Here is a 57,671-nt window from a genome sequence, read left to right on the forward strand (position 1 = left end):
AACGTCAACCGTTAATTACGCTTTCGTTGAAGAAAGTGATTTTTTCGCAATAAGGCGCGGGATTCGACGCATTACAGGCGGGATCCGTAGCACCAGGAGCAGCGCACCTATAGAAGCATAGATAGCCCATTCCTTGAGGTCCGCCCGCACAATCCACAACATGTGAAGCAAGCCAAGTCCCAGAATCACGTACACCAGACGGTGCAGCTTCTTCCAACGGCTGCCCAACCGACGCTGACTGTAACGATTCGACGTCACCGCCAATACCAACAGCGACAGGAAACCCAACGCGCCCACGATAATGTAAGGCCGTTTGCGCAACTCAACGCCGAGCTGCGACCAATCCAACCCCAGCACAAACACACAATAAGCAGCCAGATGCAGCACGACATAAGCAAAGCACCACAACCCAAGCTGCCGACGCACCGCTATCCACCCTGCCCAACCACTAAGCTTCTGCAGCGGGGTCATTGCCAGGGTGATCAACAGCAGTATCAGCGTGCCGAGGCCCAGCCGATCAACCAGCACTTTGCCCGGATCCGGCCCCAGGACAGAACTCCAAGCTTCATATAGCCAGAACAACGGCCATACCGCCGCCACTATAAAGACGCCAATACGCCAAATCGGGTAACGCATCAGTAGTTCTTCCGCAGGTCGAGATCGGTATAGAGAGACGCCACCTCATCCGAGTAACCATTGAACATCTGCGTCTCGCGCACATTGGGGCTGAAGAGGCCACTCGGTAGACGACGCTCCCGCGCTTGGGTCCAACGCGGGTGATCGACCGTAGGGTTCACATTTGCATAAAAACCATATTCGTCCGCTGCAATGCTCTGCCAGGTGGTTTTCGGCTGCTCGCTGACAAGGCTGATGCGAACAATAGACTTCACACTCTTGAAGCCATATTTCCATGGCACGACCAAACGCAGCGGCGCGCCATTCTGGTTAGGCAGTTCGCGCCCGTACATTCCCACAGCCAGGATCGCCAAAGGATTCATCGCCTCATCCAGACGCAAGCCCTCTATATAAGGCCAATCGATCAAGCCAAAACTCGACCGCTGGCCCGGCATGCTCTTGGGATCTTGCAGCGTTTCAAAACGAATGTATTTGGCCTTGGAAGTCGGCTCAACCTGCTTGAGCAACGCCGAGATAGGAAAACCGATCCATGGAATAACCATTGACCATGCCTCAACACAGCGCAGACGGTAGATACGCTCTTCCAACTGATACGGATTCATGAAGTCTTCCAGAGCATATCGACCTGGTTTCGCGACTTCGCCATCAATCACCACGCTCCAGGGCTCGGTCTTGAGTGAGCCCGCATTGGTTGCTGGGTCGCCCTTACCTGTACCGAACTCGTAGAAGTTGTTGTAGTGGGTCGCATCCTTGAACGGGGTGATTGCCTCGTCCTTTACCGTGACAGCCTGCCATTTCGTGCCCGGCAGTTTCTCGGCAAACCAGCTCGGTGCCCTGCCCGCTTCGACATCGGCATAACGCGAGGCTTCGTCCGCACTCGCCCAACGCGGCAAGCTGCTGGCAGCAACGCCGGCAAGCGCACCACCGAGCAAGCTACGGCGAGAGAGATAGAAGGATTCAGGTGTGACATCCGATTCGTGGCAATCGGACGCTTTGGGCAATTTGATTAACATGGCAACTCCGCAGCATTGGAGGACTGATGCACCAATAGACTGCGGAGTATGGGGGAAATTACATTAAGGCAATGTTTTGTCGCGGCGCAGATGCAGTAAGTACTGAACCGGCCCCGAAGCGGCGTAAACCAGGAACGCCAGCAACAGAATACGCGGCGGGTCGCTGAACACCACGGCGAACACCAGCACCACTGCCAGAATCGCCACGAAAGGTACGCGCCCCTTCAGGTCCAGCTCCTTGAAGCTGTTGTACTTGATGTTGCTGACCATCAGCATGCCGGCCGCAGCCACCATCAAGGCCACCAGGAACGACATCTTCGAACCCTGGATGCCGTAATCGCTGAACGCCCAGACGATGCCCGCTACCACACCCGCAGCAGCCGGGCTGGCCAAACCGATGAAGTAACGCTTGTCGGCAGTTCCCACCTGGGTATTGAAGCGCGCCAGACGCAAAGCAGCACCCGCGACATAGATGAAGGCAACCATCCAACCGACCTTGCCCATGTCACCCAGCGCCCAGGCAAATGCCAGCAACGCGGGCGCAACACCAAACGCGACCATATCCGACAACGAGTCGTACTCGGCACCGAAGGCACTTTGCGTATTGGTCATGCGCGCAACACGACCATCCAGGCCGTCGAGCACCATGGCAACAAAGATGGCGATGGCAGCAAAGCCGAAATACTTGCTGGCACTCGCCGCATCACCTGCCGCCAGCGCGCTTTGGGCGCTCATGGAGTTGATGATGGAGTAGAACCCGGCAAACAGGTTCGCCGTGGTGAACAGGTTGGGCAAAAGATAGATGCCACGATGCCGGACCTTGCGGCCTTCAGCGTCATGCCCTTCTTCGACATGTTCATCGATCGGCAGCAGGCTTTCGGCGTCAGGAGCCTGGTTTGGCTCTTCGGGACGTTCGCTCATGGACTTTACCTTGCAACGGTGTGAAAAAATTCGACAGATACTTGCGGCGCGTGTTCGCCCGCAAACGATGCAGCTTTATACCAGAACCCGCCCCCCAAACGAAAAAACGCGGCCTAAGCCGCGTTTTCCCTTGATACGTACGACTTAGTTCTTGGCTTTGTCGACGATCTTGTTGGCACCGATCCACGGCATCATGGAGCGCAGTTGCTCGCCGATGACTTCGATACCGTGAGCGGCGTTGTTACGACGCTTGGCGGTCATCGAAGGGTAGCCGGTAGCGCCTTCGCTGATGAACATTTTGGCGTATTCGCCATCCTGAATACGTTTCAGGGCGTTGCGCATGGCCTGACGGGACTCGGCGTTAATCACTTCCGGGCCAGTCACGTACTCGCCGTACTCGGCGTTGTTGGAGATCGAGTAGTTCATGTTGGCGATACCGCCTTCGTACATGAGGTCAACGATCAGTTTCAGTTCGTGCAAGCATTCGAAGTAGGCCATTTCCGGCGCGTAGCCAGCTTCAACCAGGGTTTCGAAACCGGCTTTTACCAGTTCAACGGTACCGCCGCACAGAACGGCTTGTTCGCCGAACAGGTCGGTTTCAGTCTCGTCCTTGAAGGTGGTTTCGATGATGCCGGTACGACCGCCACCGACGCCAGCAGCGTAGGACAGTGCCACGTTCTTGGCGTTGCCCGATGCGTCCTGGTAGATCGCGATCAGGTCAGGGATACCGCCGCCTTTGACGAACTCGGAACGCACGGTGTGACCTGGCGCTTTCGGCGCGATCATGATCACGTCCAGGTCAGCGCGTGGCACTACCTGGTTGTAGTGAATCGCGAAACCGTGGGAGAAGGCCAGGGTAGCGCCCTTCTTGATGTTCGGCTCGATTTCGTTCTTGTACAGCGAGGATTGGAACTCGTCCGGGGTCAGGATCATGACCAGGTCAGCAGCAGCAACGGCAGAAGCAACGTCAGTCACTTTCAGGCCGTGGGCCTCAGCCTTGGCAACAGTGGCCGAGCCTTTGCGCAGGCCTACAGTCACGTCAACGCCGGAGTCTTTGAGGTTGCAAGCTTGCGCGTGACCCTGGGAGCCGTAGCCGATGATGGCGACTTTCTTGCCCTGGATGATCGACAGGTCACAATCTTTATCGTAATAAACTTTCATGAGGTTCCTCTATATATCCAGGCCGTAAGGCCATTCGCTAATTTGGGTTAGATGCTGAGTACTTTGTCGCCACGGGCAATCCCGGTGACACCACTGCGTACTGTTTCCAGAATCGAGGCCGTCCCGATCGACTGGATGAAGCTGTCCAGCTTGTCGCTTGTCCCGGTCAGTTGAACGGTATAAACGCTGGCGCTCACATCGACGATCTGCCCACGATAAATGTCGGTGGTGCGTTTGATCTCGGCACGTTGGGCACCCGTGGCCTTCACTTTAACCAGCATCAGCTCGCGCTCAATGTGGGCACTTTCCGACAGGTCGACCAGCTTGACCACTTCGATCAGCTTGTTGAGGTTCTTGGTGATCTGTTCGATCACCTCATCGTGGCCCACAGTGGTCAACGTCAGGCGCGACAGGGTCGGGTCTTCGGTCGGGGCCACGGTCAGGCTTTCGATGTTGTAGTTACGTTGCGAAAACAGGCCGACAACACGAGACAGAGCGCCGGGTTCGTTCTCCAGAAGCAGGGAGATAATGTGCCGCATGATTAAGTACGCTCCGTCTTGTTCAGCCACATGTCGCGCATCGAGCCGTCTTTGATCTGCATCGGGTAGACGTGCTCACTGGTATCCACCTTGATATCGATGAACACCAGGCGGTCTTTCATGGCGAACGCCTCTTCCATTTTCGGCTTCAGATCTTTCAAATCGGTGATGCGAATGCCGACGTGGCCATAGGCTTCAACCAGTTTGACGAAATCCGGCAGCGATTCCATGTAGGAATGGGAGTGACGGCTGTTGTAGCTCATGTCCTGCCATTGACGAACCATGCCCAGCACGCCGTTGTTCAAGCAGACGATCTTCACCGGAAGGCCGTACTGCAGGCACGTCGACAGTTCCTGGATGTTCATCTGGATGCTGCCCTCACCGGTGACGCACGCGACGTCGGTGTCCGGGAAGCTCAGTTTCACGCCCATGGCCGCAGGGAAACCAAAGCCCATCGTGCCCAGGCCACCGGAGTTGATCCAGCGGTTAGGCTTGTCGAACTTGTAGTACTGCGCGGCGAACATCTGGTGCTGGCCCACGTCGGAGGTCACAAAGGCATCGCCCTTGGTCACTTCGCACAGGGTCTCGATCACGGTTTGTGGCTTGATGATGCTGCCGTCGCCCTTGTCGTAAGGGAAAAGGCCGCGGTCACCGCGCCACTCGTCGATCTGCTTCCACCAACTGGCAACGGATTCCTTGTTCGGCGCCTCGCCAATGTCCTTCAGCGCAGCGACCATTTCGGTCAATACGCTTTCCACTGGACCTACGATAGGCACGTCGGCCTTGATGGTCTTGGAGATGGACGCCGGGTCGATGTCGATGTGGATGATCTTGGCATTCGGGCAGAATTTGCTCGCGCCGTTGATCACTCGGTCATCAAAACGTGCACCCACCGCCAGGATCACGTCAGCGTGGTGCATGGCCAGGTTGGCGGTGTAGCTACCGTGCATGCCGAGCATGCCGACGAACTGACGGTCTGTGCCCGGGAATGCGCCGAGCCCCATCAAGGTGTTGGTCACCGGCAGGTTGAGCAGCTTGGCCAGTTCGGTCAAGGGTGCAGAACCGCCGCCCAAAATGACGCCACCACCCGAGTACAACACAGGACGCTTGGCCGCCAGGAGCATTTCTGCCGCCTTGCGGATTTGTCCCGAGTGCCCGCGGACGGCCGGGCTGTAGGAACGCAGCTTGGCTTTCTTCGGGAAGATGTATTCGAACTTTTCGGCCGGGTTGGTCATGTCTTTCGGGATATCGACCACGACAGGGCCCGGACGACCGGACTGCGCGAGGTAGAAGGCCTTTTTCATGACTTCCGGGATTTCCGACGGATGCTTGATCATGAAGCTGTGTTTCACGATCGGCCGGGAAATACCGATCATGTCGGTTTCCTGGAATGCATCGGTCCCTACCATGGTGCTGGGCACCTGGCCGGAAATGATCACCATCGGGATGGAGTCCATATACGCAGTCGCGATGCCGGTAATGGCATTGGTGGCGCCTGGGCCGGACGTTACCAGTACCACGCCGGCTTTACCGGTGGCACGGGCGTAACCGTCAGCCATATGGGTCGCGGCTTGTTCGTGGCGAACCAGGATGTGGGTAACAGCCGGTTCCTTGAACAGTGCGTCGTAGACATGCAGCAGAGCACCACCTGGGTACCCGTAGATATAGTCGACGCCTTCGTCACGCAAAAAGCGGACGAGCATCTCACCACCAGATAAAAGCTCCACGTTGTTCACCTCTAAAACGCCAGAATACCGTCCGTTGAAAACCGACGGGTCTTAATAGGTTTACTTCTCAACAGAGCATGAGCGACGGTGGTCGCCGACTACGTCAGCACTGACTGAGCAAGTATTGGGATCGTCCCAAGTGTTGCGGGCTTTTCCCACCCAGCGCGAGGTAACGCGTTGCGGGTGTAACAGGTCGGCGCGGATGTGCGCCTCATGATCTGCTGAGCGGGCCTGCTTCTGGCAGTCCCGATACAGCGGACTTTGGATTCTTCTGTTTCAGGCCCTTCAAGTCAAGCAATAATTGCGCTTTTTTCCAACTAAGCGCATGAGAACGCAGGAGAAAGGGCTTTGAGGAGGGATAAAACTCGCCTGAATGTCGTCAAGCGGTAGAAATGTGCGCCACACTGCCGGAAAAACCGGCAGTCAGGCAATTAACGAGCGTCGACGATCAATTGGTCGAACTTTTTCAGCGCATTACGCAAACCACGGCTCTCTAGCGGGCGATCGACGTAGACCATTTCGGCCATCTCCAGAATGCCCGAGGCGTTGGGCAAAGGCAGATCTTGTTCAAGAATCTGCTTCATGCGCACCAGGAAGATCCACTGCAGCCACTGGTGAAAGTCCAGGGTGTCCACGGAAAAGGGCTCGACACTGCTGAGCGCCTCGGCGCTGGGGGACACATCGTCCCACCAGCCCTGCACCCGCAACTCTCGCTCTATGAGCAACAGCTGTTCGGCGATAGCGGGAAACCGTGCATCCATCAGAGGCTGACCTTGGCTTTTTGACGCGCTTGGGCAGCGCCAGCGGCATCGCCTTGTGCGGCACGCGCGTCGCCGATCAACGCCCACAGGCTAGCTTGCAGGTCGGGACGCCCGTTGGCGAGCGACAAGCCGCGACGGGCGAACTGCTCCGCCTGCGGCGCATCACCCTGGGCCATGCGTACCTGGGCCAAGCGATACAGCACTTGCGGCTCACGCGGCGCAACGCGCTGGGCACGCTCAAGACTCGACGATGCGCCGTTCAAATCACCGCCCGCCTGCTGTTGCTGGGCAGTGGTCAACAAAGCCAGCACCGGGCCATCCAGTTGCTCGTCAGCCGACAGGCCACCGCTGCTGGACGACGATGGAATGCCACTCGGCGTCGACGGCATGTTGTAGGTGCCCTGATTGATCGGGGCGGTCTGGATCGGCGTGGTATCGATCGGGCCGGAGTTGCTAGGCCCAGGGGTCCATGGCTCGGCGCTGATTGGGGCCGACGTCGCAGCACCACCGCCAGGCACCATCACCACCACGCCCGAATCCTGCGGCATGGCTTGCGGCTTGGCCTGGGCAGGACGATTGGTGACGGTCTGGCGGAACCCGCCATTGGCCGAGATCCGGTCGTTATTGGAGACGGCCGTGCTCGAGTCCACCACGGGAATGGAGCCGCGCTGCACGCTGGAGCAACCGCCGAGCAAAGCCAGAGCTGTAATAGCTGGAAACAACCACTTGTTCACTTGAAACCCTCTTTGCTTAATTCATCCAGCCCTTGACCCAATCCATCACCGATTCCGCATCAGCAGGGGCATTGCCACCACATGCGGCGCCGGGTGGCGGTTCGCTGCCGCGAATATACGGCATCTGTACCGCGCCCGGACAGTTGGCATCGGAGCCCTGTCCCGTGTGCGGATCAATCCAGGCCTGCACGATGTTATCCGGCTGCGGCATATTCAACGGCAGCGGGTCGGCCTTGCGCATGAAACTGGTCCAGACCTGCAGCGCACCGGTAGCACCGGTGAATGGCGTCTTGCCGTTATCGTCACGCCCCAGCCACACCACCGCCAGCACGTCCTGACCAAAACCGGCAAACCAGCTGTCACGCGAATCGTTACTGGTGCCCGTCTTGCCCGCCAAGGTCAGGTTCGCCGGCAGCACGCTGTACACCGAGCGCCCCGTACCTTCACGCATCACACGCTGCATGGCGTTCTGGATCAGGTAAATGGAGCCTGCGTCGAAACGCTGCTGGATTTGGAACGGGTAGCGCTTGAGCGGCTCGCCCTCGGCGGTCAGAACACTGCGGATTCCGCGCATCGGGGTATTGAAACCACCGTTGGCGAGGGTCTGGTACATGGTCGCGACTTCCATCGGGGTCATCGCCCCCGCGCCCAGCAGAATCGATGGAAACGCCGGGAACTCACGGGTAACGCCCAGCCGCGCGATGGTCTTGAGGACATTTGGTACGCCGACTTCAAGGCCGAGTCGCGAAGTGGATATGTTGTAGGAGTGCGCAATCCCCTGATACAGGAATACAGTACCGTGGGAGCGGCGGTCGAAATTCTGCGGCGTCCACACCTGACCATCTGCACCTTTGACCGACAGCGGATCATCCGACAACCAACTGGTAAGCGTGTATTTGCTCGGCTTTTCCAAAGCCGTCAGATAGACCGCTGGCTTGACCAGCGAACCGATCGGCCGCACCGCATCCAGCGCACGGTTGAAGCCGGCAAAGCTAGCCTGGCGACTGCCGATCATGGCCTGGACTTCACCGGTTTCCGGGTTGGTCACGACCATGGCCGCTTCGACTTCATCGGAACCTTTACGGCCCGTCAGACGCTTGAAGGTGTCGTTGACCGACGCTTCGGCCTTCATCTGCAGGATCGGATCGAAACTGGTAAAGATCCGCAGGCCTTCTTCGGTCAAGTCTTCGTCGCGATAGTCTTCACGCAGTTGGCGTTTGACCAGATCGATAAAGCCTGGGAAGGAGCTGTCTGCCAGTTTGCCGCGGGTGGTTACACCCAGTGGCATTTTCTTGGCCGCGGCGACTTGTTCAGCCGTGGCAACACCCTGTTGCTCAAGCACGTCGAGCACCAGATTGCGTCGCTCCAGCGCACGTTCAGGATTGCGGCGCGGGTTGTAGTAGGAAGGCCCTTTGACCATGCCCACCAGTAACGCGACCTGGTGCAACTTCAATTCGGACAGCGGCTGACCAAAGAAGAACTGGCTGGCCAAACCGAAACCGTGCACGGCGCGCTGGCCATCCTGACCGACGAAAACCTCGTTGAGGTACGCCTCAAGGATTTCCTGCTTGCTGTAGTGCAGCTCCAGCAGCATCGCCATCATCGCTTCGGTAAGTTTGCGGGTCAGGCTGCGCTCGTTGGTCAGGTAAAAGTTCTTGACCAATTGTTGCGTCAGCGTACTGCCGCCCTGAGTCATCTTGCCGCCGGAGGTGTTCACCCAGACTGCGCGGGCAATCGACTTCGGCGACACACCCCAGTGACTGTAGAAATCGCGATCTTCAACGGCAACCAAGGTTTCCAGCAGATACGGTGGCACCTGATCAAGTTTGATCAGGATGCGGTCTTCAAGGTTTTTCGGATAAATGCCGCCGATCATCAGCGGTTCCAGGCGAACCACCGGCAACTTTGAACCATTGAGCGACGACAGTTCAGCTACATAATCGCCAGAGAAGCGCACGCGCACCGGCTGGGCTTTCTCCAGGCCTTCGTAGAACTGGAAGCCACGGGTATTCAGGTCGACAGTGTTACCACTGACGGCTGCGGCACCCGGACCGTTGCTCACGGGTTCGCGGCGGTAGCCCAAGGCGTCGAGTTCGGTAAGGAAGTCATCCTTGCTCAACTTCTGGCCGGTGAACAACTCCAACGGGCGCGCGTACACCTTGGCCGGAATGGTCCAGCGCTTGCCAGAGAACTTCTCCTGAACCACGGCGTCGAGGTACACCGCAAAGCCGGCGAGCACGACGAGGCCTACAAGGCCGAGCTTGAGCGCCCAGCCCAGCCAAGGGCGCAGGCCGCGGGAAGGAGGTTTTTTACGGGAACGGGGAGATCGGGTTCGAGTCATGGCGGCGGATTATACGCACTTTATCGATGATCAACATGAGCCGGACAGCGGTTTGCATGACCGCTTGTAGCGGCCATAATGCCCGCCATGTTTTCCCCCAGACTCTGAAGGATCGCCCGTGAGCCAGTCCCTGATCGCTGCCCTGCAAAATCCGGCTTTATACCCTCACCCGGTTGAAGCGTTCCAAGTCATCGAGACCCATATTTCCTGGGTCGTCCTGACCGGCCCGTATGCCTATAAGCTGAAGAAGCCGATGAACTTCGGCTTTCTCGACTTCACCGATCTGGAAAAGCGCGGCCACTTCTGCCGGGAAGAATTGCGCCTCAACCAGCGCCTGACTGAAGATTTGTATCTTGAAGTGTTGCCGATCACCGGAAGTGCCGAAGCGCCGCAGTTGGGCGGCGACGGCCCGGTCGTCGAATACGCGCTGAAAATGCGCCAGTTCCCGCAGAGCCAGCTGCTCAGCACCTTGCAAGCCAACGGCGAACTGACAAGCGCGCACATCGATGAGATGGCCAAGCAAATCGCGCACTTCCACCTCACTGCGCCAAAAGTCCCGCAGGAACACCCGGCCGGCACCCCGGATGAGGTCATGGCACCGGTTCGCCAGAACTTCGACCAGATCCGTCCGTTCCTCAGCGACAAGGCTGACCTGGCTCAGTTGGATGCTCTGCAGGCCTGGGCCGAAAGCAGCTTCGAGCGCCTCAAGCCGTTGTTCTCCCAGCGCAAAAAGGACGGTTTCACCCGCGAATGCCACGGTGATATTCACCTGGGCAACGCCACTTTGATCGACGGCCACGTGGTGATCTTCGACTGCATCGAGTTCAACGAGCCGTTCCGCTTCACCGATGTGTATGCCGATACCGGTTTCCTGGCGATGGACCTTGAAGACCGGGGCCTCAAGTCCCTGGCTCGCCGTTTTATCAGCCAGTACCTGGAACTGACCGGCGACTATCAAGGCCTGGAAGTACTGAACTTCTATAAAGCCTATCGCGCTCTGGTCCGCGCCAAGATCGCGCTGTTCAGCATGCCGAGCGAAGCCAGCCCGGTGCAACGCGCCACGACCCTGCGCCAATACCGCAACTACGCCAACCTGGCGGAAAGCTACAGCACCATTCCGTCGCGCTTCCTGGCCATTACCCACGGTGTGTCGGCCGTAGGCAAAAGCCACGTGTCCATGCGATTGGTTGAAGCCCTGGGCGCCGTGCGCCTGCGTTCAGACGTGGAGCGCAAGCGCCTGTTCGGCGAGCAGCAGGTGGAAAACACGCCACACGCTGGCATCTATGCGGCCGACGCCAGTGTGGCAACTTACGCACGCTTGAATGAAATTGCCGATACCGTGCTACGCGCCGGTTACCCGGTGGTGCTGGATGCGACGTTCCTTAAACGCGAACAACGCGATGCAGCGGCCAAAGTAGCTGAGGCCACAGGCGCGCCCTTCCTGATCCTGGATTGCAATGCGCCGCAAGCCGTTATCGCCAGTTGGTTGGCGCAACGTCAGGCGGACAAAAATGATCCTTCCGACGCGACACTGACGGTTATCGAAGAACAGCAAGCCACTCGCGACCCGCTGAATGCCGAGGAGTTGCTCCTCAGCAAACGTGTTGAGACCAATGAAAGTGGCACCCTCGATGCGCTGGTGGCGCATATTCGTCAGCGCCTGCCTGGCCTGTAAGAAAAATTTCTTGGTCGTGTCGTCTACTTAGGGGGCACGACCAAGCAATAGTGGCACTATAATGGCGTCATAAATCCAACAGGAGTCGCCGTCATGAGTCACCCCAAGCTTCTTGATACGCCGCTTTACTCGCTCCTGCATAAAGACGATATCCGTGGCTTCAACCAGGAACGCCCTAAAGACGGGGTCATCGACATGCGCGGCGGCGACTTCCGCGGGCTGGATTTGCGTGAGCTGAACACCGCTGGCGTGGACTTCACCGATGCCTATTTTCGCTCTGCCGACCTGCGTGGCCTGGACCTGCGCGATTGCCCACTGGAAGGCGCCAGCCTGGCCCATGCACAGATATCCGGCACCTACTTCCCGCCAGAGCTGACCGCCGATGAGATCCTCATGTCGGTTAATTTCGGCACTCGCCTACGCTACCGCACCCGCTGAAACCCTCTGCTTAAGCCCCGGCTCGCTCAGCCTGGCCGGGGACTTCCTGCCTGCCTGACCTCGCCATTCTTATGGGCTTTAGGCCGTTTCCGACTAAAGAACTACGCTTTTCCTACTGAGCGCTACACTCCTTTGCAGGCTTGCCTGGTCTCGATACCCACCGCACCATTCGGCCGTCGCAAGGAGGCTTGATGAACGATGAGCTGCAACACCTGAAAAACCTCGGCAAGACGTCCGCACAGTGGCTGCATGCGGTGGGCATCCACAGTGCGTCGGACTTGCGCCGCCTGGGAGCGGTCGATGCGTACCGGGCCGTACGTACGCGTGGCTTTCGCGCCTCCAAAGTCCTGTTGTATGCCATCGAAGGGGCGTTGATGGATGTGCACTGGAATGACATTCCTGCCGAGCGCAAGGAAGCCTTGAACCGTCAATTGGACGCCCTATCGGCACGCCAGAAGAATTAGCTCGTCGACTAACCCCAACATTTACAGGCATTGCGAACAAGCGTTTGAGAAAACGCAGAGAACATGCAAAAACAATGGTTGACTCTCAAATGAGAATCGTTATGATTATCACAACTGATCGCGAGATCAGCCGATAACTGAAAGACCATTGGTTCGGACTCTCAGATTATCTCCTCATCAGGCTAATCACGGTTATTTGACCCGGCTCTTGCCGGGTCTTTTTTTGCCTATAAAAAAGCCGATTTCAGCGCGCAATGATCAGTGGATGCCCACGCTCCGGATGGGGCTGCACTAGCACATCCAAACCAAACACAGCCTTCAACGGTTCAGGCTGCATCACCTGTACCGGCGTATCCAATGCGTGTGGCCGTCCCGCCTCCAGCAGCAGAATGCGATCGCAGTAACGCGCCGCCAGGTTCAAATCGTGAAGGATCACCAACACCGCCGCGCCCCGATCAGCAAAGGTGCGAATAGCCTGTAAGGTGGTGTGTTGATGCAAAGGATCCAGCATCGACGTTGGCTCATCCAACAGCAACGTCTGCCCGGCCTCGCCCGGCCATAACTGCGCCAGCACCCGTGCCAGATGCACCCGCTGGCGCTCGCCACCGGACAGCGCCAGGTAGCTGCGGCCGCTCAAGTGGCCAACATCTGCTGCCTGCAACGCCGCCTCAATGATCTCATCATCGCGGGCTCGCCCGGTCTGATGAGGCAGGCGACCCATGCCGACCACCTCTTCGACACGGAAAGCAAAGTCCAGCGTCGAGCTTTGCGGCAATACCGCCAGGCGCTGTGCCCGCTGCGCACCACTCCACTCACTCAACGGGCGCTGATCCAGCCACACGTTGCCTTGGTCGGGGTGCAGCTCACCGCACAATCCACCGAGCAGCGTACTTTTGCCCGCACCGTTGGGGCCCAACACGCCGAGCACTTCGCCCGGTAACAAGTCGAGGGTGACATCCGCCAATACAGTTTTGCGACCGCGACGGATCTGCAGGTCTTCCACACGCAGCATCAGGCACGCCCCCGCAACAACAGGTAAAGAAAAAACGGCGCGCCGATAAATGCGGTGACGATACCGATCGGCAACTCAGCCGGTGCCAGCGCGAGCCGTGCGACCAGATCGGCAAACAACAATAGGCTTGCACCTGCCAGAACCGATGCCGGCAACAACACTCGATGGTCCGGCCCCGCCAGCAAACGCACCAGATGCGGCACCACCAACCCTACAAAACCGATCATGCCCGCGGCAGCCACCGCAGCCCCGACGCCCAGCGCCGTGCAGAAAACCAACTCGCGCTTGAGCCCTTCTACATCGATGCCGAGATGATTGGCCTCCGACTCACCCAGCAGCAAGGCATTCAACGCCTTGGCCCGGCGCGGCAGCCATAGCGCCACGCCCGCGCTCACCAGCAAAAGCGGCCATAACCGTGAATAGCTGGCGCCGTTGAGGCTGCCCAGGTTCCAAAACGTCAGGGTGCGCAAAGTGGCGTCGTCCGCCAGGTAGGTAAACAGGCCCACCGCCGAACTGGCGAGCGCTGTCAGGGCAATGCCGGCGAGCAACATGGTTGCGACGTTGGTCTGCCCGTTGCGCCGCCCCAATCGATAAACCAGCGCGGTGACGCCCAGGCCGCCAAGGAATGCGCAGAGTGACAAAAGATAAGGCCCGAACGCATCGGGCAGCCCACCCAAAAACGAACCGCCGACGATCGCCACCGCAGCTCCAAGCGCAGCACCGCTGGAAACCCCGACTAACCCCGGATCAGCAAGGGGATTGCGAAACAACCCCTGCATCGCCACCCCCGACAAGGCCAACACACCACCGACAGCCAAGCCCAGCAACGTGCGCGGCAAACGGATCTGCCCCAGGATCAGCTCAGCCTGCTCCAGCCCTTGGGCCTCGATTGGCAACCCCATCAAGCGCAGCGCGGCTTTGAGCGTATCCAGCAACGGTAAGCTGACAGGCCCCAGCGCCAACGAAAGCCAGATCGCCAAGACACACAACAACGCCAGCCCAACAAACAGCGTCTTGGGTTTTACCAGAGTGGTCATGGGGCTGGCTTGGCCTGGGAGGGGTAAAACCCGGCAGATAGGTCTGCGAGGCTTTGCGGTATACGCGGCCCCAGCCCGCCGACCAGCAAGGTCGGATCCACTTCAAACACTCGTCCGCTTTTGGCCGCCGGCGTGGACGCCAGGATCGGATTTTCCTTGAACAGCGCCGCACGCGCCGCATCTCCGGTCAGGGCACGATCCGCAAACACAAGCACATCCGGGCTCAACCCCGCCAATGACTCCACCGAAAACGGTTTGTAGCCCGTATGCGTCGCCAGATTGCGTCCTCCCGCCTGCTGCAACATCCAGTCAGCCGCTGTGTCTTTGCCCGCGATCAGCGGCTTGCCACCTGCATGACCCAGCAACAGCAAAACGCCGGGGGCCTTTTGGGTGGACTGAGCCTTGGCGACCCAGCGCTTCTGCTGATCGATCGCCTGCTCATATCCGGTAAACAGTGCGTTGGCCCTGGCCTCAGCGCCCAGCAACTTGCCCAAGTGCTGGAGGTTACCCTTCAACGTCGGCAAGTCAGGCTGCGCCGAGAACATCTCCACCTGCACACCCGCGCTGCGGATCTGCGCCAGTATGGGCGGCGGGCCCATTTCTTCAGTACCCACCAGCACCTGCGGGCGCAAACTCAAGATGCCCTCAGCCGACAACTGCCGCTGGTAACCAATGCTCGGCAACGCCTTGAGGGACTCAGGGTGCTGGCTGGTGGTATCCACGCCCACTAACTTCGACTCACCACCCAAGGCCGTCACCCATTCCGACAGCGCCCCACCGGCACTCACCCAACGTTGAGGCAGTTCAGAGGCTTGGGCCCCAGGGTTGACCAGCAGTCCGACAACAAGCGCAATAGCGCTGGCACTCAGGCGCATAACAGGGTTTCCTTCCAAGGGCAGGGCCGCTCAAACGCTCATCAATGTGACAGATAACCGCTGCCCCGCATCGTATTGAGCGCCCGGTCGGCCAACGGGCGAAGCCGGCATTTGATAATTGTTTGCATTTGAACGTCAAGGCACTTAAGGATTGAAATGAAGTTTCTCTGCTCCTCCGATACCCTCGCGCCAGACAGCAGCCTCGGTTTTGAAATCGATGGTTGCAAATTGTTGGCCGTGCGCCGGGACGGCATTGCCTACTTCTATATCAACCGCTGCCCCCATCGTGGGGTTCTACTGGAATGGCAGCCCGACCGGTTCCTCGACGACAGCGCCAGCCTGATCCAGTGCGCCACCCACGGCGCGCTGTTCCTGATCGAGAACGGCGAGTGCATCGCAGGCCCTTGCGCCGGGCAAAGCCTGACCGCCCTGCCCGGCCGCGAAGACGCCCAGGGGTTGTGGGTGCAACTCTAGTCGAGCAGCACGTCCAGACGCCGGTCCACGCAGATCTCCTCGGATGTCACGCGCACGCCATACGCCAGCACTTCCACCCCGGCCGTCTTGGCTTCGCGCAGGGCAGCAGCGTAGGCCGCGTCGATCTCCACGGCCGGGCGCACAGCATCAATCCCCGAGAGGTTGACGCAATACAACTGCACCGCTCGCACACCGTCACGCGCCAGATGGGCCAGTTCGCGCAAATGCTTGGCGCCACGCTGGGTCACTGCATCCGGGAAAGCGGCAACCGAAGTGCCGTCAAAACCCAGGGTTACACTTTTGACTTCGATGTAGGCCGCGCCGTCGGGATAGTCCAGGCGGAAGTCGATGCGGCTTTTCTCCTGACCGTAAGGCACTTCACGCTTCAAGGCGGTAAAGCCGTTCAGCTCGGTGATGACACCCGCACGTAACGCTTCCTCGACCAACTGATTGGCACGCGCCGTGTTTACACACGCCAAGCGACCCTGGGGCGTCTCGGCGATTTCCCAGGTGCCCGGCAACTTGCGCTTGGGGTCATTGGAGCGACTGAACCAGACCTGCCCACCTTCGACCATGCAATTGAGCATCGAGCCGGTGTTGGGGCAATGAATGGTCAACAACTCGCCGGTAACGGTTTCGATATCGGTGAGAAAACGCTTGTAGCGACGAATCAGCCGCGCTTCTTCTAGGGGAGGATGAAAGCGCATCAGCCTTGCCAGCTCCGCAAGCCACGAGCGATCCGTTCCACCGCCTCCTGTAGCCGATCGAGGTTTTGCGTGTAGGCAAAACGCACATGGTGGCCGGCTTGGTAGCGGCCAAAATCCAGGCCTGGCGTAAACGCCACATGTTCGGTGTCGAGGAAGTGGCGGCAGAATGCGAAGGCATCACCGCCGAACGCGCTGATATCGGCATATAAATAGAACGCGCCCTCCGGCTCGACCGCGATGCCAAACCCAAGCTCGCGCAAGGCGGGCAGCAGGAAGTCGCGACGACGGCCGAACTCAGCGCGGCGCTCTTCCAGAATGCTAAGGGTTTGCGGGGTGAAACAGGCCAATGCCGCATGCTGGGCCATGCTCGGCGCACTGATGTAGAGATTTTGCGCGAGCTTCTCCAATTCACCCACCGCCGCCGGTGGTGCTACCAGCCAACCCAGGCGCCAACCGGTCATGCCGAAATACTTCGAAAAACTATTCAGGACGAACGCGTCGTCGTCGACTTCCAGCACGCTGGCCGCATCGGTGCCATAGGTGAGGCCATGGTAAATCTCGTCCACCACCAAATGACCGTTGCGCGCCTTGATCGCGCCGGAAAGCTCGGCCAATTCGTTACGTGTGAGGATCGTGCCGGTCGGGTTGGCCGGGGATGCCACCAATGCGCCCACACTGTCCTGATCCCAGTGTTTGGCCACCAGATCAGCGGTCAACTGATAGCGCACTTCAGGACCGACCGGCACCAGCTGCGCCGCGCCCTCCACCAATCGCAGGAAGTGGCGATTGCAGGGGTAGCCAGGGTCGGCGAGCAGCCAATGCTTGCCCGGGTCCACCAGCAAACTGCTGGCGAGCAACAATGCGCCAGAGCCACCGGGCGTGATCAGGATGCGCTCGGGGTCCACGTTCAGCCCATAGCGCTGCTGGTAGAAACCGCTGATGGCCTCGCGCAACTCAGGCAAGCCACGGGCGGCGGTATAGCGCGTCTTGCCGTTGGCCAACGCTGCCTGGCCGGCCTGGATGATCGGCTCGGCGGTGGTGAAGTCCGGCTCGCCGATTTCCAAGTGGATCACGTCATGGCCGGCGGCTTGCAGCTCATTGGCCCGCGCCAGCAATGCCATGACATGAAAAGGTTCGATGGCGCGACTGCGCGCACTGTAGGGCTGAGCCATTAGCCTTCCTTAACGGTGAGGACAAATTCTGGATTCTACCGAACCCGCGCGGGAAAACATGTTCTATTGCCTGCCCGGCGGCATGTGCCGGCCGGGCAAGCGCCTGCAAAACGACTAAAATCAACATTCGAGGCAATGCATACCCAGCAATGGCGGGCTGTCGCAGTTTGCAAGCGATTTGCCATAGGCCTCGACAACCGGGAGTGGCGCACCCCGAATCTATCTGGTAAGTTCGCCCGCTTGCAGCCGCAGGGCCGGCAGGTGTCGGTGACGTTGCAATCCTGCGCAATGGATTAGAAGAGTGAGAGGCGGTCTATTCATGTCCACCCAAGCAAAGCAACAGCAGCAGAGCCTCAGTGGCTTCACACCTTACGTCGAAGCGAAGGGTGAGGAGTACATGGGCAAGCCCATGCGCCAGCACTTCACCAAGATCCTGCAAAAGTGGAAGCAGGACTTGATGCAAGAGGTCGACCGCACCGTTGACCACATGAAGGACGAAGCCGCCAACTTCCCGGACCCGGCCGACCGTGCCAGCCAGGAAGAAGAGTTCGCCCTTGAACTGCGCGCCCGTGATCGCGAACGCAAGCTGATCAAGAAGATCGACAAGACGCTGCAACTGATCGAAGACGAAGAATACGGCTGGTGCGAATCCTGCGGCGTCGAGATTGGTATTCGTCGCCTGGAAGCCCGCCCAACCGCGGACCTCTGCGTAGACTGCAAGACCTTGGCTGAAATCAAGGAAAAACAGGTCGGCAAGTAATCCAGCCGAGCTGAACGAATGGGGCGTGCGAACGCCCCATTTTTGTTGCTGGCGTTTACCGAATTTCCAGTAGTATCCGGCCCATGACAGCCTCTACCTATATCGGGCGCTTTGCCCCCACGCCCAGCGGCCACTTGCATTTCGGCTCCCTGGTCGCCGCCCTCGCCTCCTACCTTGACGCCCGCGCCAACCATGGCCGCTGGCTGATGCGCATGGAAGACCTCGACCCACCCCGTGAAGAGCCCGGCGCCCAAGCGGCGATCCTGCACGCCCTGGAAAGCTACGGCTTTGAATGGGACGGTGAATTGGTCCGACAAAGCGGGCGGCATGAAGCCTACGCCAAAGTGCTTAATGACCTGTTCAACCACGGCCTAGCCTACGCCTGCACCTGCTCGCGCAAACAGCTTGAACCCTACAATGGCATCTACCCGGGCCTATGCCGCAATGCTGGCCACGACCAGCAAGACGCCGCCATCCGTTTGCGCGTTCCCGAGCTTGAGTACCACTTTACCGACCGCGTCCAAGGCGAATTCCGACAACACCTGGGCCGCGATGTAGGCGATTTCGTCATCCGTCGCCGCGACGGCCTCTACGCCTATCAACTGGCCGTCGTGCTCGACGATGCGTGGCAAGGTGTGACCGATATCGTGCGCGGTGCCGACCTGCTGGACTCGACGCCACGCCAACTCTACCTGCAAGAACTGCTCGGCCTGCGCCAACCGCGCTACCTGCACGTGCCGCTGATCATCCAGCCGGACGGCAATAAACTGGGCAAATCCTACCGTTCCCCGCCGTTGACACCCGACCAGGCCACGCCTTTGCTATTGAGAGCCCTGCGCGCCCTCGGCCAGCAACCCGATGACGAACTGTTGCACGCCAGCCCGCGGGAACTGCTGGATTGGGGGATTACGCACTGGGATGCCACGCAGATCCCGCGCACACTCACGCTGGCCGAAGCGCAATTGAGCTGAAGGCGCTTGCAGCTTGCCAAGCATCCGTTACCATCGCCGCACGTTTTTAGACAGAGGCCAACATGTACATCTATCGATTGGTCCTGCTGCTGGTCGTCGGGATCTACCTGTTCTCCCCCGCCATCATGGATTGGTGGATCGACGCCACGGGCGCCTGGTATCGCCCTTATCTGCTGTGGCTGATCCTGATCGTCGTGACTTTCATCCTGCAGAGCCAAAAAGATGCCGATGAGCTTTAGCCTCACCCAGATGCTGCTGATCAGCGCCGCCTACCTGGCCGCGTTGTTCGGAGTCGCCTGGATCAGTGAGCGCGGAATGATTCCGCGGGCGATCATTCGCCATCCGTTGACCTACACCTTGTCCCTCGGCGTATATGCCAGTGCCTGGGCGTTCTATGGCACCGTGGGCCTGGCCTATCAGTACGGTTATGGCTTTTTGTCCAGCTACCTCGGGGTGTCCGGCGCATTTCTGCTGGCGCCGGTGCTGCTGTACCCGATCCTGAAGATCACCCGCACCTACCAATTGTCTTCCCTGGCCGACCTGTTTGCCTTCCGCTTTCGCAGCACCTGGGCCGGCGCGCTGACCACTATTTTCATGCTGATCGGCGTGTTGCCGTTGCTGGCCCTGCAAATTCAGGCCGTGGCCGACTCCATCAGCATCCTGACCCGCGAGCCAGTGCAACATCGCGTAGCGCTGGCCTTCTGTGCGCTGATCACGCTGTTCACGATTTTCTTCGGTTCGCGCCATATCGCCACCCGCGAAAAACATGAAGGGCTGGTGTTTGCGATTGCCTTTGAGTCGGTGATCAAGCTGATCGCCATCGGCGGCGTCGGCCTGTATGCGCTCTACGGCGTGTTTGACGGCCCGCAGCAGTTGGAACTGTGGCTACTGCAAAACCAGACCGCCCTTGCCGCCCTGCACACGCCTTTGCAGGAAGGCCCGTGGCGCACGCTGCTGCTGGTGTTTTTCGCCTCAGCGATCGTGATGCCGCACATGTACCACATGACTTTTACCGAGAACCTCAACCCGCGCTCGCTGGTCAGTGCCAGTTGGGGCTTGCCGTTGTTCCTGCTGTTGATGAGCCTGGCGGTGCCGCTGATCCTGTGGGCCGGCTTGAAACTGGGCGCCACCACCAACCCTGAATACTTCACCCTCGGCATTGGCATTGCTGCCAACAGCCCGGCCTTGGCGCTGCTGGCTTACGTCGGTGGGTTGTCAGCGGCCAGCGGGCTGATCATCGTCACGACCCTGGCACTGTCGGGAATGGCGCTCAACCACCTGGTGCTGCCGCTGTACCAGCCGCCAGCCGAAGGCAATATCTACCGCTGGCTGAAATGGACACGCCGCGCGCTGATCGTCGCGATCATCATGGCCGGCTACGGGTTCTACCTGTTGCTGGGCACGGGGCAGGACCTGGCCAACCTGGGCATCGTTGCGTTTGTCGCCACCTTGCAGTTCCTCCCAGGCGTGCTGTCGGTACTGTACTGGCCGACCGCCAATCGCCGTGGTTTCATCGCCGGTTTGCTGGCCGGAATCCTGGTGTGGATCGTGACTATGCTGTTGCCGCTGGTCGGTAATCTGCAGGGTTTCTACATCCCGTTGCTGAACATGATCTACGTGCTGGATGACACCAGTTGGCACATGGCTGCGATTGCCTCCCTGGCCGCCAACGTCCTGATGTTCACCCTGATCTCCCTGTTCACCAACGCCAGCCCGGAAGAAACCAGCGCCGCCGAAGCCTGCGCGGTGGATAACGTGCGCCGTCCGCAACGCCGCGAACTGCATGCGGCCTCGCCCCAGGAGTTCGCCACGCAACTGGCCAAGCCCCTGGGCGCCAAGGCGGCGCAGAAGGAAGTTGAACAGGCGCTGCGTGATCTGTATCTGCCATTCGATGAGCGGCGCCCCTACGCCCTGCGCCGTCTGCGCGACCGCATTGAAGCCAACCTGTCCGGGCTGATGGGGCCGAGCGTGTCCCAGGACATGGTGGAAACCTTCCTGCCCTACAAGGCTGGCGGGGAAAACTACGTCACCGAAGACATCCATTTCATCGAGAGCCGGCTGGAGGATTACCACTCACGCCTCACCGGTCTCGCCGCCGAACTCGATGCCTTGCGCCGCTACCACCGCCAGACTTTGCAGGAATTGCCCATGGGCGTGTGCTCCCTGGCCAAGGACCAGGAGATCCTGATGTGGAACAAGGCCATGGAAGAACTCACCGGTATCGCAGCGCAGCGGGTGGTCGGTTCACGCCTCAATACCCTGGGCGACCCGTGGAAAGAATTGCTGCAAGGCTTCATCAACCTGCCCGACGAACATTTGCACAAGCAGCACCTGGCCCTCGACGGCCAGACCCGTTGGCTCAACCTGCACAAAGCCGCCATCGACGAACCCCTGGCGCCCGGTAACAGCGGCCTGGTGTTGCTGGTAGAAGACCTGACCGAAACCCAGATGCTCGAAGACAAGCTGGTGCACTCCGAGCGGTTGGCCAGCATTGGCCGACTGGCGGCGGGCGTGGCCCATGAAATCGGCAACCCGATCACCGGTATCGCCTGCCTTGCGCAGAATCTGCGGGAAGAGCGCGAGGAAGACGGCGAAATCACCGAGATCAGCGGGCAGATTCTCGAACAGACCAAGCGCGTTTCTCGCATCGTGCAGTCGCTGATGAGCTTCGCCCACGCCGGCGCCCATCAGAATCAGGATGAAGCGGTATGCCTGGCCGAAGTGGCGCAGGATGCCATTGGGCTGCTGGCCTTGAACCGGCGCAATTTCGAAGTACAGTTCTTCAATTTGTGCGATCCCGACCACTGGGTGGATGGCGACTCACAACGCCTGGCCCAAGTGCTGATCAACCTGTTGTCCAACGCCCGTGACGCCACCCCGGCCGGCGGTGCGGTACGCGTCAAGACCGAGGCTTTCGAACATACGGTCGATCTGATCGTCGAAGATGAAGGTAGCGGTATTCCACAGAACATCATGGACAGATTGTTCGAACCCTTCTTCACCACCAAGGACCCAGGTGAAGGTACCGGTCTGGGCCTTGCACTGGTCTATTCCATCGTTGAAGAGCATTATGGACAAATCACCATCGACAGCCCGGCTGACACCGAAAGCCAACGCGGCACCCGTATTCGGGTGACCTTGCCGCGTCATGTCGAAGCGACGTCCGCTGTGAACTGAGACCGTCGAGAGAATTGAATCAATGCCGCACATTTTGATCGTCGAAGACGAAACCATTATCCGCTCTGCCTTGCGTCGCCTGCTTGAACGTAATCAGTACCAGGTCAGCGAAGCCGGCTCGGTGCAGGAAGCCCAGGAGCGGTTCAGCATTCCCACGTTCGACCTGATTGTCAGTGACCTGCGCCTGCCCGGCGCGCCTGGCACCGAGTTGATCAAGCTTGGCCTGGGCACCCCGGTGCTGATCATGACCAGCTACGCCAGCCTGCGCTCGGCGGTCGACTCGATGAAGATGGGCGCGGTGGACTACATCGCCAAGCCTTTCGACCATGATGAGATGCTTCAGGCCGTGGCCCGTATCCTGCGTGACCGTCAATCGGCCAGCAGTGCGCCGGTCGAGCAACGTCCAGCGGGCAAAGCCGCCGACAAGCCGGGGGTTGATAACAGCAACGGCGAGATCGGCATCATCGGCTCTTGCCCACCGATGCAGGACCTGTACGGCAAGATCCGTAAAGTCGCGCCAACTGACTCAAATGTTTTGATCCAGGGCGAGTCCGGCACCGGTAAAGAACTGGTGGCCCGTGCCCTGCACAACCTGTCCAAGCGTGCCAAGGCGCCGATGATCTCGGTGAACTGCGCGGCGATCCCCGAATCCCTGATCGAGTCCGAGCTGTTCGGCCACGAGAAAGGCGCATTCACTGGCGCCAGCGCCGGGCGTGCGGGCTTGGTGGAAGCGGCGGACGGCGGCACGCTGTTCCTCGATGAAATCGGTGAACTGCCACTGGAAGCACAAGCGCGGTTACTGCGTGTGCTACAGGAAGGTGAAATTCGCCGCGTAGGCTCGGTGCAATCGCAAAAGGTCGATGTGCGCCTGATCGCGGCGACTCACCGCGACCTCAAGAGCCTGGCCAAGATCGGCCAATTCCGTGAAGACTTGTATTACCGTCTGCACGTGATCGCCCTCAAGCTGCCGGCCCTGCGTGAGCGTGGCGCCGACGTCAACGAGATCGCCAATGCCTTCCTGCTGCGCCAGAGCGCGCGTATCAACCGTACCGACCTGAAGTTCGCGCCGGACGCCGAGCAGGCGATTCGGCATTACTCATGGCCGGGTAACGTGCGGGAGTTGGAGAATGCGGTGGAACGCGCGGTGATCCTGTCGGAGAGCCCGGAGATTTCCGCCGAACTGCTGGGCATCGATATCGAGCTGAGCGACCTGGAGGACGACGATTTCATCGGCCTGGCCCCACAACAGGGCGGTAGCAATACCAGCCATGAACCGACGGAAGATTTGTCACTGGAAGATTACTTTCAGCATTTCGTCCTTGAGCACCAGGACCATATGACCGAGACCGAACTGGCGCGCAAACTGGGCGTTAGCCGTAAATGCCTGTGGGAACGCCGCCAGCGCCTGGGCATTCCACGGCGCAAGACCGGTGTGGCCAGCGAGAGTTAAGGGTGCGCGCCCACAGGTAACACCCACCAATGTGAAAAAACTGTTACCGCGGATATTTCGCGTAACAAAAGCCGGGGCTTACGGTAACGAAGCCCCGGCTTTTTTTGGCCTGTCAAAAACCCGAAACCACCTCAACCCCCCGGTTTTGCTAGGTGAGGCAAAAGTTGGCACGCACCCTGCTATATGCTTAGTACAAAAACAATAACAAGCTTTGTACAAGACAATAAAAATAAGACGAATCGACTCACGCATAACAAAAACAACACGGCGGAGGCGCAGCTAACTGATTCTTTTGGAGAGGCGTTGCATTTGGGGCTTGCCCCGCAACCAGGCCGAGAACAACAAAAACTGCCCTAAGGCAGAGCCTGAACTGGTTGGATCGTAGATCAGCAACACAGCGACCAAAGCAATCCGTTTGCTCTTGACTCCCGATTGGGAGTGTCATGAAGGTGAAGCTTCATGGCGAGGGCGATCAACAAAAACAAGAAGCCCGAAATCAATAATAAAAATAGAGCACGCAACTACTTCTGGGGGAGCTTCGGCTCCCCTTGTAGTTTCCGCGATTTGACCGTCCAGCAATCTCTTGAAGCTTTTGGCTTGGGGCTTGCAGCTTGTTCCTACACCATCCCCTGACTAAATGCTAGAATCCCCGCCCATCATGCGGTCATTCTTCGTTATGGCCGAACATTCCTTCAAACAGTGCATCCCATGCTGAAGAAGTTGTTCCAGTCATTCCGTTCTCCCTTGCGTCGTACGCAACACAAACGCAGCACGCCTGAAGTGCTCAACAGCAGCCAGCATTCGCTGCAACGCGCTCAATTCAGCCGTTATGCAGTGAACATCGTCGAACGTTTGCAGAACGCCGGCTACCAGGCTTATCTGGTGGGCGGGTGCGTACGCGACATGCTGCTCAATATCACGCCCAAGGACTTCGACGTCGCCACCAGTGCCACGCCTGAGCAAGTGCGTGCCGAATTCCGTAATGCGCGGATCATCGGCCGACGCTTCAAGCTGGTGCATATTCACTTCGGTCGCGAAATTATTGAAGTCGCGACATTCCGTGCCGGCCATCCGCAAAACGATGAAGAGGAAGACACCAATCAGTCCTCCCGCAACGAAAGCGGGCGCATCCTGCGCGACAACGTCTACGGCACCCTGGAAGAAGACGCGCAACGCCGCGACTTCACCATCAACGCCCTGTATTACGACCCGGTCAGCGAGCGCATCCTCGATTACGCCAATGGCGTACACGACATTCGCAACAACCTGATCCGCCTGATCGGCGACCCGGTCCAGCGCTACCAGGAAGACCCGGTCCGCATGCTGCGGGCCGTGCGTTTTGCTGCCAAGCTGAACTTCGGTATCGAGCGCCATACCGCCGCACCGATTCGCGAACTGGCACCGATGCTGCGGGAAATCCCCTCGGCGCGCCTGTTCGAAGAAGTGCTCAAACTGTTCCTCTCCGGTTATGCCGCCGACACCTTTGAAATGCTGGTGGACCTGCAGTTGTTCGACCCACTGTTCCCGGCCAGCGCCGAGGCTTTGGAATACAACCCGACGTACACCCACACCCTGATCAGCGAAGCGCTGATCAACACCGACCTGCGCATCAAGCAGAACAAGCCGGTCACCCCGGCATTCCTGTTTGCCGCGCTGTTGTGGCCAGCCTTGCCGAAACGCGTACTGCGCTTGCAGGAGCGTGGCATGCCGCCGATCCCGGCCATGCAGGAAGCCGCGCATGAACTGATCGCCGAACAGTGCCAGCGCATCGCTATTCCGAAACGCTTCACTATGCCGATCCGCGAGATCTGGGACATGCAGGAGCGTCTGCCACGCCGCAGCGGCAAACGCGCCGACCTGTTGCTGGACAACCCGCGTTTCCGCGCCGGCTACGACTTCCTGCTGCTGCGCGAAAGTGCCGGCGAGCAGACCGACGGCCTGGGCGAATGGTGGACCGATTACCAGGACGCCAATGACAGCGAGCGCCGCGACATGATTCGTGACCTCGGCAGCAAAGGCGACGGCGAAGGCCCGAAGAAACGTCGTCGCAGTGGCAGCAAGCGCAAGCGCAGTTCGGCTGACGCCTCGGGCGAATAAACGTGGAACGCATCTACATCGGCATGGGCAGCAACCTGGCTGCCCCGGACCAGCAATTGCGCAACGCTATCGAAGCACTGGCGCAATTGCCGGGCACCACGGTCGCGGGTGTGTCCGCCTTTTATCAAAGTGACTCCCTGCTCCCAGGCCAACCGCGCTACACCAATGCGGTTGCCGCCCTGGACAGTAGCCTTGCGCCCCTGGAATTGCTGGATGCGCTGCAAGCCATCGAAAACGACCAGGGCCGCGAACGCCTTGAACGCTGGGGCCCGCGCACGCTCGACCTCGATATCCTGCTGTTTGGCGATCAACTGATCGATGAACCGCGCCTCAAGGTCCCGCACTACCAGATGCACCTGCGCGCATTTGTGCTGTATCCGTTGGCCGAACTGGCACCCGCTACTCTGCAATTACCCAATAGCCAGCAACTAAGTGACCTACTGGCTGCGTGCCCATTCGTCGGACTGGAACGCCTCCCCCTGTAGGAGCGAGCTTGCTCGCGAAAATCGTTAACGATAAGGCGCGCAACCTGATTCAACGCGGGGCCAACACGCTCTTCGCGAGCAAGCTCGCTCCTACAATCGCGTCAGTAACAGCGGTAACACCGTCATCGTAACAATGCGGTAACACATCCAATTGACTTCCCGTGTCCTCCTCACGACTATAGGCGTCCCGCTGCCGCCAACCCGGCGCTAAAGGGCGCAATCCAGGCCATATAAGCACTGCTCTCAAGACAGTGCGCCTGTATAAACGAAGACTCACGCGCGTTACTCGCTGTTTCCAAGCGCCTGAATGAGGACCCTTTTCATGCCAGACATTACCCTGACCACCTTGCAGAGCCTCAAGCTCAAAGGTGAAAAAATCGCCATGCTGACCTGCTATGACGCCACCTTCGCCCACGCCAGTTGCCAGGCTGGGGTTGAAGTGTTGCTGGTGGGCGACTCCCTGGGCATGGTTCTTCAAGGGAATGACAGCACCCTGCCCGTCACCACCGATGAACTTGCGTATCACACGGCCAGTGTCAAACGCGGTAACGATGGCGCCTTCATCATCGCCGACCTGCCGTTCATGGGTTACGCGACGCTTGAACAGACCTTCCAGAATGCCGGCAAGCTGATGCAAGCCGGGGCGCACATGATCAAAGTCGAAGGCGCAGTGTGGCTGGCCGAGTCGATCCGCCTGCTGGCTGAACGCGGCGTGCCGGTGTGCGCACACATGGGCCTGACGCCGCAGTCGGTGAACATCCTCGGCGGCTACAAGGTACAAGGCCGCAATGAGGCCCAGGCGCGGCAGATGCGCGCCGATGCCATCGCTCTGGAACAGGCCGGCGCGGCAATGATCCTGCTCGAATGCGTGCCGAGCGAACTGGCGGCAGAAATCACCCAGGCCGTGAAGGTGCCGGTGATCGGGATTGGCGCAGGCTCGGCCACCGATGGCCAGGTGCTGGTGCTGCACGACATGCTCGGCCTGTCGATCAGCGGCCGTGTGCCGAAGTTCGTCAAGAACTTCATGGCCGGCCAGGACAGCATTCACGCCGCATTGAGTGCCTACGTTGCCGAAGTCAAAGGCGTTACCTTCCCTGGCACCGAACACGGATTCTCTGCATGAACACCGTAAAAACCGTACGTGAATTGCGGGCTGCGGTTACCCACGCCCGTAACGCCGGCAAGCGCATTGGCTTTGTGCCGACCATGGGCAACCTGCACAGCGGCCATGCCACTTTGGTGACCAAGGCCGCCCAGCAGGCGGATTTCGTGGTGGCCAGCATCTTCGTCAACCCGCTGCAGTTTGGCGCTGGCGAAGACTTGGACAAGTATCCGCGCACCCTGGCCGCCGACCAGGAAATGCTGCTGCAAGCCGGCTGCAACCTGCTGTTCGCGCCCACCGTCGACGAAATGTACCCCGGCGGCATGACCGGCCAGACCCGCGTCAGCGTGCCACAATTGTCTGAAGGCCTGTGCGGCGCCAGCCGTCCCGGGCATTTCGAAGGCGTGGCGACCGTGGTCAGCAAGCTGTTCAACATGGTCCAGCCGGACATGGCGGTGTTTGGCCAGAAGGATTACCAGCAACTGGCCGTGATCCGCGCCATGGTCCACGACCTGAACATGCCGATCCAGATCATCGGCGAGCCCACCGTGCGCGCCGACGACGGCCTCGCGTTGTCGTCGCGTAACGGCTACCTCACCGACGAGCAACGCGCCATTGCGCCAGTGCTGTACCGCAGCCTCAGTCAGATTGGCGCCGCGATCAAAGCCGGTGACCACGACTTCGCCAAGCTGCGCGCCGAACAGGTCCAGCAGATCGAAGCCGCCGGGTTGCGCCTGGACTACCTCGAAGTACGCCAGGGAGTGCATTTGCGCCCGGCCACGGCTGAAGATCGGGATATCGTGATCCTGGTAGCCGCCTATCTCGGCGCTACCCGGCTCATCGACAACCTGCACCTGACCCTCGACTGACCCCTTCCAATCGCCCTCCTCGCTGCGTCAATAAAAAGGGCCGGTATAAAAAAGTACCGGCCTTAGCGCAGACAAAGCCAAGACATATCGACACGCTAGGTTTAATGTAATCGCCCTGCGCTATGGTTAGCGCTGTCCGGAACCCAATGCTTGATCAAAGACTGGACGTTCCGGGCTTAGAAGTGTCCTAAAGGCAGTCCCCGTAATAAAAGGAAACCCGCAGCGATGGCGTACTACCGCACTCCTCATGACGTTACCGCTCTGCCCGCCTGGCAAGCGCTCAATCAACATCGCCAAGCCATGCAGGATTTCAGCATGCGCGAAGCGTTCAATGCCGATCCTCAGCGTTTTTCCCAGTTCACCCTGAGCAGCTGCGGACTTTTCCTCGATTACTCGAAAAACCTGATCACCAGCGAAACCCGTGACCTGCTCGTGGGCCTCGCCAAAGAAGTCGGCCTCAAAGACGCGATCGACTCGCTGTACGCCGGCGAGCCCGTCAACTCCTCAGAAGGCCGCCCGGCCCTGCACACCGCCTTGCGTCGCCCGGTGGGCGACAAGCTGTCGGTGAATGGCGTGAACATCATGCCGGACGTGCACAAGGTGCTGAACCAGATCACCGACTTGGTCGGGCGCATTCACGATGGCCTGTGGCGTGGCTACACCGAGAAGCCGATCACCGACGTGGTGAACATCGGTATCGGTGGCTCGTTCCTCGGCCCGGAGTTGGTCTCCGAAGCGCTGTTGTCCTACGCCCACAAAGGCGTGCGTTGCCACTACCTGGCGAACATCGACGGCAGCGAGTTCCACGAGCTGACCATGAAGCTGCGCGCCGAGACCACACTGTTTATCGTCTCGTCGAAATCCTTCAATACCCTGGAAACCCTGAAAAACGCCCAGGCCGCACGCGCCTGGTACCTGGCCCAGGGTGGCTCGGAAGCCGAGCTGTACCGCCACTTCATCGCCGTATCGAGCAACAACGCGGCGGCTGTGGCCTTTGGCATCCGCGAAGAAAACATCTTCCCGATGTGGGACTGGGTCGGCGGTCGTTACTCGCTGTGGTCGGCCATCGGCTTGCCAATCGCCCTGGCGATCGGCATGTCCAACTTCAAGGAACTGCTGTCCGGTGCCTACACCATGGACCAGCATTTCCAGAACGCCCCATTCGAACAGAACATGCCGGTGCTGCTGGGTCTGCTGGGCGTGTGGTACGGCAACTTCTGGGGTGCGCAGAGCCATGCGATCCTGCCGTACGACCACTACCTGCGTAACATCACCAAACACTTGCAACAGTTGGACATGGAATCCAATGGCAAGAGTGTGCGCCAGGACGGTACACCCGTCGCCACTGATACCGGCCCAGTGATCTGGGGTGGCGTAGGTTGCAACGGCCAGCACGCTTACCACCAGTTGCTGCACCAGGGGACCCAACTCATCCCGGCCGACTTCATCGTGCCGATCGTCAGCTTCAACCCGGTGTCCGACCACCATCAGTGGCTGTACGCCAACTGCCTGTCCCAGAGCCAGGCGCTGATGCTCGGCAAGACCCGCGCCGAAGCCGAAGCCGAGCTGCGTGAAAAAGGCATCCCGGAAGACGAAGTGCAGAAGCTGGCACCGCACAAGGTGATCCCGGGTAACCGTCCGAGCAACACCATCGTGGTCGAGCGCATCAGCCCGCGTCGCTTGGGCGCCCTGGTTGCGATGTATGAGCACAAAGTGTTCGTACAGAGCGTGATCTGGGGTATCAACGCCTTTGACCAATGGGGTGTGGAACTGGGCAAAGAGCTGGGCAAGGGCGTCTACAACCGCCTGACCGGCGCCGAAGAAACCTCGGCCGAAGATGCGTCGACCCAGGGCCTGATCAACTACTTCCGCGGTCGTCACCGCGGCTGATCCAGGTATCGCAGGGCCAACGTCCGTTTGGACGTTGGCCTTGAACCCTCCCCTTGCAGGGTGCATCTTTATCACTTGTGGCCAAAACAAGAATAAGGATCGCTCATGTTCGATATCAGCACGTTCCCCACCGCCGATGCCGTCCGCCGGGCTGCGCAACTCAGTCAGGAGGACTACCAGCGCCTCTATCGCCAATCCATCGATCAGCCGGATACGTTCTGGGCTGAACAGGCCAAAGGCTTTCTCGACTGGATAACCCCCTGGCACACCGTCCAACGCTCAGACATCAACACCGGCGCAGCCCAATGGTTTGCCGGCGGCCAACTGAATGTCAGCTACAACTGCATCGACCGTCACCTCGCCCTGCGCGCCGATCAGCCGGCCTTCATCTGGGAAGGCGATGATCCGACAAAATCTTCCAAAATCACCTACCGCCAACTGCACCAGAACGTCAGCCGCCTGGCCAATGTGCTGAAAAGCCGTGGCGTAAAAAAAGGCGACCGGGTGTGTATCTACATGCCGATGATCCCTGAAGCCGCCTACGCCATGCTCGCTTGCACCCGGATCGGCGCGGTACATTCCGTGGTGTTTGGCGGCTTCTCGCCGGATGCCTTGCGTGACCGTATTCTCGACGCCGACTGCCGCACCGTAATCACTGCGGACGAAGGCGTGCGCGGTGGTAAACCGGTAGCACTGAAACAGAATGTCGACAAAGCCCTGGCCAGTTGCCCAAATGTGAGCACGGTGCTGGTGGTAGAACGCACCGCAGCGACCGTTAACTGGAGCGAAGGCCGCGATCTCAAGTATCAACAAGCCCTGGATGCGGCCAGCAGCGACTGCCCGCCCGAGCCAATGGACGCCGAAGACCCGCTGTTCATCCTCTACACCTCCGGCAGCACCGGCAAACCCAAAGGTGTGCTGCACACCACCGGCGGCTACCTGCTGCAAGCCGCAATGACCTTCAAATACGTGCTCGACTACCGCGAGGGCGAAGTGTTTTGGTGCACCGCCGATGTGGGCTGGGTCACCGGCCACAGTTACATCGTGTACGGCCCGCTGGCCAACGGCGCGACTTCGCTGATGTTCGAAGGCGTGCCGAGCTACCCGGACAGCTCACGCTTCTGGCAGGTGATCGACAAGCACAAGGTCAATATTTTCTACACCGCCCCTACCGCGTTGCGTGCCTTGATGCGCGAGGGCCATGGCCCGCTGGAGAGCACCTCTCGCGCCAGCTTGCGCCTGCTGGGCAGCGTCGGCGAACCGATCAACCCGGAAGCCTGGGACTGGTACTTCAATGCCGTCGGCGAACAGCGCTGTCCAATCGTGGATACCTGGTGGCAGACCGAGACCGGCGGCATCATGCTCAGCCCCTTGGTCAGCGCACAGCGCATCAAGCCCGGCTGCGCGACCCAGCCGATGTTTGGCGTACAGCCCGTGCTGCTCGACGAACAGGGCAAAGAATTCAGCGGGGCCGGCAGCGGCGTACTGGCGATCAAAGCGAGCTGGCCGGGGCAGATCCGCAGCGTGTACGGCGATCCGCAGCGCATGATCGACACCTATTTCAAACCTTACCCCGGCTACTACTTCACCGGTGACGGTGCGCGGCGCGATGAAGACGGCGACTACTGGATCACCGGGCGCATCGACGATGTGATCAACGTGTCCGGCCACCGTATCGGCACCGCCGAGGTAGAAAGCGCGCTGGTCCTGCATGACCAGGTGGCCGAGGCCGCCGTAGTAGGCTACCCCCATGACATCAAAGGCCAAGGCATCTATGCGTTTGTCACGCCCATGAATGGGGTGGAACCCGGCGATGCGCTGAAAAAGCACCTGCTGGAGCTGGTCGGCAAGGAAATCGGCAGCTTTGCCAAGCCGGAACTGATCCAATGGGCTCCGGCCTTGCCGAAAACCCGCTCCGGCAAGATCATGCGCAGGATTTTGCGCAAGATCGCCTGCAACGAACTCGACAGCCTCGGTGATACCTCGACCCTGGCCGACCCGAGCGTGGTGGATGGCCTGATCGACAAACGCTTGAACCGATAGGAACCCCTGAGTCGCCATGGAATTTATCCGCAGCCGTATCGAAAGCCAGTTGATGAGCCTGACAGGCCTGTCGCTGGGCCAACTGGACCTGGAAAACCCCAAGGGCGACCCCGGCCTGTTCGGGCCCGATTCGGTGAGTTGGCAGGTGCATGGCGACTTCAGCAGCATGCTCATCGGCGGCATCAGCGCATTGATGCTGCAAGCCTTGCACCCACTGGCCCTGGCGGGCGTGTGGGACCATTCGAACTTTCGTCAGGACATGCTCGGGCGGTTGCGGCGCACCTCGCAGTTCATCTCGGGCACGACGTTTGGTTCGCGCAAAGACGCCGAATGGCTGATCGAAAAAGTCCGCACCATTCACCTCCAGGTCGTCGGCCACGCTCCGGACGGGCGACCTTATGCGGCCAGCGACCCAGAGTTGCTGACCTGGGTGCATGTGGCGGAGGTCAGTAACTTCCTCGCCGCTCACCTGCGCTATCGCAACCCGCAGCTTTCAGGTGGAGACCAGGACCGTTACTACAGCGAAATTGCCTTGGTCGCCGAACAGTTAGGTGCGCGGCATGTTCCGCGCTCTCGGCAGGAAATTTCAGATTATCTGGCACGTATCCGCCCACAATTGCTGTGCGACGATCGCAGCCGCGAAGTACTGCGTTTACTGCTTGACGCGCCCTCCCCCAGCCTACTGGCCAAGCCCTTTGGCAGTTTGATGATGCAAGCCGGAATCGACCTGCTGCCGGATTGGGCCAGCGCCATGCTCGACCAACACCAAAGCCCGCTGCAACGCCAGATGATCCGTGCCGGGGTCAAGCGCAGTGCACCGATGCTGCGTTGGGCGATGCGCAATGGTTCGGTGCAACGCGCGCATCGGCGGATGGGGTTGATGTAGGCCACGGCGCATAGCTGTTAAACTTCGCGCCCTTATTTCCCCAGCAAGGCGCGCTCCATGTCTTCTCTGAATCAGGCGCTGCGCGCCGCCCTCGATCATCGCCAGGACCTGATCAATGAGCTGCACGCCCAAGGCACTGACTGCTATCGCCTGTTCCATGGCAGCCAGGAAGGCGCCGGCGGCCTGACCATCGACCGCTACGGCCCGCAATTGCTGGTGCAGAGCTTCCACCAATGCCTGGAAACCGCAGAACTGCTGGACCTGCATCAACAGGTCAACCAGTACATGGGCCTGGAATTGTTACTGGTGTACAACGACCGTTCCCGTGGCAACTCGCGCATCGACCGCGAGGACACGGTTTATCGTGCCGAGTCCGCTGCGCTGGAAGACCTGATCGGCCACGAGTGGTGCCTCAATTACCGCGTGCGCGGGCGCCATGCCGGGCAGGACCCGCTGCTGTTCCTGGATTTGCGTAACACCCGTGGCTGGGTCAAGGCGCACAGCGCCGGCAAAAGCGTGCTGAATCTGTTTGCGTATACCTGCGGCGTTGGCCTGAGCGCGGCCGCCGGGGGTGCGCGCGAGGTGTGCAACCTGGACTTCGCCGAGGGCAACCTGGCGGTCGGTCGCGAAAATGGCCTGCTGAACCCGCAACTGCCGACTATGGAATTTGTGCAGTCGGATTACTTCCCGGCGATCCGCCAATTGGCGGGCCTGCCGATCACCCAACGGCGCGGGCAGAAGCTGCCGAGTTATCCACGCCTGGAGCAGCGTCAATTCGATCTGGTACTGCTCGACCCGCCAGCCTGGGCCAAAAGCGCGTTTGGCACAGTCGACTTGCTGCGCGATTACCAGAGCCTGCTCAAGCCCGCGCTGCTAGCCACCGCCGACAATGGCGTGCTGATCTGCTGCAACAACCTGGCGAAAGTCAGCATGGAGGACTGGCGTGAACAAGTCCTGCGATGCGCGGAAAAGGCCGGACGCCCCGTACGTGACTGGACAATCATGACGCCAGGCGCGGACTTCCCCTCACAGGATCAGCAGCCGCCCCTGAAAACCCTGATACTCCAGCTGTAAGACGTTTCCCAAAGGACCCGTTCTTCGGAACCGAAATCCCGTGCCATACTCCAAGGCACTCTTGTTTGACATAGATGGCGCCGCCCCATGCCCAAAGGATTGATTCGCGCCGCTGGCGCCTTGTTGACTGCCCTTGCCCTGTACAGCTTGCTGGGTTTCCTGATTCTCCCTGGTGTCGCGCTGCGCATTGCCAACCAGCAACTGGCCAATTACGCCACGGTGCCGGCTCGGATTGAGCGGATCGAGCTCAACCCGTTCAGCCTGGAAGTAACGGCATGGGGGCTGAAAATCGGTGAGCCAGGCAAGGAACAAGTGGGTTTCGAGCGCCTCTACGCCAACCTGCAGATCGACAGCCTCTGGACCCGCGCCCTGCATCTCGCGGATGTACAACTGGACAAACCCAAGACCGAGCTGTTGTTCGACAAGTCCGGCCAATTGAACCTCGCGCAGTTGTTCAAGCTGCCACCCAGCGAGCCCACCCCGACCGATCCGAATGCCAAACCGTTTCCGCTGCGCATCGACAGCATCAAGCTGGCGGGCGGCTATGTGCATTTCGAAGATTTGCGTCCCAGCGAACCCATCGAATTCCTCTACGACAAGCTCGACTTCGAGCTGAAAAATCTCAGCACCCTGCCTGAAGACAACGCCGACATGACGTTGGTGGCAGCCGGGCCTGCAGGCGGACAGATCGACTGGAAAGGTAATTTCAGCCTGGTGCCGATCACCTCCGAAGGCACATTGAAAGTCACCGATGGCAAGATGAAAGCCTGGTGGCCCTACGTCCGCGACGCGCTGCCATTGGTGCTGGAAGACGGTGTGCTCAACTTCAGCACCGAGTATAAATTCAGTCTGGCCAAAGAGACCGAACTGAGCCTGACCAACACGGCCGCGAGCATTGCGCCATTTGCCATCAAGGCGCCGGACGGCCGCCCCTTGGTGCGCCTGGAGCGCCTGGACGTCAGCGAAACCACCGTGGACCTGGCCAAGCAGCAGGTCGTCGTCGGCAAGATCCGCAGCAACAAACTGGAAACCTGGGCGGCACTGGAAGCCGATGGGCAGTTGGACTGGCAGAAACTGTTCGCCAGCCAGCCGAGCAAACCGGCCAAGGCACCGGAGCCCAAAAATGCACCGGCCACTGCAGACTCGCCAAAAGCCGAGCCTGCGGCGCCAAGCAAACCCTGGCAGGTGCTGCTCAAGGACGTGCAGTTGCGCAACTATCAGGTGCACCTGGCTGACCGCCAGGCCAAACCGGCAGTCGCGTTGGAAGTAGGCCCGCTGAACGTCGATGTGCAGAACTTCGATAGCCTCAACCAGAACCCCTTCACATTGAAAGTCGACACGGGCCTGGGTAAGCAAGGCAAGGTCCAGGCGACCGGCGAGGTTAACCTCAACCCGGTCAGCGCCAAGCTGAAAGTGAATACCCAGGACATCGACCTGCGCGTCGCGCAGTCCTATATCAGCCCGTTCATCCGCTTGGAACTGCGTAGCGGCATGCTCGGCAGCAATCTGGATGTGAACCTGAAAAGCACCGATCCTTTGAAGCTCCAGGTCACAGGCCGAGCGCAGGTCGACCAGTTGCACACCCTGGATACCCTCAAGACCCGCGACTTCCTCAAATGGCAGCGCTTGGTGCTCGAAGGCGTGAATTATCAGCACGGCGACAGTCTGTCGATCGATAAGGTCAACCTGCTGCAGCCGTATGCACGTTTCATGATCAACGATGACCGCACCACCAACGTGGATGACCTGTTGATCCCACAACCCGCTGACAAATCACCCAAGCCCGCCAGCAAGGAAAAGCCGCTGGGCATCCGTATCGGCCAGATTGCGATCAACGACGGTTCGGCCAACTTTGCCGACTTCAGCCTGACGCCCAACTTCGCCACGGCGATTCAACAGCTCAACGGGCAAATAGGCACTATCGACAGTCGCCAGGCCAAACCGGCCAGCGTCGATATCAAGGGCAAGGTTGACCGTTATGCGCCGGTGACCATCAAGGGCAGCGTGAACCCGTTCGATCCGATGGCGGCGTTGGATATCGCAACCAGCTTCAAACGCGTTGAGCTGACCACCTTGACGCCTTACTCCGGCAAGTTCGCCGGTTTCCGTATCCGCAAGGGGCGACTGAACCTCGACCTGCACTATGTGATCACCAAGGGTCAGCTGAAGGCCGAGAACAAAGTGGTGGTCGAGCAATTGCAACTGGGCGATAAAGTCGACAGCGCCGATGCCGTGGACTTGCCGATTCGCCTGGCAATCGCGTTGCTCAAGGACTCCGACGGCAAGATCTCCATCGAACTGCCGGTGACAGGCGATCTGAATAACCCGCAGTTCAGCGTGATGCCGATTGTTTGGCAGACCCTGCGAAACCTGGTAGTGCGTGCAGCAACGGCGCCCTTCAAGTTTATCGGTGGGTTGGTGACGGGCGGCGGCTCGGAAGACCTCGGCAATGTATCGTTCGCCGCCGGTTCCAGCGAACTGAACAAGGATGCTGAGGGCGCCCTGAACACCTTGGCCAAAGCACTGAAAGAACGCCCTACCCTGCGCCTGGAGATCGAAGGCACAGCGGCAGCCAGCAGCGATGGACCTTTCCTTGCCGCTCAGCGACTGGAACGTGAATACCAGTACAACTACTACAAGATTCTTCAACGTCGTGGCGACAAGGTTCCAGCCCAAGCGTCGTTACTGGTTGTACCCGAAAAGGAGAAAGCGCCACTGTTGGAAGGCATCTACCGCACCCGCCTGAAACAACAACCGCCGGCTGAATGGAAAGACCTGAGCAGTGATGACCGTAGCGCGAAACTGCGTGACGGCGTGATCAAGTTCTGGAGTGGCAGTGATGTGCTACTGCGCCAACTGGGCCAAGACCGCGCCAGCACCATCAAGGACTACCTGGTGGACAAAGGCCAGCTGGAAGATGACCGGGTGTACTTCATTGATGCCAACTTGGGCCAGGCCGAGAAGGATGGCCGGGTCGTGACGCCGATGCATCTGGACGCCGAATAACTCAAAGCAACACAACTCCAAATGTGGGAGCGGGCAAGCCCGCTCCCACATTTGATTCTCATACCTGTAACATTTGTATTCCAGCCCAGAATAGAACAGGCCCCGACACAAGTGCCGGGGCCTGTAATGACCACATCCGTGTGGTCGGTCGCATGAACTCCAGAGGTGCATCAGGTGGATATCTAACTCACCCTAAGCCGCCGCCATTCGGTTCAGACGAAACGGGTGCGTTACTCTGCTTTGAGGCCGTCGGCCGATACAGCTTTAACGCCTTTGATTTTCTTGGTGATGTTCACCGCGGTAGTTTTCTGGGCTTCAGTGACCGCTGCGGTCGAAGACAGGGACACTACACCTTTGTTGGTTTCGACTTTGATGTCGGTACCAGGAATGCCTTTTTCGGTTACCAGATCAGCTTTGACTTTGGTGGTGATCCAAGTATCCGAGGTGGACTCTTTAGCGCTAGCAGCTGCGCCCTTGGTTTTATCGATACCATCAGCTTTGGTTGCGCCGCCAGCCAGTAGGCCATCAGCAGAAACAGCAGTGACACCTTTGATTTTCTTGGTGATGGCTACAGCGGTCGCTTTTTGCGAGTCCGAAATAGCGACTTCGGAGGACAGGGAAACCACGCCTTTGTTGGTTTCAACCTTGATGTCCGAACCAGGAATACCTTTCTCGGTCAGCAGGTCAGCTTTCACTTTGGTGGTGATCCAGGTATCCGAGGTGGACTCTTTAGCCTTGGTCACTTCACCGGCCGCCAGCGTCATAGGGGCTTGGGAAGTCTGAGCAAAGGCTACGTTAGCACCCATGGCCAGGGTCAGAGCGGTAGCAGTAGCGAGAGCGAACTTCTTCATACGAGTAACTCCTGTTTTATTAAAAGTCTGCAGTACGTAAACCTTGATGCTGCAGCGTTAACAGGAATATTGCAGGCAGTGTGCCAAGTGTGATGAGCCAATAAAACTCATATAAAACAACAACTTATAAAAACACCTAATTTTCGGAATCGTGCAAGTTGCATGAATACCATCGTGGCTGCATGCAAGTTGCGGCTTTTGGATTCAGCTAAACGGCTGATTTCCCGCTACTTTCCAGCGCCCATAAAAAAAGGACTCCGAAGAGTCCCTTTTTCAGCTGAAAGCTCGGGAGGATTAAACGCCCGAAGCCTTGGCTGCTGCTACGTCCTTGATGGACAGTTTGATACGGCCGCGGTTGTCCACGTCCAGTACCAGCACTTCCACTTCCTGGCCTTCCTTCAGGATGTCGGTCACTTTCTCAACGCGAGCGTCGCTCAGCATGGAGATGTGAACCAGACCGTCCTTGCCCGGCAGGATGTTGACGAATGCGCCGAAGTCGACGATGCGCTCAACCTTACCGACGTAGATCTTGCCGATCTCGGCCTCAGCAGTGATGCCCAGAACGCGCTGACGTGCTGCTTCAGCCGCTTCCTTGGTTTCGCCGAAGATCTTGATCGAGCCGTCGTCTTCGATGTCGATCGAAGCCTTGGTTTCTTCGCAGATCGCACGGATAGTCGCGCCGCCTTTACCGATGACATCACGGATTTTGTCGGTGTCGATTTTCATCGCGATCATGGTCGGAGCATTTTCCGACAGTTCGGTGCGGGACTGACCAATGATCTGGTTCATCTGACCGAGGATGTTCAGGCGCGCTTCCAGGGCTTGGCCCAGGGCGATTTCCATGATTTCTTCGGTGATGCCTTTGATCTTGATGTCCATCTGCAGCGCGGTCACACCTTTGGCGGTACCGGCTACTTTGAAGTCCATGTCGCCCAGGTGGTCTTCGTCACCCAGGATGTCGGTCAGGATGGCGAACTTCTCGCCTTCTTTAACCAGGCCCATGGCGATACCGGCAACCGGCGCCTTCATCGGCACACCCGCGTCCATCAGTGCCAGGGAAGCACCGCAAACGGAAGCCATGGAGCTGGAACCGTTGGACTCGGTGATTTCCGACACAACACGGATGGTGTACGGGAACACGTCAGCTGCAGGCAGCATGGCGGCGATCGAACGACGGGCCAGACGGCCGTGACCGATTTCGCGACGACCAGCGCCACCCATGCGACCACACTCGCCCACCGAGAACGGAGGGAAGTTGTAGTGCAGCATGAACGGGTCTTTTTTCTCGCCTTCCAGGGTGTCCAGCAGTTGTGCGTCACGGGCGGTGCCCAGGGTCGCGACTACCAGAGCCTGGGTTTCACCACGGGTGAACAGCGCCGAACCGTGAGTCTTCGGCAGAACGCCGACTTCGATGTTCAGCGGACGTACGGTACGAGTGTCGCGACCGTCGATACGTGGCTTGCCGTTAACGATGTTTTCGCGAACGGTGCGGTATTCGATTTCACCGAAAGCCGCTTTGACGTCGCTGGAGGAAGGCTGGCCTTCTTCACCGGACAGCTTGGCCACAACCTGATCCTTCAGCTCGCCCAGGCGAGCGTAACGGTCGGCCTTGACGGTGATGGTGTAGGCGTCGGAGATGGCAGCGCCGAACTCGGAGCGGATAGCGCCCAGCAGTTCGGTCGCTTCAGCTTGTGGAGCCCAGGTCCAGGTTGGCTTGGCAGCTTCGGCAGCCAGCTCGGTGACGGCCTTGATGACAGCCTGGAACTCGTCGTGGGCGAACAGTACGGCACCCAGCATCTGGTCTTCGGTCAGCTCTTTGGCTTCCGATTCAACCATCAACACGGCTTCCGAGGTACCGGCTACAACCATGTCCAGGCTCGAAGCTTTCTGTTGCTCGTAAGTCGGGTTCAGCAGGTAGCCGGTGCTTTCGTGGAAAGCAACGCGGGCAGCGCCGATCGGGCCATCGAAAGGAATGCCGGAGATGGCCAGGGCAGCCGAAGTACCGATCATCGCAGCGATGTCCGGATCGGTCTTTTTGCTGGTGGAAACGACGGTGCAGACAACCTGCACTTCGTTCATGAAACCTTCTGGGAACAGCGGACGGATCGGACGGTCGATCAGTCGGGAAGTCAGGGTTTCTTTCTCGGAAGGACGGCCTTCACGCTTGAAGAAACCGCCAGGGATCTTACCGGCAGCGTAAGTCTTTTCCTGGTAGTGAACGGACAGAGGGAAGAAGCCTTTGCTCGGGTCAGCGGTCTTGGCGCCAACTACAGTCACCAGAACGGTAACGTCGTCGTCAACGGTAACCAGCACTGCGCCGGAGGCTTGACGGGCGATACGGCCTGTCTCAAGGGTAACGGTCGACTGACCGAACTGGAATTTTTTGATAACCGGGTTCACGGTGTCCTACCTTCTTTGTGGCTCTTGGGGGAACTTGTCTTCTTGCGAAATTCTTGGGCAATGTCGGGAATCGGCCCGAACCTGGTCCAGGGTAAAACGTGTATCCAGATAAAACTTGAGGCTGGGAGCCTACCATGAGCCAGCGGGAATCCCACTGGCACACGGCAGACAACCAACCTCTAGCGCAATCGCTTATTAGCGACGCAGACCCAGGCGACCGATCAGAGTCTGATAACGACCCAGATCCTTGCCTTTCAGGTAGTCCAGCAGCTTACGGCGCTGGTTTACCATGCGGATCAGACCACGACGGGAGTGGTGATCTTTACCGTTGGCCTTGAAGTGACCTTGCAGCTTGTTGATGTTGTGGGTCAGCAGTGCAACTTGCACTTCTGGCGAACCAGTGTCACCAACAGCTTGCTGATAGTCAGCAACGATTTGTGCTTTTTCTTGAACGTCGAGAGCCATGAGGCAATCCTTTTTTCAGGAAACCACCCAAAGGGCAGTTTCAACAGGCCAGGGACAAATCCCTGTATCTAAAAATGAGTAGTGACCGTGCCTGTTAACAGCCACCCTCGTCCGGTCATTCTGACCGAATCAGTCGACGCGGCGCGATGCGCCCGTCTTCGCTCACTTCACCGATACCGATGAAGCGACCATTATGATCCTGTACCCGTACCATGCCGAACTTCGGGGCATCCGGGGCACGTACCGGCTGGCCGTTGAGCCAGTAGAACGCGCTGTGCTCCGAGAAGTGCAGCAATGGCCAATCCAGCAAACCGCTGTCCGATGGCATCAGGAAGCGATCAACCGCTTCGTTGCCGCCTTCGGCGTGTACGGCTTCCAACTCTTCCAGCGTGACCGTCTGGGCCAGGCTAAAAGGGCCGGCCTGGGTGCGTCGCAGTTCTGCAACGTACGCACCGCAACCGAGCTGCTCACCGATATCTTCCACGAGGGTACGGATATAGGTACCTTTGCTGCAGTCCACGGCCAGGCGGGCAGTGTCGCCTTCACAGGCGAGCAATTCCAAGCGCGCAATAGTAACAGAACGCGGTTCGCGCTCCACTACTTCGCCCGCACGTGCCAGCTTGTAAAGAGGCTGGCCATCACGCTTGAGCGCCGAGTACATCGGCGGTATCTGACTGATTTGCCCACGAAAACCGGGTAAAGCCGCTTCAATATCTGCACGACCAACGGTCACATCGCGAACCTGCAGAACATCACCTTCGGCGTCGGCCGTGGTGGTGGTCTTGCCCAATTGCATCAGGGTTTCGTAACCCTTGTCGGAATCGAGCAGGTATTGCGAAAACTTGGTGGCCTCGCCAAAGCACAAAGGCAGTACACCGGTGGCCAAAGGATCGAGGCTGCCTGTGTGCCCGGCCTTTTCGGCGTTGAGCAGCCAGCGGACCTTCTGCAACGCGGCATTGGAGGTAAAGCCAATGGGCTTGTCGAGCAGGATTATGCCGCTGACGTTGCGACGGATACGTTTGACCTGAGCCACCGCTTACTCCTTGGCGTCTTCAGGTGTGGACGGATGCTGGCTGTCTTCAGCCACGGCGCGCTCGATCAGTGCCGACAGGTGCGCACCCCGCACGACGCTTTCGTCGTAGTGGAAGTGCAACTGAGGAACACTGCGCAGCTTCATTTCACGGGCCAACTGCATGCGCAGGAAACCTGCGGCCGAGTTGAGCACCTTGATGCTTTGTGCGATTTCTTCGCTGCTGTCCTGCCCCATCACGGTGATGAAGATCTTGGCGTGACCCACGTCACGGCTCACTTCTACGGCGGTGATGGTGACCAGGCCAACGCGAGGGTCTTTGACTTCGCGACGGATCAGTTGGGCCAGCTCGCGCTGCATCTGATCGCCGATACGCTGGGTACGGCTGTATTCTTTTGCCATGTCTTGTTACCTGTTACTGCCACACGGTGAAACCCGTGGGGTCTGAAAGCGGCAAACGCCCGGCCTGACAAAAGCCAGACCGGGCGTTGCGTTTAGAGTCCGTACGCTGCGCGGGGCATTTGCATGCCCACACGCGGCGTGGCTCCGGAAGTGCGCGAGTTAGAGGCTGCGAGCAACCTGAACCTTCTCGAAGACTTCGATCTTGTCGCCAACCTTGACGTCGTTGTAGCTCTTGACGCCGATACCGCATTCCATGCCGGCACGTACTTCGGAAGCGTCATCCTTGAAGCGGCGCAGGGATTCCAGCTCGCCTTCGAAGATAACGATGTCTTCACGCAGTACACGGATTGGACGGTTACGGTGCACAACACCTTCGATAACCATGCAACCGGCGATCGCGCCGAATTTCGGCGAGCGGAACACGTCACGCACCTCGGCCACACCCAGGATGTTCTCCCGGACGTCGCTGCCAAGCATGCCGGTGAGGGCTTTCTTGACGTCTTCGATGATGTCGTAGATGACGTTGTAGTAACGCATGTCCAAGCCTTCTTGCTCGACGATCTTGCGAGCGCCGGCATCGGCACGCACGTTGAAGCCGAACAGTACAGCGTTGGAAGCCAGTGCCAGGTTGGCGTCGGATTCGGTGATACCACCGACACCGCCACCGACAACGCGCACTTGCACTTCGTCGTTACCCAGGCCATTCAAGGCGCCGTTCAACGCTTCGAGGGAACCACGTACGTCAGATTTGAGGACGATGTTAAGCGTCTTCTTCTCTTCCTGGCCCATGTTCTCGAAGATGTTTTCCAGCTTGCCGGCGTGAGCACGGGCCAGCTTGACTTCGCGGAACTTGCCTTGACGGAACAGAGCCACTTCACGGGCTTTCTTCTCGTCGGCAACCACGCTCATCTCGTCGCCAGCGTCCGGCGTACCGTCCAGGCCGAGGATCTCGACCGGGATAGCAGGACCTGCTTCCTTGATTGGCTTGCCGTTCTCGTCGAGCATGGCACGTACACGGCCGTAGTTCGAACCGACCAGTACCATGTCGCCTTGGCGCAGGGTACCGTCTTGAACCAGAACGGTAGCAACCGGGCCACGGCCCTTGTCGAGACGGGACTCAACGACAACACCACGGCCAGGAGCCGATGGCGTAGCGGTCAGTTCCAGAACTTCGGCTTGCAACAGAACAGCTTCGAGCAGTTCGTCAACGCCGGTACCCATCTTCGCGGAGACCGGTACGAATGGAGTGTCGCCACCCCACTCTTCGGACGTCACGCCGTGAACCGACAATTCGCTACGGATGCGATCGAGATCGGCGCCCGGCTTGTCGATCTTGTTCACTGCTACTACCAACGGAACGCCAGCTGCCTTGGCATGCTGAACGGCTTCGATGGTTTGTGGCATCACGCCGTCGTCCGCTGCAACCACCAGGATCACGATGTCGGTCGCCTTGGCACCACGGGCACGCATTGCGGTAAACGCGGCGTGACCAGGAGTATCGAGGAACGTCACCATGCCACGCTCGGTTTCAACGTGGTACGCACCGATGTGCTGGGTGATACCACCGGCTTCGCCAGCAGCAACCTTGGCACGACGGATGTAGTCGAGCAGGGAGGTCTTACCGTGGTCAACGTGGCCCATTACGGTCACGACTGGTGCACGGGAAACCGCCTCACCTTCAAACTTCAGGGACTCGGCCAGGGAATCTTCCAGGGCGGTGTCGCTGACCAGGGTCACTTTGTGGCCCAGCTCTTCAGCAACCAACTGGGCAGTTTCCTGGTCCAGTACCTGGTTGATGGTGGCCGGAGTACCCAGCTTGAACATGAACTTGATGATTTCAGCAGCCTTGACCGACATCTGTTGAGCGAGGTCGCCCACAGTGATGGTCTCGCCGATCTTCACTTCACGCACGACAGGGCCGGTTGGGCTCTGGAAACCGTGGGCGTTGCGTTTCTTCAGCTTGGCCTTGCCGCGACCACCACGACGGAAGCCATCGCTTTCTTCGTCGGTAGTACGTGGGGCAACGCGTGGAGCAGGCGCTTTCTCTTTGACCGAGGCACGATGCGGAGCGTTTTTGCGCTCGCCATCGCCACCACCGCCACGACGATTGTTATCGTCGGCACGTGGCTTGTCTGGGCGACGAGGTTCGTCACGCTTACGAGCGTCAGCAGCAGGCGCTGGTGCAGCGGCAACCGAAGCGGCCTCACGCACAGCTTCTACAGGAGCGCTAGGCGCGGCGACCGCTTCAGTGGCAGCAGGTTGCGCAGCAGCAGGCTGGCGACGCGCTTCTTCTTCGGCGCGACGCTTGGCTTCTTCTTCAGCCTTCTGACGTGCAGCATTTTCTACTGCGCGACGTTCTTCCAGTTCGCGTTTGCGCTCGGCTTCGATTTCTTCCGGGCTGCGTTGTACGAAGACTTTCTTCTTGCGTACTTCAACGCTGATGCTCTTGCTACCAGCAACACGCAAGGTGCTGGTGGTTTTGCGCTGCAATGTAATCTTGCGCGGTTCTTCCACTTTCGCCTTGTGGCTGCTCTTCAAGTGAGTCAGCAAAGACTGCTTCTCACTATCGCTCACACCTTCATCGGCGGCGGTGTGCGGCAGACCTGCCTCACGCATCTGCTGCAACAGGCGCTCTACCGGTGTTTTGACCTCATCGGCCAGTTGTTTCACCGTGACTTGCGTCATGCACTTCTCTCCTCAGGCCGCGCCTAGTTACTCGAACCAATGGGCTCGGGCGGCCATGATCAACTTGCCGGCACGATCATCGTCAATGCCGTCGATGTCGAGCAGATCGTCAATAGACTGCTCGGCCAGGTCTTCGCGGGTAATTACGCCGCGCACCGCCAGTTCCATCGCCAAATCCTTGTCCATACCCTCAAGCGAGAGCAGGTCTTCGGCCGGATGGGCGTCTGCCAGCTTTTCCTCAGTAGCGATGGCTTTAGTCAACAAACGATCCTTGGCCCGAGCGCGAAGCTCGTTGACGGTGTCTTCGTCAAAGCCGTCGATGTTGAGCATTTCTTCCAACGGTACGTAGGCAATCTCTTCCAGGCTGGTGAAGCCTTCATCTACCAGCACCTGTGCCAGGTCTTCATCGACTTCCAGCTCTTCGATGAAGTTGCGCAGGATGTCACCGGTTTCAGCTTGCTGCTTAGCCTGGATGTCCGATTCGGTCATCACGTTCAGGGTCCAGCCGGTCAGTTGGCTGGCCAGACGCACGTTCTGACCACCACGACCAATGGCCTGAGCCAGATTGTCTGCGCCAACGGCGATGTCCATTGCATGGGCATCCTCGTCAACGATAATTGCCGCCACTTCAGCCGGCGACATGGCGTTGATTACGAACTGCGCCGGGTTATCGTCCCACAGGACGATGTCCACACGCTCACCACCCAATTCGCCCGACACTGCCTGGACGCGCGAACCGCGCATACCGATGCAAGCGCCTTGCGGATCGATGCGTTTGTCCTTGGAGCGGACCGCAATCTTGGCACGCGAACCCGGATCGCGGGACGCAGCCATGACTTCGATCAGGCCTTCGGCGATTTCCGGCACTTCGATACGGAACAGCTCGATCAGCATTTCCGGCGCAGTACGCGACAGGATCAACTGAGGGCCGCGGTTCTCGGTGCGGATTTCCTTGAGCAGCGCACGCAGACGCACGCCGACACGGAAGGTTTCGCGAGAGATGATGTCTTCGCGGGCCAGCAACGCTTCGGCGTTGTTGCCCAGGTCGACGATCACGTTGTCGCGGGTGACTTTTTTCACGGTGCCGGAGATGATTTCACCCAGGCGCTCGCGATAAGCGTCAACGACTTGAGCGCGCTCGGCTTCGCGAACCTTCTGCACGATGACCTGTTTGGCGGTCTGTGCAGCAATACGGCCGAATTCGATCGACTCGATCTTTTCTTCGACGACATCACCGACCTTGGCACCAGGATGCGTTTCGGCAACCTTGCTTGGCCAGGTTTCGATGGCCGGATCATCAAGATCGGCTTCTTCGACGACCGTCCAGCGACGGAAAGTCTCATAGGCACCGGTGTGGCGATTGATTTCCACACGCAGATCAACTTCGTCTTCAAAACGCTTTTTGGTAGCAGTGGCCAGGGCCAGCTCCAGCGCTTCAAAAATCACGTTTGCCGGTACGCCCTTTTCATTGGATACCGACTCAACAACCAGCAGTACTTCTTTGCTCATCGTACGCCTCGCCTTTCGCAAGCCATTGGATCCGCGGGATCCGCGTCTCAGTCAAAACTGGGAATAATGTTGGCCTTGTCGATCATATCGATCGGCAACAGGAACTCATGGTCTTCTACCTGCACCACGACATCCTGTTCTTCTACACCGCGCAGAAGGCCCTGAAAGTTGCGTCGCCCTTCGAAGGGAGAACGCAGCTTGATCTTCACTTGTTCACCGGCAAATTTTGCAAACTGATCAATAGTGAACAGTGGGCGTTCCATGCCAGGCGAGGAAACTTCGAGGGTGTATTCAACGGAGATCGGATCTTCAACATCCAGCACACCGCTAATCTGACGGCTGACAATGGCACAATCGTCCACCAGCACGCCGCCCTCTTTATCGATATAAACGCGCAACATTGAGTGGCGACCTTGAGCCGAAAACTCAATACCCCAGCATTCATAGCCTAGGGCCACGACCACCGGGGCCAGCAAGGCCTGCAACTCTTCTAGCTTGCTCGACACCTGAACCCCCTCGTGCATGTATGTGCATGCTGTGCAAAATAAAAAAATGGGCGAAACGCCCATCCTTGAAACGCCGTCGAACAGCGGCGTTGAAAGTGTCCAGCTAACAAAAAGCCCCTTAAAAGGGGCTCCGCTAAAACTGGTTGCGGGGGCCGGATTTGAACCGACGACCTTCGGGTTATGAGCCCGACGAGCTACCAGACTGCTCCACCCCGCGACAAAGCTGGGGCGGAAGTATACGACCGATCCCTTACAGGGTCAATGTAACCTTCCACCTACAAGAAAGCCCGCAACAGCGGGCTCTCCTGATAATTGGTACCGAGAAGGGGACTCGAACCCCTACACCCTATGGGCACAACCACCTCAAGGTTGCGTGTCTACCAATTCCACCACCTCGGCAATACAGCGATTACAACCCTTCTTACTTCTGCTCTTGAGCTGGAGGTACGTCAGTCGCTGGAGTAGCCGACTTTTGCTCTTGAAGCACCGGGACATCATCAGAAGCCGGTTTTGCTTTTGGTACTTCCAACACTGCTGGGTTTGGGAGACCTACTTGAGTCAGCACATGAGCTTTCTCTTTAGCAAAGTAACCTAACCCCAAGCTGGTTATGAAGAAACCGGCGGCAAGTATAGCAGTAAACTTACTAAGAAAGGTAGAGGAACCTTGGCTTCCGAACACAGTATTTGAAGCACCTGCACCGAAAGACGCACCAGCATCCGCACCTTTACCCTGTTGCAGCAAAACCAGAGCGACGACGCTCAGAGCAGCCAACAGATGAAAAACGACTACGACTGTTTCCAGCATTTTTTCAGTTTCCCGCGGCGCGACAGATCGCACCGAACTCATCTGCATTCAGGGAAGCTCCACCAATGAGCCCCCCATCGATATCCGGCATGCCGAACAGTTCGACCGCATTGGCCGCCTTCACGCTGCCGCCGTATAGAAGACGCACACCTTGTGCGACCTCAGAATTCTCTGCCGCCAACTGCGCGCGGATGGCTGCGTGCACATCCTGCGCCTGTTGCGGTGTAGCAGTCAGCCCGGTACCAATGGCCCAGACCGGCTCGTAAGCAATTACTGCCTTTGCAAACGCACCAACACCCAACTCCTCAATGATACTGCCTAGCTGACGCGAGACAACTTCAAGAGTCTTGCCCGATTCCCGCTGCTCCAGGGTCTCCCCTATGCACAACACCGGAATCAAGCCACAAGCCTGTGCCGCTGCGAACTTACGATTGAGTGTCCCATCACGCTCGCCCATCATCTGACGGCGCTCGGAGTGCCCGACAAGCACATAGGAACAACCCGCATCGACCAACTGACTCGGCGAAATCTCACCGGTCAACGCACCTTGCATTGGCTCCACTGCGGAGTTCTGCGCGCCGACCTGAATCGACTTGCCTTTCAAGCCATCAACCACTTGGTTGATATGCAAGCAAGGCGGGAACACCGCAACATCAACACCGCTCGGCAAGGCCAAGTGACGAAGGCCATTGATCAGCTCAGCGACACTGGCGCGGGTACCGTGCATCTTCCAGTTACCAGCTACCATAGTGCGACGCATGCTGTACCTCGTCGGTCAAAGTGGGCGCAGATGTTACCCAACCACATCATCACTGGCAAGCCGAATTCAGGCGCAAACTTCAGTTACCAGTTTTGCCAGGTCTTCGGCATGGCCGCGAACCTGTGTTTCATCGTCACCTTCGACCATGACACGCACCAGAGGCTCTGTGCCGGACTTGCGCAACAACACGCGACCACGCCCCGCCATAGCGAGGGTCACGCGCTCACACGCCTCTTTGACAGCCGGGTGCTCGATCGGGTTTTCGCCGCCACCAAAACGCACATTGAGCAGCACTTGCGGACATTTGCGCAGCGCCTGGCGCGCCTGGGCCAGACTCTCTTCGCGTCGACGCAAGGACAACAGAACCTGCAACGCAGCGATGATCGCGTCACCTGTGGTGGTGTGCTGGAAGCAGACTACGTGCCCTGAGTTCTCCCCCCCCACCTGCCAGTTACGCTCAAGCAGCTCGGCGATTACATAGCGGTCACCGACATTGGCGCGCACGAAGGGAATACCCAGGTCCGCCAGGGCCAACTCAAGCCCCAGGTTGCTCATCAAAGTACCGACGACGCCACCCTGCAGCTTGTTACGCTCGTGCATGTCACGCGCAATGATGAACAACAGGTCATCGCCATCAACAATCGCGCCCGTGTGATCCACCATCAGCACGCGATCACCATCGCCGTCGAAGGCGATACCCAAGTCGGCATGCTCGGCCAGGACGGCCGCCTGCAGTTGTTCCATATGGGTGGAACCACAGTTTTCGTTGATGTTCAGCCCGTTGGGCTGAGCCGACAATACCGTCACGTCCGCGCCCAACTCCTTGAACACGCTCGGTGCGACCTTGTAGGTCGCGCCGTGTGCGCAGTCGACCACAATCTTCAAGCCGGCAAAATTGGTGCTGCTCGGCACACTGCTCTTACAGAATTCGATATAGCGGCCAGAGGCGTCATTGATACGCGACACCTTGCCCAGCTTGCTGGATTCAACCACCGTCATCGGCGCGTCCAGCAACTCTTCGATCATCAACTCGATCTCATCCGGCAGCTTGGTGCCCTGGCCCGAGAAGAATTTGATGCCGTTGTCATCATGAGGATTGTGCGAGGCACTGATCACGATACCGGCTTCAGCGTGAAAGGTACGCGTCAGGTAAGCGATCGCCGGCGTCGGCATGGGCCCCAACAGCATCACATCCGCGCCTGCGGCGGACAGGCCCGCCTCCAGTGCCGACTCAAACATGTACCCCGAGATACGGGTGTCCTTGCCCACCAGAATGCGGCACGCGCCCATACTGCGGAACGCCATGCCCGCCGCCCAGCCCAGCTTGAGCATGAAATCAGGAGTAATCGGAAATTCGCCGACCCGACCACGGATACCGTCGGTGCCAAAGTATTTTTTAGTCATAAGTGCTCCATCATTCTTATTCGGCTGATTCTACAGCGGCAATCATACGCACGACATCTACGGTCTCGGCGACATCATGCACACGCAAGATACGCGCACCCTTGGTCACCGCCAGCGCAGCCAGTGCAAGGCCGCCATATAACCGTTCACCCACTGGACGATTCAAGGCCAGCCCTATCATGCTCTTGCGCGAAACGCCGACCAATAGGGGCCGACCAAGGGCGTGCAGGGCTTCCATATGCTTGAACAGACTCAGGTTGTGCTGCAGGGTCTTGGCGAAACCGAAGCCGGGATCGAGGATGATTTTTTCCTCAGCAATCCCCGCGACAGCACACCGAGCGACCCGCTCAGCGAGAAAACCGCTGACTTCGCCGACAAGGTCATCATAGTGAGGGCTGTCCTGCATGTTGCCGGGTTCCCCCAGCATGTGCATCAGACACACCGGCAGACCGGTTGCCGCCGCCGCATCAAGGGCGCCGTCGCGCTGGAGAGAGCGCACATCGTTGATCAGCCCCGCCCCAAGGCGGGCAGTTTCGCGCATCACGGCCGGCGTCGACGTATCAACCGAGATGATCACATCCAGCTCACGCGCAATACGCTCGACGATCGGCGCCACCCTCTCCAACTCTTCCAAGGGAGAAACGATGCGGGCCCCAGGCCGAGTCGACTCACCACCCACATCAATCAGGGTCGCTCCCGCCGCAACCATTGCTTCAGCATGTCGCAACGCTGCATCAAGCTGGCTGAAGCGGCCGCCATCGGAAAAGGAGTCGGGGGTTACGTTGAGAATGCCCATGACATGCGTATGGGCTAAATCAAGAACCCGGTTGCCGCAAGGCAACCGGGTGGAGGACAACACAGAAGTCATTTCAAGCCTTAGACGTCAGCTGCCGGGCCGCCGATCGGGGTTTCAGGGCGTTCATTCTGAACCACTGGCGGAGTACCAGAGGTGCCCGAACCGCCTTCCCAATCGCGAGGCTCACGAGGTGCACGACCTGCCATGATGTCGTCGATCTGATCGGCATCAATGGTCTCGTACTTCATCAGCGCATCCGCCATGGCATCCAGCTTGTCGCGGTTGTCCGTGAGGATCTGCTTGGCCGTGCCGTAGCACTGGTCAATGATGCTGCGCACTTCGGAGTCGATCAGCTTGGCCGTCTCACCGGAGAAGCTGGCGTTTTGACCACCACCGCCGCGACCCAGGAACACTTCGCCTTCTTCCTCGGCATACATCAAAGGACCGAGCTTTTCCGACAAGCCCCACTTGGTCACCATGTTCCGCGCAATCTGGCTGGCACGCATGATGTCGTTGGAAGCACCGGTAGTGACACCGTCGAAGCCCAGGGTCATTTCTTCAGCAATCCGACCGCCGTAGAGCGAGCAGATCTGACTGATCAGTGCGCGCTTGGAGAGACTGTAGCGATCCTCTTCCGGCAGGAACATGGTCACACCCAGCGCCCGACCACGAGGAATGATCGACACTTTGTAGACCGGATCATGCTCAGGCACGACGCGACCAACGATAGCGTGACCCGCTTCGTGATAAGCGGTGTTCTGTTTCTCTTTTTCGGACATGACCATGGATTTGCGCTCGGCACCCATCATGATCTTGTCTTTTGCCAGCTCGAACTCTTTCATTTCAACGATGCGCTTGCCGGTACGGGCAGCAAACAACGAAGCCTCGTTCACCAAGTTGGCAAGGTCGGCACCGGAGAAGCCTGGAGTGCCACGGGCGATCACGGCCGGAGCCACGTCGTCTCCCATCGGCACTTTGCGCATGTGTACTTTCAGGATCTGTTCGCGACCACGGATATCCGGCAAGCCAACTACCACCTGGCGGTCGAAACGGCCTGGACGCAGCAATGCAGGATCCAATACATCCGGGCGGTTGGTTGCAGCAATGACGATGATGCCATCGTTCATTTCGAAGCCGTCCATCTCAACCAGCAGTTGGTTGAGGGTCTGCTCACGCTCATCATGACCGCCCCCCATGCCGGCGCCACGATGGCGGCCAACGGCGTCGATTTCATCGATGAAGATGATGCATGGCGCATGCTTTTTAGCCTGTTCGAACATATCGCGAACACGGCTGGCACCGACACCGACAAACATTTCGACGAAATCAGAGCCGGAAATGGTGAAGAAAGGCACCTTGGCTTCGCCGGCAATCGCCTTGGCCAGCAAGGTTTTACCGGTACCCGGAGGACCAACCATCAGTACACCGCGAGGAATACGGCCACCCAGGCGCTGAAACTTGCCCGGATCGCGCAGGAACTCCACCAGCTCGCCTACTTCTTCCTTGGCTTCGTCACAACCGGCAACGTCAGCCAGGGTAGTTTTCACCTGATCTTCGGAGAGCAGGCGTGCCTTGCTCTTGCCGAAGCTCATCGGCCCGCCCTTGCCTCCCGCACCACCTTGCATCTGGCGCATGAAGAACATGAACACGGCGATGATCACCAGGATCGGGAAGCTGGCTACCAACAATTGGGTCCAGATGCTCTGCTGCTCAGGCTGCTTACCTTCGACCACCACGTGGTTGTCCACCAGGTCGCCGATCAGACCGTTGTCCTGGATTGCCGGACGAATGGTCTTGAAGCTGTCGCCATCGTTGCGTTTGCCGGTGATCACGTAGCCATCAACCGCTACGCGCTCGACCTTGCCATCCTTAACTTGCTGGATGAAGTCGGAATAGTTGAGGGTCTGCGGCTCGTTAGGGCTGGAGAAGTTGTTCATCACCGTCACCAGGACAGCCGCGATGATCAACCACAGGATCAGATTCTTTGCCATATCGTTCAATTAACTACCCTCTGAAGCAAGCTCCGCTACTGGCGCGCGCTTCGCATGATATTCACCGGCCTAACTTACTACATTACCTACAACTCTGGCAGGCGCCGTCTGTAACCCTTTGTGAAACTTTGACTACACAATATTCGTAAAGCTTCGTGACGAAAGCGATATAAAAAAACCTATCGCCCTCCTCGAATTCCTCAAAAACGCTCTTCACTCGCAGCGCCTTCAACTCCGCGGAAGCCGCGGCACAGCAGGTACTGCTCCCGAGACCTGTCTCGGGATGAGTCAGGCTTACGCGTTTGCACCTTCTCGAACAACTTGCGAATGTTCTTGTGGTACTCGTCGAAACCCTCGCCCTGGAAGACTTTCACCAGAAAATCACCACCAGGACGCAAAACCCGACCCGCCAAATCCAGCGCCAGCTCACATAGGAACATTGCGCGCGGCATATCAACGGCCGGTAATCCACTCATATTGGGGGCCATGTCGGAAATCACAAGGTCTACCTGCGAATTTCCCACAGCCTCAAGGATCTGTGCGAGTACGGCATCCTGAGTGAAGTCACCGTGAACAAAGGTCACATCCGGGATACTGTCCATTTCCAGAATGTCGGAAGCGATCAAGCGGCCCTGCCCACCAATCAGACGACTGGTCACCTGGGACCAACCACCTGGGGCTGCACCCAGATCGATAACGCTCATGCCTGGACGGATCAACTTATCCTTGTCCTGGATCTCCAGCAGCTTGTAGCTGGCCCGCGAACGGTAGCCGTCCTTCTGCGCCTTTTTGACGTAAGGATCGTTGAAATGTTCTTGTAGCCACTTAAGGCTGGTTTTGGAACGGGCCACGGGCCACCTCGAAAAATAAAACGGGTCGTGATTAACTGGGCGGTCCCGGACTCGCTCGGGTAAACTGGCCGCCGCTTTTTACAAGATCAGACGCAGGGGTCAGATTATGCCGCTCACTCAAGAGCAGAAGAAACAGTACAAATCCATTGGCCACCATCTGAAACCAGTTCTGATTGTGGCAGATAACGGTTTGACTGAAGGTGTGTTAGCCGAATTCGAACGTGCGCTGAACGATCATGAACTGATCAAGATCAAGGTCAACATCCTTGACCGCGAAGCGCGCCTGGCTGCCATTGCAGAACTGTGCAAGGCAGGCAAAGCGGACCTGGTCCAGGTCATCGGCAAGATGGCGCTGCTGTATCGCAAGAACTTCAGCGTCAACAAGCAACTGTCGAACGTTCATCGCTTCAAATGATGACTTTTAAATAACAGCAAGGGTCACGGGCGCGCTTCGCGCGCCCTGCCACTCCACCCTGGCGCCGGCTGCATAACCAGCACCAGACCAGAAAACCCTAGTACAAGATAGCTGAATAGCTGCCAGCGCAACGCTTCCGGCAGCCAGACATGCACAATGCAATACATTGCACACGCATACAGCGCCATCAACAGCAGTTGCCCGCGAATATCCCGCCACAAACTCCCCAAGCCTTCAGCCTTGACTAGCACCAACGCCTGGAGCGTCACGCACGCCGCCGCAAAACCCACCAGCAGCGCACTGAGTAATCCATCGATCTCATCGATCAGCAACGGTGCCAGGCCAATCAGGCCCAGCGCCGGCAACACGCCAATGTGCAACAACCACAGGCCACCCACCCAAAGCATCTGGGAGAGCTGCCAAAGCATGGCGCCCGCACGTAGCGGGCGCCGTCTTTCAGACGTGACTAACTTCAACAATCTCGTACTCGATCACGCCGCCTGGCGTTTTCACAGCAACCACATCACCCTCTTCCTTGGCAATCAAGGCGCGGGCAAGCGGAGAACCGACAGAGATTTTGCCGAGCTTGAAGTCAGCCTCATCCTCGCCAACGATGTGGTAAACCACACTTTCGTCCGTTTCGACGTTGGCGATTTCCACGGTCGTGCCGAAAATCACCTTACCGGTCTTCGGAATGGTCGTCACGTCGATGACCACCGAGTTCTGCAGGCGGCCTTCGATATCGCGGATGCGCGCCTCGACCATACCTTGCTGCTCGCGAGCAGCGTGGTATTCGGCGTTTTCCTTCAAGTCACCCAGCTCGCGGGCCGTACCGATGTCCTGGCTCAGCTTTGGACGGACGACCTTGGTCAGATGGGCGTGCTCCTCTTCCAGGGCCTTGAAGCCCTGGACGGTCATTGGGTATTTGGTCATGCCTTCAATCCTGCGTGTAGATCCTGCAAGCGACGCACGGTCTTTTCCGGACCGAACTTGAGCGCTTCGCAGATGGCTTCGCCAGCAGCAATGGTGGTGGTGCAGTAGATCTTGTGCTGCAAGGCGTTACGACGAATGGAGTAGGAGTCCGCGATCGACTGGCGACCTTCGGTGGTGTTGATGATCAGGGTGACTTCGTCATTCTTGATCATGTCGACCACGTGCGGACGGCCTTCCGTCACCTTGTTCACGCGACGCACTTTCAAGCCGGCAGCTTCGATCAGCTTGGCGGTCCCGGCGGTGGCCACGACTTCGAAGCCCAAGTTGATCAGATCACGGGCCACGCCTGCAACCAGTGGCTTATCATCATCACGCACACTGATGAACGCAGTACCACCAGTCGGCAGCACTTCGCTGGCACCCATTTGGGCCTTGGCAAAGGCTTCACCGAAGGTGTCGCCCACGCCCATCACTTCACCGGTGGACTTCATCTCTGGGCCCAGGATCGGGTCCACGCCAGGGAACTTGGCGAACGGGAACACCGCCTCTTTCACGCTGTAGAAGTTCGGAATGATTTCCTTGGTGAAGCCGATCTCTTTCAGGGTCTTACCTGCCATCACGCGAGCCGCGATCATGGCCAGGGAGACACCGATGCACTTGGAAACAAATGGCACGGTACGCGAAGCACGCGGGTTGACTTCAATGACGTAGATGTCTTCGCCTTGCAGCGCCAACTGTACGTTCATCAGGCCAACTACGCCCAATTCCAAGGCCATTTTCTTGACCTGTTCGCGCATCTCGTCCTGGATGTGCGCCGGCAGCGAGTACGGCGGCAGCGAGCATGCAGAGTCACCGGAGTGAACGCCCGCCTGTTCGATGTGCTGCATGATCGCGCCGATCACCACGTCGGTGCCGTCGCAAACGGCGTCCACATCCATCTCGATGGCGCAGTTGAGGAAGTGGTCCAGCAGCACCGGGCTGTCGTTGGACACTTTCACCGCATCACGCAGGTAGCGCTTGAGCTCTTCTTCTTCGTAGACGATTTCCATCGCACGACCACCCAATACGTAGGACGGACGCACCACCAGCGGGTAGCCGATCTTGCTGGCTGCGCGAATGGCTTCGTCTTCGCTGCGCACGGTGGCGTTTGGCGGCTGGCGCAGGTTCAGGCGCTCAACCATTTGCTGGAAGCGCTCACGGTCTTCTGCACGGTCAATTGCGTCTGGGCTGGTGCCGATAATCGGCACGCCTGCTTCTTCCAGGGCACGCGCCAGCTTCAGTGGAGTCTGGCCGCCGTACTGGACGATCACGCCCTTTGGCTTCTCGACCCGGCAGATTTCCAGCACGTCTTCCAGGGTCACTGGCTCGAAGTACAGGCGATCCGAGGTGTCATAGTCAGTGGAAACGGTTTCCGGGTTGCAGTTGACCATGATGGTCTCGTAACCGTCTTCGCGCAGGGCCAATGCAGCGTGTACGCAGCAGTAGTCGAACTCGATACCCTGGCCGATACGGTTTGGGCCACCGCCGAGGATCATGATCTTGTCGCGGCCCGACGGCGCGGCTTCGCACTCTTCCTCGTAAGTTGAGTACATGTAGGCGGTGTCGGTAGCGAACTCGGCCGCGCAGGTGTCAACGCGCTTATAGACCGGGAAGATTTCCAGCTTGTGGCGGTGGCGACGCAATGCTTTTTCGGTCACACCCAGCAACTTGGCCAGACGCATGTCGGAGAAACCTTTGCGCTTGAGCTTGAACATCAAGTCGCGGTCGATACTGGCCAGACCCAGGGTCTTGACCTTCTCTTCTTCCTTGATCAGGTCTTCGATCTGCACCAGGAACCACGGGTCGATCATGTTCATGCCGAAGATGTCTTCGACCGACAGGCCGGCGCGGAAAGCATCAGCCACGTACCAGATGCGCTCGGCGCCCGGCACGGTCAGTTCGCGCTTGAGGATGCTCATGCTTTCCGGATTGCTCAGGTCGAGCTTCTCGTCCAGGCCACAAACGCCCACTTCCAGACCGCGCAAGGCTTTCTGCAGGGACTCCTGGAAGGTCCGGCCGATGGCCATGACTTCACCGACCGACTTCATTTGAGTGGTCAGGCGTGCGTCGGCTTTCGGGAATTTCTCGAACGCGAAACGTGGCAGCTTGGTGACGACGTAGTCGATCGACGGCTCAAAGGACGCCGGAGTAGCGCCGCCGGTGATTTCGTTCTGCAGTTCGTCCAGGGTATAGCCGATCGCCAACTTGGCGGCGATACGCGCAATCGGGAAACCGGTAGCTTTAGAGGCCAGGGCCGAGGAACGGGATACCCGCGGGTTCATCTCGATGACTACCATGCGCCCCGTGTTCGGGCAGATGCCGAACTGGACGT

Annotated in this window: 51 protein-coding genes and 2 tRNA genes (1 of these 53 running past the window's edge); 20 read left to right on the forward strand and 33 right to left on the reverse strand. The window is 58.8% G+C overall.

Annotated features, from left to right (window positions below; genetic code table 11):
- Positions 1–15 precede the first annotated feature (15 nt).
- From msrQ to mrcB, 9 genes are all read right to left on the reverse strand, one after another.
- Entirely contained in the window at positions 16–636 is a 621-nt protein-coding gene (msrQ, locus tag RB216_RS24880; protein WP_028617944.1) for a protein-methionine-sulfoxide reductase heme-binding subunit MsrQ, read from the reverse strand.
- Positions 636–1,649, reverse strand: a complete 1,014-nt coding sequence (gene msrP / locus RB216_RS24885; RefSeq protein ID WP_028617945.1) for a protein-methionine-sulfoxide reductase catalytic subunit MsrP — start codon at positions 1,647–1,649, stop codon at positions 636–638. The genes msrQ and msrP overlap by 1 nt, the downstream gene beginning before the upstream one ends.
- A gap of 63 nt (positions 1,650–1,712) precedes the next feature.
- A complete protein-coding gene (gene pssA, locus RB216_RS24890; protein WP_016976855.1) occupies positions 1,713–2,570 on the reverse strand; it encodes a CDP-diacylglycerol--serine O-phosphatidyltransferase in 858 nt (285 codons plus the stop codon).
- A 144-nt stretch (positions 2,571–2,714) separates the two neighbouring features.
- Positions 2,715–3,731, reverse strand: a complete 1,017-nt coding sequence (ilvC, locus tag RB216_RS24895; protein ID WP_003194132.1) for a ketol-acid reductoisomerase — start codon at positions 3,729–3,731, stop codon at positions 2,715–2,717.
- Positions 3,732–3,778: 47 nt separating this feature from the next.
- Positions 3,779–4,270: an acetolactate synthase small subunit gene (ilvN, locus tag RB216_RS24900; protein WP_003176102.1), complete on the reverse strand. Its 492-nt coding sequence runs from the start codon at positions 4,268–4,270 to the stop codon at positions 3,779–3,781.
- 2 nt (positions 4,271–4,272) lie between these two features.
- Positions 4,273–5,997: an acetolactate synthase 3 large subunit gene (locus tag RB216_RS24905; protein WP_028617946.1), complete on the reverse strand. Its 1,725-nt coding sequence runs from the start codon at positions 5,995–5,997 to the stop codon at positions 4,273–4,275.
- Between the two features lie 431 nt (positions 5,998–6,428).
- Positions 6,429–6,758, reverse strand: coding sequence for a YqcC family protein (locus RB216_RS24910; protein ID WP_308908008.1), 330 nt, complete (start codon positions 6,756–6,758; stop codon positions 6,429–6,431).
- On the reverse strand, positions 6,758–7,492 hold the full coding sequence (locus tag RB216_RS24915) for a tetratricopeptide repeat protein (protein WP_028617948.1): 735 nt from the start codon (positions 7,490–7,492) through the stop codon (positions 6,758–6,760). Before RB216_RS24915 ends, RB216_RS24910 begins: the two co-directional genes overlap by 1 nt.
- A gap of 16 nt (positions 7,493–7,508) precedes the next feature.
- Complete coding sequence (gene mrcB / locus RB216_RS24920) at positions 7,509–9,833, reverse strand: penicillin-binding protein 1B (RefSeq protein WP_308908009.1); 2,325 nt, start codon at positions 9,831–9,833, stop codon at positions 7,509–7,511.
- A gap of 118 nt (positions 9,834–9,951) precedes the next feature.
- On the opposite strand from mrcB, the gene RB216_RS24925 reads away from it, so the two are divergent.
- From RB216_RS24925 to RB216_RS24935, 3 genes are all read left to right on the forward strand, one after another.
- The gene (locus tag RB216_RS24925) at positions 9,952–11,508 is read left to right on the forward strand and encodes a bifunctional aminoglycoside phosphotransferase/ATP-binding protein (protein ID WP_308908010.1); all 1,557 of its coding nucleotides are present in this window, start codon (positions 9,952–9,954) and stop codon (positions 11,506–11,508) included.
- A gap of 93 nt (positions 11,509–11,601) precedes the next feature.
- On the forward strand, positions 11,602–11,946 hold the full coding sequence (locus RB216_RS24930; RefSeq protein WP_016976848.1) for a pentapeptide repeat-containing protein: 345 nt from the start codon (positions 11,602–11,604) through the stop codon (positions 11,944–11,946).
- 191 nt (positions 11,947–12,137) lie between these two features.
- Positions 12,138–12,410, forward strand: coding sequence for a TfoX/Sxy family protein (locus RB216_RS24935; RefSeq protein ID WP_010206563.1), 273 nt, complete (start codon positions 12,138–12,140; stop codon positions 12,408–12,410).
- 244 nt (positions 12,411–12,654) lie between these two features.
- On the opposite strand, the gene RB216_RS24940 is transcribed toward RB216_RS24935, so the two are convergent.
- The 3 genes from RB216_RS24940 to RB216_RS24950 are packed head-to-tail and all read right to left on the reverse strand — an operon-like array spanning position 12,655 to position 15,334.
- Positions 12,655–13,422, reverse strand: coding sequence for a heme ABC transporter ATP-binding protein (locus tag RB216_RS24940; protein ID WP_028617951.1), 768 nt, complete (start codon positions 13,420–13,422; stop codon positions 12,655–12,657).
- Entirely contained in the window at positions 13,422–14,459 is a 1,038-nt protein-coding gene (locus RB216_RS24945; protein ID WP_028617952.1) for a FecCD family ABC transporter permease, read from the reverse strand. The genes RB216_RS24940 and RB216_RS24945 overlap by 1 nt, the downstream gene beginning before the upstream one ends.
- The gene (locus RB216_RS24950) at positions 14,456–15,334 is read right to left on the reverse strand and encodes a heme/hemin ABC transporter substrate-binding protein (RefSeq protein ID WP_308908011.1); all 879 of its coding nucleotides are present in this window, start codon (positions 15,332–15,334) and stop codon (positions 14,456–14,458) included. The genes RB216_RS24945 and RB216_RS24950 overlap by 4 nt, the downstream gene beginning before the upstream one ends.
- Before the next feature lie 156 nt (positions 15,335–15,490).
- On the opposite strand from RB216_RS24950, the gene RB216_RS24955 reads away from it, so the two are divergent.
- Positions 15,491–15,808 (forward strand): Rieske (2Fe-2S) protein, encoded by a 318-nt coding sequence (locus RB216_RS24955; RefSeq protein ID WP_028617954.1) that lies wholly within the window; start codon positions 15,491–15,493, stop codon positions 15,806–15,808.
- Here RB216_RS24955 and sfsA read toward each other — a convergent pair.
- Both sfsA and RB216_RS24965 read right to left on the reverse strand, forming a co-directional pair.
- A complete protein-coding gene (gene sfsA / locus RB216_RS24960) occupies positions 15,805–16,515 on the reverse strand; it encodes a DNA/RNA nuclease SfsA (protein WP_068933676.1) in 711 nt (236 codons plus the stop codon). The two genes, RB216_RS24955 and sfsA, sit on opposite strands and share 4 nt — an antisense overlap.
- Positions 16,515–17,687, reverse strand: a complete 1,173-nt coding sequence (locus tag RB216_RS24965) for a pyridoxal phosphate-dependent aminotransferase (protein WP_308908012.1) — start codon at positions 17,685–17,687, stop codon at positions 16,515–16,517. The genes sfsA and RB216_RS24965 overlap by 1 nt, the downstream gene beginning before the upstream one ends.
- A 319-nt stretch (positions 17,688–18,006) precedes the next feature.
- Here RB216_RS24965 and dksA point away from each other — a divergent pair, with 319 nt between their 5' ends.
- The 15 genes from dksA to RB216_RS25040 all read left to right on the forward strand — a co-directional run bounded on the left by dksA (position 18,007) and on the right by RB216_RS25040 (position 37,497).
- On the forward strand, positions 18,007–18,447 hold the full coding sequence (dksA, locus tag RB216_RS24970) for an RNA polymerase-binding protein DksA (protein ID WP_026083092.1): 441 nt from the start codon (positions 18,007–18,009) through the stop codon (positions 18,445–18,447).
- 83 nt (positions 18,448–18,530) lie between these two features.
- Complete coding sequence (gene gluQRS / locus RB216_RS24975; protein WP_028617957.1) at positions 18,531–19,418, forward strand: tRNA glutamyl-Q(34) synthetase GluQRS; 888 nt, start codon at positions 18,531–18,533, stop codon at positions 19,416–19,418.
- A gap of 62 nt (positions 19,419–19,480) precedes the next feature.
- On the forward strand, positions 19,481–19,657 hold the full coding sequence (locus RB216_RS24980) for a hypothetical protein (protein ID WP_003176118.1): 177 nt from the start codon (positions 19,481–19,483) through the stop codon (positions 19,655–19,657).
- On the forward strand, positions 19,641–22,595 hold the full coding sequence (locus RB216_RS24985; protein WP_028617958.1) for a sensor histidine kinase: 2,955 nt from the start codon (positions 19,641–19,643) through the stop codon (positions 22,593–22,595). Before RB216_RS24980 ends, RB216_RS24985 begins: the two co-directional genes overlap by 17 nt.
- A 22-nt stretch (positions 22,596–22,617) precedes the next feature.
- On the forward strand, positions 22,618–24,045 hold the full coding sequence (locus RB216_RS24990) for a sigma-54-dependent transcriptional regulator (RefSeq protein ID WP_308908013.1): 1,428 nt from the start codon (positions 22,618–22,620) through the stop codon (positions 24,043–24,045).
- Positions 24,046–24,504: 459 nt separating this feature from the next.
- Positions 24,505–24,678, forward strand: a complete 174-nt coding sequence (locus RB216_RS24995; protein WP_154670147.1) for a hypothetical protein — start codon at positions 24,505–24,507, stop codon at positions 24,676–24,678.
- Between the two features lie 75 nt (positions 24,679–24,753).
- Complete coding sequence (locus RB216_RS25000) at positions 24,754–26,142, forward strand: polynucleotide adenylyltransferase PcnB (protein ID WP_028617960.1); 1,389 nt, start codon at positions 24,754–24,756, stop codon at positions 26,140–26,142.
- Positions 26,143–26,144: 2 nt separating this feature from the next.
- Complete coding sequence (gene folK, locus RB216_RS25005) at positions 26,145–26,627, forward strand: 2-amino-4-hydroxy-6-hydroxymethyldihydropteridine diphosphokinase (protein WP_028617961.1); 483 nt, start codon at positions 26,145–26,147, stop codon at positions 26,625–26,627.
- A 322-nt stretch (positions 26,628–26,949) separates the two neighbouring features.
- The gene (gene panB, locus RB216_RS25010) at positions 26,950–27,750 is read left to right on the forward strand and encodes a 3-methyl-2-oxobutanoate hydroxymethyltransferase (protein ID WP_236318544.1); all 801 of its coding nucleotides are present in this window, start codon (positions 26,950–26,952) and stop codon (positions 27,748–27,750) included.
- Positions 27,747–28,598 carry a pantoate--beta-alanine ligase gene (gene panC, locus RB216_RS25015; protein ID WP_028617962.1) on the forward strand — a complete coding sequence of 284 codons (852 nt, stop codon included), beginning with the start codon at positions 27,747–27,749 and terminating at the stop codon, positions 28,596–28,598. Before panB ends, panC begins: the two co-directional genes overlap by 4 nt.
- A gap of 225 nt (positions 28,599–28,823) precedes the next feature.
- On the forward strand, positions 28,824–30,488 hold the full coding sequence (pgi, locus tag RB216_RS25020) for a glucose-6-phosphate isomerase (protein ID WP_028617963.1): 1,665 nt from the start codon (positions 28,824–28,826) through the stop codon (positions 30,486–30,488).
- 105 nt (positions 30,489–30,593) lie between these two features.
- Positions 30,594–32,531 (forward strand): acetate--CoA ligase, encoded by a 1,938-nt coding sequence (gene acs / locus RB216_RS25025; protein WP_068935151.1) that lies wholly within the window; start codon positions 30,594–30,596, stop codon positions 32,529–32,531.
- A 16-nt stretch (positions 32,532–32,547) separates the two neighbouring features.
- The gene (locus RB216_RS25030; RefSeq protein ID WP_068935153.1) at positions 32,548–33,417 is read left to right on the forward strand and encodes an oxygenase MpaB family protein; all 870 of its coding nucleotides are present in this window, start codon (positions 32,548–32,550) and stop codon (positions 33,415–33,417) included.
- Between the two features lie 57 nt (positions 33,418–33,474).
- The gene (locus RB216_RS25035; protein ID WP_122683659.1) at positions 33,475–34,491 is read left to right on the forward strand and encodes a class I SAM-dependent rRNA methyltransferase; all 1,017 of its coding nucleotides are present in this window, start codon (positions 33,475–33,477) and stop codon (positions 34,489–34,491) included.
- A gap of 87 nt (positions 34,492–34,578) precedes the next feature.
- Complete coding sequence (locus tag RB216_RS25040) at positions 34,579–37,497, forward strand: DUF748 domain-containing protein (protein ID WP_068935155.1); 2,919 nt, start codon at positions 34,579–34,581, stop codon at positions 37,495–37,497.
- Positions 37,498–37,727: 230 nt separating this feature from the next.
- Here the strand turns inward: RB216_RS25040 and RB216_RS25045 are convergent, their stop codons facing one another.
- The 16 genes from RB216_RS25045 to rlmE all read right to left on the reverse strand — a co-directional run bounded on the left by RB216_RS25045 (position 37,728) and on the right by rlmE (position 53,952).
- Positions 37,728–38,348, reverse strand: a complete 621-nt coding sequence (locus tag RB216_RS25045; RefSeq protein WP_028617968.1) for a BON domain-containing protein — start codon at positions 38,346–38,348, stop codon at positions 37,728–37,730.
- 294 nt (positions 38,349–38,642) lie between these two features.
- Complete coding sequence (gene pnp, locus RB216_RS25050) at positions 38,643–40,748, reverse strand: polyribonucleotide nucleotidyltransferase (RefSeq protein ID WP_016976826.1); 2,106 nt, start codon at positions 40,746–40,748, stop codon at positions 38,643–38,645.
- Positions 40,749–40,943: 195 nt separating this feature from the next.
- Positions 40,944–41,213 carry a 30S ribosomal protein S15 gene (gene rpsO, locus RB216_RS25055; RefSeq protein ID WP_003177875.1) on the reverse strand — a complete coding sequence of 90 codons (270 nt, stop codon included), beginning with the start codon at positions 41,211–41,213 and terminating at the stop codon, positions 40,944–40,946.
- Positions 41,214–41,328: 115 nt separating this feature from the next.
- The gene (gene truB / locus RB216_RS25060; protein WP_003235022.1) at positions 41,329–42,246 is read right to left on the reverse strand and encodes a tRNA pseudouridine(55) synthase TruB; all 918 of its coding nucleotides are present in this window, start codon (positions 42,244–42,246) and stop codon (positions 41,329–41,331) included.
- A 3-nt stretch (positions 42,247–42,249) separates the two neighbouring features.
- Complete coding sequence (rbfA, locus tag RB216_RS25065) at positions 42,250–42,645, reverse strand: 30S ribosome-binding factor RbfA (protein ID WP_016973761.1); 396 nt, start codon at positions 42,643–42,645, stop codon at positions 42,250–42,252.
- Positions 42,646–42,804: 159 nt separating this feature from the next.
- Complete coding sequence (gene infB, locus RB216_RS25070) at positions 42,805–45,330, reverse strand: translation initiation factor IF-2 (RefSeq protein WP_028617969.1); 2,526 nt, start codon at positions 45,328–45,330, stop codon at positions 42,805–42,807.
- A gap of 27 nt (positions 45,331–45,357) precedes the next feature.
- Positions 45,358–46,839: a transcription termination factor NusA gene (gene nusA, locus RB216_RS25075; RefSeq protein ID WP_025857112.1), complete on the reverse strand. Its 1,482-nt coding sequence runs from the start codon at positions 46,837–46,839 to the stop codon at positions 45,358–45,360.
- Positions 46,840–46,886: 47 nt separating this feature from the next.
- A complete protein-coding gene (rimP, locus tag RB216_RS25080) occupies positions 46,887–47,345 on the reverse strand; it encodes a ribosome maturation factor RimP (protein WP_003235029.1) in 459 nt (152 codons plus the stop codon).
- A 140-nt stretch (positions 47,346–47,485) separates the two neighbouring features.
- Positions 47,486–47,562, reverse strand: a tRNA-Met gene (locus tag RB216_RS25085).
- A 96-nt stretch (positions 47,563–47,658) separates the two neighbouring features.
- Positions 47,659–47,744, reverse strand: a tRNA-Leu gene (locus RB216_RS25090).
- 22 nt (positions 47,745–47,766) lie between these two features.
- On the reverse strand, positions 47,767–48,150 hold the full coding sequence (gene secG, locus RB216_RS25095; protein ID WP_003194191.1) for a preprotein translocase subunit SecG: 384 nt from the start codon (positions 48,148–48,150) through the stop codon (positions 47,767–47,769).
- 4 nt (positions 48,151–48,154) lie between these two features.
- The gene (gene tpiA, locus RB216_RS25100) at positions 48,155–48,910 is read right to left on the reverse strand and encodes a triose-phosphate isomerase (protein WP_003194193.1); all 756 of its coding nucleotides are present in this window, start codon (positions 48,908–48,910) and stop codon (positions 48,155–48,157) included.
- Between the two features lie 66 nt (positions 48,911–48,976).
- Positions 48,977–50,314, reverse strand: a complete 1,338-nt coding sequence (gene glmM, locus RB216_RS25105; protein ID WP_028617970.1) for a phosphoglucosamine mutase — start codon at positions 50,312–50,314, stop codon at positions 48,977–48,979.
- Positions 50,315–50,330: 16 nt separating this feature from the next.
- A complete protein-coding gene (folP, locus tag RB216_RS25110) occupies positions 50,331–51,182 on the reverse strand; it encodes a dihydropteroate synthase (protein WP_028617971.1) in 852 nt (283 codons plus the stop codon).
- Between the two features lie 8 nt (positions 51,183–51,190).
- Positions 51,191–53,101 (reverse strand): ATP-dependent zinc metalloprotease FtsH, encoded by a 1,911-nt coding sequence (ftsH, locus tag RB216_RS25115; RefSeq protein WP_016976820.1) that lies wholly within the window; start codon positions 53,099–53,101, stop codon positions 51,191–51,193.
- A 200-nt stretch (positions 53,102–53,301) separates the two neighbouring features.
- Entirely contained in the window at positions 53,302–53,952 is a 651-nt protein-coding gene (gene rlmE / locus RB216_RS25120) for a 23S rRNA (uridine(2552)-2'-O)-methyltransferase RlmE (protein WP_016976819.1), read from the reverse strand.
- 106 nt (positions 53,953–54,058) lie between these two features.
- Here rlmE and yhbY point away from each other — a divergent pair, with 106 nt between their 5' ends.
- A complete protein-coding gene (yhbY, locus tag RB216_RS25125; protein WP_028617972.1) occupies positions 54,059–54,367 on the forward strand; it encodes a ribosome assembly RNA-binding protein YhbY in 309 nt (102 codons plus the stop codon).
- Between the two features lie 23 nt (positions 54,368–54,390).
- On the opposite strand, the gene RB216_RS25130 is transcribed toward yhbY, so the two are convergent.
- The 3 genes in view from RB216_RS25130 to carB are tightly spaced (at most 28 nt apart) and all read right to left on the reverse strand, a layout consistent with a single transcriptional unit that may run on beyond the window.
- A complete protein-coding gene (locus RB216_RS25130; protein WP_025999772.1) occupies positions 54,391–54,795 on the reverse strand; it encodes a hypothetical protein in 405 nt (134 codons plus the stop codon).
- Between the two features lie 28 nt (positions 54,796–54,823).
- Positions 54,824–55,300 (reverse strand): transcription elongation factor GreA, encoded by a 477-nt coding sequence (gene greA / locus RB216_RS25135; protein WP_028617973.1) that lies wholly within the window; start codon positions 55,298–55,300, stop codon positions 54,824–54,826.
- A protein-coding gene (gene carB / locus RB216_RS25140; protein WP_068935249.1) for a carbamoyl-phosphate synthase large subunit crosses the window boundary here: on the reverse strand, positions 55,297–57,671 show its 3' portion. It continues 847 nt past the right edge of the window; 2,375 of the gene's 3,222 nt are visible here — the last part of the coding sequence; its start codon lies beyond the right edge, outside the window; its stop codon occupies positions 55,297–55,299. Before carB ends, greA begins: the two co-directional genes overlap by 4 nt.

This window comes from Pseudomonas canadensis, from assembly GCF_030980095.1.
Taxonomy (GTDB): Bacteria; Pseudomonadota; Gammaproteobacteria; order Pseudomonadales; family Pseudomonadaceae; genus Aquipseudomonas; species Aquipseudomonas canadensis.

Excerpts from the sequence above, each read along its gene's own strand:
- msrQ (WP_028617944.1), bottom strand. The coding sequence starts at position 636 with ATGCGTTACCCGATTTGGCGTATTGGCGTCTTTATAGTGGCGGCGGTA.
- msrP (WP_028617945.1), bottom strand. The coding sequence starts at position 1,649 with ATGTTAATCAAATTGCCCAAAGCGTCCGATTGCCACGAATCGGATGTC.
- pssA (WP_016976855.1), bottom strand. The coding sequence starts at position 2,570 with ATGAGCGAACGTCCCGAAGAGCCAAACCAGGCTCCTGACGCCGAAAGC.
- ilvC (WP_003194132.1), bottom strand. The coding sequence starts at position 3,731 with ATGAAAGTTTATTACGATAAAGATTGTGACCTGTCGATCATCCAGGGC.
- ilvN (WP_003176102.1), bottom strand. The coding sequence starts at position 4,270 with ATGCGGCACATTATCTCCCTGCTTCTGGAGAACGAACCCGGCGCTCTG.
- RB216_RS24910 (WP_308908008.1), bottom strand. The coding sequence starts at position 6,758 with ATGGATGCACGGTTTCCCGCTATCGCCGAACAGCTGTTGCTCATAGAG.
- mrcB (WP_308908009.1), bottom strand. The coding sequence starts at position 9,833 with ATGACTCGAACCCGATCTCCCCGTTCCCGTAAAAAACCTCCTTCCCGC.
- RB216_RS24930 (WP_016976848.1), top strand. The coding sequence starts at position 11,602 with ATGAGTCACCCCAAGCTTCTTGATACGCCGCTTTACTCGCTCCTGCAT.
- RB216_RS24935 (WP_010206563.1), top strand. The coding sequence starts at position 12,138 with ATGAACGATGAGCTGCAACACCTGAAAAACCTCGGCAAGACGTCCGCA.
- RB216_RS24940 (WP_028617951.1), bottom strand. The coding sequence starts at position 13,422 with ATGCTGCGTGTGGAAGACCTGCAGATCCGTCGCGGTCGCAAAACTGTA.
- RB216_RS24945 (WP_028617952.1), bottom strand. The coding sequence starts at position 14,459 with ATGACCACTCTGGTAAAACCCAAGACGCTGTTTGTTGGGCTGGCGTTG.
- RB216_RS24950 (WP_308908011.1), bottom strand. The coding sequence starts at position 15,334 with ATGCGCCTGAGTGCCAGCGCTATTGCGCTTGTTGTCGGACTGCTGGTC.
- RB216_RS24955 (WP_028617954.1), top strand. The coding sequence starts at position 15,491 with ATGAAGTTTCTCTGCTCCTCCGATACCCTCGCGCCAGACAGCAGCCTC.
- sfsA (WP_068933676.1), bottom strand. The coding sequence starts at position 16,515 with ATGCGCTTTCATCCTCCCCTAGAAGAAGCGCGGCTGATTCGTCGCTAC.
- RB216_RS24965 (WP_308908012.1), bottom strand. The coding sequence starts at position 17,687 with ATGGCTCAGCCCTACAGTGCGCGCAGTCGCGCCATCGAACCTTTTCAT.
- dksA (WP_026083092.1), top strand. The coding sequence starts at position 18,007 with ATGTCCACCCAAGCAAAGCAACAGCAGCAGAGCCTCAGTGGCTTCACA.
- gluQRS (WP_028617957.1), top strand. The coding sequence starts at position 18,531 with ATGACAGCCTCTACCTATATCGGGCGCTTTGCCCCCACGCCCAGCGGC.
- RB216_RS24980 (WP_003176118.1), top strand. The coding sequence starts at position 19,481 with ATGTACATCTATCGATTGGTCCTGCTGCTGGTCGTCGGGATCTACCTG.
- RB216_RS24985 (WP_028617958.1), top strand. The coding sequence starts at position 19,641 with ATGCCGATGAGCTTTAGCCTCACCCAGATGCTGCTGATCAGCGCCGCC.
- RB216_RS24990 (WP_308908013.1), top strand. The coding sequence starts at position 22,618 with ATGCCGCACATTTTGATCGTCGAAGACGAAACCATTATCCGCTCTGCC.
- RB216_RS24995 (WP_154670147.1), top strand. The coding sequence starts at position 24,505 with ATGGCGAGGGCGATCAACAAAAACAAGAAGCCCGAAATCAATAATAAA.
- RB216_RS25000 (WP_028617960.1), top strand. The coding sequence starts at position 24,754 with ATGCTGAAGAAGTTGTTCCAGTCATTCCGTTCTCCCTTGCGTCGTACG.
- panB (WP_236318544.1), top strand. The coding sequence starts at position 26,950 with ATGCCAGACATTACCCTGACCACCTTGCAGAGCCTCAAGCTCAAAGGT.
- panC (WP_028617962.1), top strand. The coding sequence starts at position 27,747 with ATGAACACCGTAAAAACCGTACGTGAATTGCGGGCTGCGGTTACCCAC.
- pgi (WP_028617963.1), top strand. The coding sequence starts at position 28,824 with ATGGCGTACTACCGCACTCCTCATGACGTTACCGCTCTGCCCGCCTGG.
- acs (WP_068935151.1), top strand. The coding sequence starts at position 30,594 with ATGTTCGATATCAGCACGTTCCCCACCGCCGATGCCGTCCGCCGGGCT.
- RB216_RS25030 (WP_068935153.1), top strand. The coding sequence starts at position 32,548 with ATGGAATTTATCCGCAGCCGTATCGAAAGCCAGTTGATGAGCCTGACA.
- RB216_RS25035 (WP_122683659.1), top strand. The coding sequence starts at position 33,475 with ATGTCTTCTCTGAATCAGGCGCTGCGCGCCGCCCTCGATCATCGCCAG.
- RB216_RS25040 (WP_068935155.1), top strand. The coding sequence starts at position 34,579 with ATGCCCAAAGGATTGATTCGCGCCGCTGGCGCCTTGTTGACTGCCCTT.
- RB216_RS25045 (WP_028617968.1), bottom strand. The coding sequence starts at position 38,348 with ATGAAGAAGTTCGCTCTCGCTACTGCTACCGCTCTGACCCTGGCCATG.
- rpsO (WP_003177875.1), bottom strand. The coding sequence starts at position 41,213 with ATGGCTCTCGACGTTCAAGAAAAAGCACAAATCGTTGCTGACTATCAG.
- rbfA (WP_016973761.1), bottom strand. The coding sequence starts at position 42,645 with ATGGCAAAAGAATACAGCCGTACCCAGCGTATCGGCGATCAGATGCAG.
- infB (WP_028617969.1), bottom strand. The coding sequence starts at position 45,330 with ATGACGCAAGTCACGGTGAAACAACTGGCCGATGAGGTCAAAACACCG.
- nusA (WP_025857112.1), bottom strand. The coding sequence starts at position 46,839 with ATGAGCAAAGAAGTACTGCTGGTTGTTGAGTCGGTATCCAATGAAAAG.
- secG (WP_003194191.1), bottom strand. The coding sequence starts at position 48,150 with ATGCTGGAAACAGTCGTAGTCGTTTTTCATCTGTTGGCTGCTCTGAGC.
- tpiA (WP_003194193.1), bottom strand. The coding sequence starts at position 48,910 with ATGCGTCGCACTATGGTAGCTGGTAACTGGAAGATGCACGGTACCCGC.
- glmM (WP_028617970.1), bottom strand. The coding sequence starts at position 50,314 with ATGACTAAAAAATACTTTGGCACCGACGGTATCCGTGGTCGGGTCGGC.
- folP (WP_028617971.1), bottom strand. The coding sequence starts at position 51,182 with ATGACTTCTGTGTTGTCCTCCACCCGGTTGCCTTGCGGCAACCGGGTT.
- ftsH (WP_016976820.1), bottom strand. The coding sequence starts at position 53,101 with ATGGCAAAGAATCTGATCCTGTGGTTGATCATCGCGGCTGTCCTGGTG.
- yhbY (WP_028617972.1), top strand. The coding sequence starts at position 54,059 with ATGCCGCTCACTCAAGAGCAGAAGAAACAGTACAAATCCATTGGCCAC.
- RB216_RS25130 (WP_025999772.1), bottom strand. The coding sequence starts at position 54,795 with ATGCTTTGGCAGCTCTCCCAGATGCTTTGGGTGGGTGGCCTGTGGTTG.
- greA (WP_028617973.1), bottom strand. The coding sequence starts at position 55,300 with ATGACCAAATACCCAATGACCGTCCAGGGCTTCAAGGCCCTGGAAGAG.